This is a genomic window from Pseudomonas sp. SWRI111 (genome assembly GCF_014268555.1).
Taxonomy (GTDB): domain Bacteria; phylum Pseudomonadota; class Gammaproteobacteria; order Pseudomonadales; family Pseudomonadaceae; genus Aquipseudomonas; species Aquipseudomonas hamedanensis.
Map to the genome: position 1 here is coordinate 1 of NZ_JABWQQ010000032.1, position 44509 is coordinate 44509.

The 44509-nt window shown below is 61.4% G+C and carries 24 protein-coding genes and 2 riboswitches; of the genes, 10 read left to right on the forward strand and 14 right to left on the reverse strand.

Going from position 1 to position 44509, the window contains the following annotated elements; genetic code table 11:
• Positions 1–93: 93 nt before the first annotated feature.
• Entirely contained in the window at positions 94–588 is a 495-nt protein-coding gene (locus HU755_RS25025; protein ID WP_186623387.1) for a DUF934 domain-containing protein, read from the reverse strand.
• A complete protein-coding gene (locus HU755_RS25030) occupies positions 572–2230 on the reverse strand; it encodes a nitrite/sulfite reductase (RefSeq protein WP_186546441.1) in 1659 nt (552 codons plus the stop codon). Before HU755_RS25030 ends, HU755_RS25025 begins: the two co-directional genes overlap by 17 nt.
• 522 nt (positions 2231–2752) lie before the next feature.
• Between HU755_RS25030 and HU755_RS25035 the strand changes: the two genes are divergently transcribed.
• Positions 2753–3826, forward strand: coding sequence for an ABC transporter substrate-binding protein (locus HU755_RS25035; RefSeq protein WP_186637602.1), 1074 nt, complete (start codon positions 2753–2755; stop codon positions 3824–3826).
• A 6-nt stretch (positions 3827–3832) separates the two neighbouring features.
• Here the strand turns inward: HU755_RS25035 and HU755_RS25040 are convergent, their stop codons facing one another.
• Positions 3833–4051, reverse strand: coding sequence for a DUF2970 domain-containing protein (locus tag HU755_RS25040; RefSeq protein WP_186546439.1), 219 nt, complete (start codon positions 4049–4051; stop codon positions 3833–3835).
• A 169-nt stretch (positions 4052–4220) separates the two neighbouring features.
• Between HU755_RS25040 and HU755_RS25045 the strand changes: the two genes are divergently transcribed.
• Positions 4221–11411 (forward strand): NEL-type E3 ubiquitin ligase domain-containing protein, encoded by a 7191-nt coding sequence (locus HU755_RS25045; RefSeq protein ID WP_186637604.1) that lies wholly within the window; start codon positions 4221–4223, stop codon positions 11409–11411.
• Positions 11412–11570: 159 nt separating this feature from the next.
• A complete protein-coding gene (locus HU755_RS25050; protein ID WP_186637605.1) occupies positions 11571–18872 on the forward strand; it encodes a DUF6543 domain-containing protein in 7302 nt (2433 codons plus the stop codon).
• A 51-nt stretch (positions 18873–18923) separates the two neighbouring features.
• Here the strand turns inward: HU755_RS25050 and metH are convergent, their stop codons facing one another.
• Positions 18924–22634 (reverse strand): methionine synthase, encoded by a 3711-nt coding sequence (gene metH / locus HU755_RS25055; RefSeq protein ID WP_186637620.1) that lies wholly within the window; start codon positions 22632–22634, stop codon positions 18924–18926.
• A 155-nt stretch (positions 22635–22789) separates the two neighbouring features.
• Here metH and HU755_RS25060 point away from each other — a divergent pair, with 155 nt between their 5' ends.
• Both HU755_RS25060 and nfuA read left to right on the forward strand, forming a co-directional pair.
• A complete protein-coding gene (locus HU755_RS25060; protein ID WP_186637623.1) occupies positions 22790–25084 on the forward strand; it encodes a fatty acid cis/trans isomerase in 2295 nt (764 codons plus the stop codon).
• A gap of 234 nt (positions 25085–25318) precedes the next feature.
• Positions 25319–25903 (forward strand): Fe-S biogenesis protein NfuA, encoded by a 585-nt coding sequence (nfuA, locus tag HU755_RS25065; protein ID WP_003225494.1) that lies wholly within the window; start codon positions 25319–25321, stop codon positions 25901–25903.
• A 232-nt stretch (positions 25904–26135) separates the two neighbouring features.
• On the opposite strand, the gene cobM is transcribed toward nfuA, so the two are convergent.
• From cobM to HU755_RS25115, 10 genes are all read right to left on the reverse strand, one after another.
• Entirely contained in the window at positions 26136–26882 is a 747-nt protein-coding gene (gene cobM, locus HU755_RS25070) for a precorrin-4 C(11)-methyltransferase (protein ID WP_186637626.1), read from the reverse strand.
• 78 nt (positions 26883–26960) lie between these two features.
• Positions 26961–27374, reverse strand: coding sequence for a cobalamin biosynthesis protein (locus HU755_RS25075; protein ID WP_186637629.1), 414 nt, complete (start codon positions 27372–27374; stop codon positions 26961–26963).
• The gene (locus tag HU755_RS25080; RefSeq protein WP_186637652.1) at positions 27371–28060 is read right to left on the reverse strand and encodes a CbtA family protein; all 690 of its coding nucleotides are present in this window, start codon (positions 28058–28060) and stop codon (positions 27371–27373) included. Before HU755_RS25080 ends, HU755_RS25075 begins: the two co-directional genes overlap by 4 nt.
• Positions 28061–28071: 11 nt before the next feature.
• Positions 28072–28269 (reverse strand): CbtB-domain containing protein, encoded by a 198-nt coding sequence (locus HU755_RS25085; protein WP_186546432.1) that lies wholly within the window; start codon positions 28267–28269, stop codon positions 28072–28074.
• 121 nt (positions 28270–28390) lie between these two features.
• Positions 28391–28612, reverse strand: a riboswitch (cobalamin riboswitch).
• 33 nt (positions 28613–28645) lie between these two features.
• On the reverse strand, positions 28646–28972 hold the full coding sequence (locus HU755_RS25090) for a hypothetical protein (protein WP_186637632.1): 327 nt from the start codon (positions 28970–28972) through the stop codon (positions 28646–28648).
• The gene (locus tag HU755_RS25095) at positions 28959–29657 is read right to left on the reverse strand and encodes an AzlC family ABC transporter permease (protein ID WP_186637635.1); all 699 of its coding nucleotides are present in this window, start codon (positions 29655–29657) and stop codon (positions 28959–28961) included. The genes HU755_RS25090 and HU755_RS25095 overlap by 14 nt, the downstream gene beginning before the upstream one ends.
• On the reverse strand, positions 29647–30564 hold the full coding sequence (locus HU755_RS25100; RefSeq protein ID WP_186637638.1) for a sugar phosphate isomerase/epimerase family protein: 918 nt from the start codon (positions 30562–30564) through the stop codon (positions 29647–29649). Before HU755_RS25100 ends, HU755_RS25095 begins: the two co-directional genes overlap by 11 nt.
• Positions 30561–32981: an ATP-grasp domain-containing protein gene (locus tag HU755_RS25105; protein ID WP_186637640.1), complete on the reverse strand. Its 2421-nt coding sequence runs from the start codon at positions 32979–32981 to the stop codon at positions 30561–30563. The genes HU755_RS25100 and HU755_RS25105 overlap by 4 nt, the downstream gene beginning before the upstream one ends.
• Complete coding sequence (locus HU755_RS25110) at positions 32978–34258, reverse strand: hypothetical protein (protein ID WP_186637641.1); 1281 nt, start codon at positions 34256–34258, stop codon at positions 32978–32980. The genes HU755_RS25105 and HU755_RS25110 overlap by 4 nt, the downstream gene beginning before the upstream one ends.
• Positions 34258–35058, reverse strand: coding sequence for a 2OG-Fe dioxygenase family protein (locus HU755_RS25115; protein WP_186637642.1), 801 nt, complete (start codon positions 35056–35058; stop codon positions 34258–34260). The genes HU755_RS25110 and HU755_RS25115 overlap by 1 nt, the downstream gene beginning before the upstream one ends.
• Positions 35059–35356: 298 nt before the next feature.
• A riboswitch (cobalamin riboswitch) is annotated at positions 35357–35570 on the forward strand.
• Positions 35571–35670: 100 nt separating this feature from the next.
• On the opposite strand from HU755_RS25115, the gene cobW reads away from it, so the two are divergent.
• From cobW to HU755_RS25140, 5 genes are all read left to right on the forward strand, one after another.
• Entirely contained in the window at positions 35671–36741 is a 1071-nt protein-coding gene (gene cobW, locus HU755_RS25120) for a cobalamin biosynthesis protein CobW (protein ID WP_238350043.1), read from the forward strand.
• Positions 36742–36744: 3 nt separating this feature from the next.
• A complete protein-coding gene (gene cobN / locus HU755_RS25125) occupies positions 36745–40593 on the forward strand; it encodes a cobaltochelatase subunit CobN (RefSeq protein ID WP_186637644.1) in 3849 nt (1282 codons plus the stop codon).
• A 144-nt stretch (positions 40594–40737) separates the two neighbouring features.
• Positions 40738–41745 carry an ATP-binding protein gene (locus HU755_RS25130; RefSeq protein WP_186637645.1) on the forward strand — a complete coding sequence of 336 codons (1008 nt, stop codon included), beginning with the start codon at positions 40738–40740 and terminating at the stop codon, positions 41743–41745.
• Positions 41664–42410, forward strand: coding sequence for a VWA domain-containing protein (locus HU755_RS25135; protein WP_186637647.1), 747 nt, complete (start codon positions 41664–41666; stop codon positions 42408–42410). The genes HU755_RS25130 and HU755_RS25135 overlap by 82 nt, the downstream gene beginning before the upstream one ends.
• A gap of 337 nt (positions 42411–42747) precedes the next feature.
• The gene (locus HU755_RS25140) at positions 42748–44307 is read left to right on the forward strand and encodes a TerC family protein (RefSeq protein WP_186637649.1); all 1560 of its coding nucleotides are present in this window, start codon (positions 42748–42750) and stop codon (positions 44305–44307) included.
• The last annotated feature ends 202 nt before the right edge of the window (positions 44308–44509 follow it).

Below are 44509 nucleotides of genomic sequence, written 5' to 3' on the forward strand. Positions count from 1 at the left end.
CCTGAACCGCCGTATACGGAACCGTACGTACGGTGGTGTGAGAGGACGGCGGATGTAAATCCGCCTCCTACTCGATCCGCAGCTTTAGAAGGCCTAGCGGCGGCGGAACAGCGGCAACGGCTCGTCAGTGGCGGCCTGATAAGTCACCGAAAAGTCCTTGAGGCCTTCGAGGGCTTCGTAAGGGTCTTTGTCGGGACGCACGGCAAACGCATCGAAACCGCAGCGGCGCATATAGAACAACTGATCACGCAGCACATCGCCGATTGCCCGCAGCTCGCCTTTGAACCCGTAACGATCACGCAGCAGACGCGCGTTGGAGTAGTTGCGACCGTCGGTGAACGCCGGGAAGTTCAGAGCGATGACTTGAAAGCAATTGACGTCTTCACCGATTTCCTCGGCTTCCTCGTCCGCATCCAGCCACACGCCCAGACCGCCATCGCGGGCTTTCAGGGCGTGGCCATGATCGCGCCACAGCGACAGCGGCACGATCAGGTCGTCGCAGTTGGAAATGCCGTCGAAGGTCGCATCCTTTGGCAGCAGGTGCCAGGTTTCGTCGACGACTTCGTTGTTTTTAATGATTCGCTGCATAGACGCGTTCCTTGAAGAGGTCGATGCCAATACGCTGATAGGTGTCAATGAAGCGCTCGTCTTCGGTACGTTGTTCGACGTACACGTCAATCAGCTTCGAAATGACATCCGGCATGGCTTCCTGAGCGAAGGACGGACCGAGGATTTTGCCCAGGCTGGCATCGCGGCTGGCGCTGCCACCGAGGGACACCTGATAGAACTCCTCACCTTTCTTGTCCACCCCGAGGATGCCGATGTGGCCGACGTGGTGGTGGCCGCAGGCGTTCATGCAGCCAGAAATGTTCAGGTCCAGCTCGCCGATGTCGAACAGGTAGTCCAGATCGTCGAAGCGGCGCTGGATCGATTCGGCAATCGGGATCGACTTGGCGTTGGCCAGCGAGCAGAAGTCACCGCCCGGGCAGCAGATGATGTCAGTCAGCAGGCCGATGTTCGGGGTCGCAAAACCTTGCTCGCGCAACTCGCCCCACAGGGTGAACAACTGGCTCTGCTCGACGTCGGCCAGAATGATGTTCTGCTCGTGGGAGGTGCGCAGTTGCCCGAAGCTGTAGCGGTCGGCCAGATCGGCGACGGCATCAAGCTGTTTGTCGGTGATGTCGCCCGGCGCAACACCGGTCGGTTTCAGCGACAGGGTCACGGCGACATAGCCCGGCTTCTTGTGCGCCAGGGTGTTGCGCGTACGCCAGCGGGCGAAGCCCGGGTGTTCTTTGTCCAGCTCGGCCAGTTGCGCGGTCTGGTTGTCGAGGACCTTATAGTCGGGATCGACGAAGTGCTTGGCGACACGCTGCAGTTCGGCTTCGGTCAGCGTGGTCTGGCCACCGCGCAGGTGCTCCATTTCCGCTTCGACTTTCTGTGCGAACACTTCTGGCGTGAGGGCTTTGACGAGGATCTTGATCCGCGCCTTGTATTTGTTGTCACGACGGCCGTAGCGGTTGTAGACCCGCAGAATGGCGTCGAGGTAGCTCAACAGGTCCTGCCACGGCAGAAACTCGTTGATGAACGCGCCCACGACCGGCGTACGACCCAGACCACCGCCGACCAGCACGCGGAAACCCAACTCGCCAGCGGCGTTATAGACCGGTTCCAGACCGATGTCGTGGACTTCGATGGCGGCGCGGTCAGCGGTCGAACCGTTGACGGCGATCTTGAATTTACGCGGCAGGTAGGCGAATTCCGGGTGGAACGTCGTCCACTGGCGGACGATCTCGCACCATGGGCGCGGATCGATCACTTCGTCGGCGGCGACACCGGCGAACTGGTCGGTGGTGACGTTTCGCAGGCAGTTGCCGCTGGTCTGGATCGCGTGCATCTGCACGGTCGCCAGCTCAGCCAGAATATCCGGGATGTCTTCCACCGCCGGCCAGTTGAACTGCACGTTCTGCCGCGTACTGATGTGGGCGTAGCCCTTGTCGTAGTCGCGGGCAATCTTGGCCATCATGCGCACCTGACGCGAGGTCAACTGGCCGTAAGGCACGGCCACGCGCAGCATCGGCGCAAAGCGCTGGATGTACAGGCCATTTTGCAGGCGCAGGGGGCGGAATTCTTCTTCGCTCAGTTCACCTGCCAGATAGCGTCGGGTCTGATCACGGAACTGCTTGACGCGGTCCTCGATGATCCGCTGATCGTACTCGTCGTATACGTACATATAAGTCCTGTTCTCAGGCTTGGGCTACTCGGAAAACGCTGCGTTTTCGCTTGCTGGAGTCCGATTGTGCCTCTGCAATTCTGCGCGCACGGCCGCGCACTCCCTGACGGAGCCGGGGCAATATACCCGTTTGCAGTTATGCGCAAAAGTGATGTTTGAGTATATGTAAAGAACCAAATCGCCTAACCAGAAAGGTTATTCGCTAATCCACATTTGTCGTGCGGACAATCATCGTCTTAACTGTGGACGAGTCTTTGTGCAATCACCGATAAAACCGATAAGAGGCGATGCAATGAGCAACCCGACCAAAGCAAGGAAAAGTGATAGCAGCGTCGATGCGTGGGCCATTTTGTTCCTGATCATTCTGGTGGTGGGAACCGCGGTGTTCTGGGTCAGCCATCAATAAACGACCCATCCGGGTCTGCGCGCGACGATTGTCGGACAAAAACGGAATCAGGCGTCAATAGCCCTTGGTTCGATGGCTATAATGCGCGGCCATTTTTTCCGGGGCCCGGATGCTTCATGTTCAAGTTTCTCCACATTTGCCTGCTGCTGTCGGGCGTGCTGCTGCACACCTGCGCGCGGGCCGAATCGGTGCTGTTTCTCAATCCGGGTTCGACCACGGAAGCTTTCTGGCTCAGCTATTCGCAATTCATGCAGGCCGCTGCCCGGGACCTGGGGATCGATCTGCAGATTCTCTATGCCCAGCGCCAGCCCGAACTGACCGTGGCGCAGGCGCGCATCGCGTTGCAGGGGCCGCAGCGTCCCGACTATCTGGTGTTCGTCAACGAACAATACGTCGCTCCGCAGATTTTGCGCCTGGCGCATGGCAGCGGCGTCAAGCTGTTCATGGTCAATGCCGCGCTGACAGCCGATCAGCAAGCCCTGTCGGGCTCGCACCCGGACCGGATCGGCAGCCTGGTGCCGAACGACGAGGAGGGCGGTTATCTGATGATGAAGGAATTGATCCGCCGACATCCGCCCGTGGCGCGCGGCGAACACATCGAGCTGCTGGCGTTCTCCGGCCTGAAAATCACTCCATCGGCGCAACTGCGTGAAAGTGGCATGCAGCGAGCGTTGGCCGAACACCCGCAGGTGCGCCTGCGGCAATTGGTCAACAGCGGCTGGAATCGCCAGCGCGCTTATGAACAGGCAAAACTGTTGCTGGGCCGTTATCCGAACGTTTCGCTGGTTTGGTCGGCCAATGACGAAATGGCCTTCGGCGCCATGCAGGCTTTTGCCGAACAGGACAAAGTTGCCGGCAAAGATGTGTTCTTCAGCGCGGTAAACACCTCTACCGCAGCGTTGCAGGCACTGGTCGACGGACGTCTGAGCGCGCTGGTCGGCGGCCATTTCACCTTGGGCGGCTGGGCACTGGTTGCGATTCACGACCATGATCAAGGCGTCGACCTCAACCAGTACGGCGGGCGCGATCGACAGGTTCCTCTGTTGCAACTGATCGACAAGGCGCACGCACAGCGGATGCTGGCACAGGGCGCAACGCCCGATTATGGCGTGCGTTTCCGCACACTGTCGGCCAAGGGGCGCCCGCCGGCGTACCGCTATCCGTTTTCGCTGCAAACGCTGATGCGCTGAACCCGGTCAGACCCCGGCGAAATGCAGCACCAGCTTGACCACCGCAAATAGCACCAGGGCAAACACCGCGGTGAACAGAATACCCAGCAGCACAAAATGGCTGGGTTTGCCATGGGTAAAGTCTCGCGCCCGGTTTTTGCCGCTCTGCACCCCGAATGCCGCTGCCATTACGCTGTGCAGCATCTGCCAGAAGGTCGGCGGTTTGTTATCGACTGGATCGTCCATATATCCCTCTTCGAAAGTCGTGCACGACAAGCATAGTCAAGCCGCCGGCGAATGCTTGCTCCGGCTGACGAAGGCATATCGTTACAACTTCGCCTCGGGCCTATAACTATGTATCGCTGCGCAGGACTTGCGCGATGGTGTGCTGTAGCTCCATTTCCAGGAGCGATGTATGTCCCTCAATTCCGTCACCCCGACCGACCCACCGCTCACGGCAATCCCTCACGCCACCGACAGTCTTCACGCGCCATACCTTGAAGCGGCGGTACCAGAATGGCTCATCAATGCTTCTGCGCAGCGAAAGCAGGCGCTCCGGCAGGCCGGGACCAGTCTGCCGCAGTGGTACACGCGAGCCTCACCGCAACAACGCAAGGCAGTGGATGCTGCTTTCAAGGAGAGTATGGCGGCGCAGGTGCGACTGGACAAAACCCTGTCTGGATTAAAGGACATCGACGCGTTCGCCCGGCCAATACTGACCAGAGCGCTGAAGAAGCACCACAACGTTCACGCTGATGTCGACACCACGCTGCTATGCCTCGTGCGTCCGTTAACCTTGGGTATCTTCAATATTGAAATAGATTCGTTCGACGTCCTGAAACTGCCGCTGCTGCAGGCGGCGCTGCACAATTTCGAGGCTCGTGAATGCGTGCCCGGCGCCTATCACAGGTCTTCCGGCTTTATCCGCGAAACAGCCACGCCCGGTGTTTACAAGCCGGTGAAAAAGAACCTGAAAGCTCATGATTTTATGCGGCTATGTCGCACGCTGAATATTGGCGGCAAGTACCAGACCTATCTCAACCGATTTTTCTACCCCACGGATCCCGCAGCGCAAACGTCCCTGCGCGAGCATTTCATTACCGCGCAAAAAACTGCGCTACGGGCAGCGGCCGAACGAGCATTACTGGAGAACGATATAGGGCCGCAAGATCACGCGATGATTCTTTCGGTCGTCAACGGCGAAGTAAACCCTCGGGTGGGCGGTAAACAGGTCTGGTTTCACGACTTGGGCCTGATGCGCGAAAGGCTGGTGGGCTGTGTGCTTTTCACGATCTGCGAAAAAAACCAGCCTATCGACGCCTCGATTCTTTATGTGCCCAATGACCCCGAACATCCGCTGAAACGCTACACCGGCACGCAAATGAGCGACACGCTCAAGCGCCTGCTGAGCGCGCGCGACCCAAGTCAGCCGCAGAGCGCCAATCCGACGCCGTATCAGCGTTTTTTCGGCCAGTTCATGCCTTATGAAAAGCAGCCTTACTATTTCAGCCAGTTCGTTCGGCCGCGTGACGACGCTCCGTCCGGGTTGCTGACTACGCCATGGCTGAAGCTCGTCGAAATCACCAACCCTTTCGGTCCTTTGTTCAAGATTAATGAACGGCCACCTGAGCGTACGGAATACGAGCCCGAGCCGGAACCTTACACCGCTGTCTCGCTCCTGCCACGTGAAGACAAGAGCCTATGGGATGAAAACACCGACCTGTGGGCTTATCTCTATGATCAGCATCGAAATAAGGTGCTGGCCGACGCCCGCAGTCATGCAGTTCCCACCCGCGATGTCGATATCAAGGTCCGCGATGCCAAGCTTGCAGCGCTGCTGGAAATTGGCATGCTGGGGCTGAATGTCGTGGCTGCCTTTGTCCCGGGGCTGGGGGAAGTCATGATGGGGATCATGGCCGCGCAATTGCTGTCCGAAACCGTTGAGAGCGTGGTGGAGTGGAGCGATGGTGACAAGCACGCCGCCAAGGCGCATCTGGTGGATGTCGCCGAAAACCTCGCGCTGATAGCACTGATGGCCGGTGCAGGGGCCGGTTTTAAAAAACTCACCGCTGTCGCGCCCGAACCGGTGATCGAAGGGTTAAGTCCGGTAACCTTGCCCAACGGCGAAACGCGTCTGTGGAAACCCGACCTGAGTGGCTATGAGTGCGATGTCTCGCTCGGCGATGAGATCAGGCCAAATGAGCTGGGACAATACAAGGTTGGTGACAAAACTTATCTGCGCCAGGGCGGCCATTTTTACCAGCAGATCGTTGATGAATCGACGGGGCAGTGGCTGATCAGGCACCCCAGCGAACCCAACGCTTATCGGCCTGTGATCGAGCATAATGGCCGCGGCGCCTGGCGCCAGAGCCTGGAGCACCCGATGACCTGGGACCGCCTGACACTGCTGCGGCGCATGGGGCATGTCACTGATGGTGTTCCCGCAAGCAAGCTGTTGATGCTGGCCGACATCAGCGGGGTCAGCGAAAGCACCCTGCGCAAGATGCACCTGGACCACGCGCCGCCGCCTCCCGAGTTGCTTGATGCTTTGCGTCTGTTCAAGGCGGAGGCCGGGGCCCGCCAAACGATCGAGCAATTACGTGGCGCCGCACCGATTGACCATCATTATCAGTACGGCTTGCCGTTGGTCACCGGGATGCCACGCTGGCCGACCGCGCGGGCGCTGGAGGTTTTCGAAGGCACGCAGCCGTCGGGACCTTCCATCCGATACGGCGAGCAGAAGCGACTGCCCCCACACCTCACCAAGCCTGCAATCCGGCTCACTCGGGAGCAAGTGCTAAACGGTGAAATGCCCGCGCGAATTCTCGAGTCGTTGGAGGAAAGCGAAATTCGCCAACTGCTCGGCGATGAGGTTTCACCGAGGGGCACCGCCAGGGCAGAGGCCTTCCGCCAGCAACTCGCTGATTTTGCCTATTCGCGACAATCAGCTGTTTTCGACAGCCTTTACAAGGGCACCGAAGCGGTGAGTGCGCGCGCCCGTGTGGTTCAGCGTGAGTGCCCGGGCCTCAGCGATGTGGCTGCGCAGGAGGTACTTGATCACGCCTCGTCGGCAGAATTGGCTCGCCTGGATGCGACGGGGCGAACGCCCTTGAACATACTTGAAGAGGCTCGCTGGCACTCGCGTCAGGGGCGCCAGATGCGCGCATTTGCCGGATTGCGCAGCGATCATCTGGCCTCGGCGGACAGCCGGCGCCTGGCCTTGCATGCACTGGAGCGCTTGCCGGGCTGGCCACCGACGTTGCGTCTGGAGGTGCGCGAGGGCAGCCCGAATGGCGCGTTGCTTGACCACATCGGACAGCCCAACGCGCCGATCAAACGCTATCTGGTGAAAAACGGGCCTGTCTTTCAGGCCTTCGATGACGGCGGGCAAGCCCTCGACAGCGTCCCCAGTGAGGGCGACAGTTTCTACAGCGCGATCATGCACGCGCTGCCCGATGATGCACGTACCGCCCTCGGCGTGCCCGAGGTCAGTGCCAGCCATGTACTGCAACGGAACATCATCGACGCTGCGCAGATTTATCGGCGTGACGCCGCGTCGCTGCTGGCACCGCGGGCCAAATGGTTCAAGCCGCCGGTGCGGCTGAACGCGAAACTCACCGGCTACTACGCGAGTGGCCGCGGTCCAGGTCTGAATCCTCACCTGGGCAGGCGCGTATTGGCACTTTATCCGGGACCTGGACAAGCACAGGCGTTCCTTATCGAACAAGCTGGTCTCAGCGAAAGGGACGTTCTCGCCGTGCTGGCTGAACGCCGCAGCGAGTGGAATGCGCTTAATCACACGCTTGAACACTGGCAGGCTGAGCCGATGGGGCAGCGGGCGGAACAGCAGCGCGTGCAGTTTTCCCGGGAAATCAGGGCTGCCTGGCGCAATGCTCCGTTGGCCGCACAAAGTGCACAAGCCGCCGGAGCGACACGCCTGTCGCTGGTGTGTGATACGCCGCTGCCGCGGCTGACCCAGTCCTTTGCCCATGTGCGTGAGCTCTCGGTGCGCGGCACCGGCATGACAGACGCCAATGCCGATGGGTTTCTAACGCAGTTTCCCGGCGTCACGGATCTATCGATTGGCGATCTTGAGCACGGCGCAGGCCAGCCGATCGTCAACCACACGCCGCTCACCACGTTGCCCGTAGCAGTCACCCGCTTATCCGGGCTTACCCGTCTGCGCTTCACCAGCCACGCGCCCTCACTGTCTGCGGATTTTGCACCCAGACTGCGCGCACTCACGACGCTGGAAGAGCTGCACATCGACTATTCAGGCTTGGATTCAACTCGCTTGCATTCACTGGACCTGACGCCACTGACCGGGTTGCGACGGTTGCGAATCGACGCCCCCAATGCCTTATGGCAATGGCCAGGTTACGTTGAGCAGCTCGAACAACTTGAACGGCTGGACCTCTCGCGCACCGCAATCAGTTCAATACCGGAGTCGATGTACAGTGGACATGAGCGGCTTTGGTCCGGGCTGTCGCTGGACTGGTCACACATCTCCCCGGCAGCATTCATGCGCGCGTACGAGTATGTGAGCAGCTACTCCGGTCCCTTGGGGCATCTGGTCGATGTGGACCAGATGGTCAGCCAGTATTGCCTTGCAGAACTGGACGCCATGGCCCTTGAGCCGGAGTCGGTGGCGGCCTTGCCCGAAGCACTCAATGCCGCTTGGCCAACTGCGCAAGAGCGACTCGGGGCGATCAGACAGCTCAGAGCGGAGCATGAGGAGATATTTGAGCTGTTTTACCCACCCGTCCAGGCAGATGGCTGGCGCACCACAACGCCGCGGGTGCCAGCGGTCAGAGGCGGCAACGCCGAAATGTTACGTGCCCTTAACAACAGCTGGCTGGGCGCGGTTCGTCAACGTTATGGCCTGGCCGCCGATGTTGCTACGTTTGAGTGGCCTGAGAGGGGAGTCAATCTCTCATTGGGCGCAGGTGTCGAACCCATCAGGGCGCTGGCGTCGCTTCCAGCCGGCAGTTTTCCCCACGTGCGCACGTTGCGCCTGGGGGGGCTGGACGTGCCTGCGGCCCAGGCGCGCCGTTTTATCCGTGCGTTCAGCGCTACTGAAACCCTTGAAATCAGCGGCAACGGTTTTACTGAGTTGCCGTTTGCCAGCGATGAACTGCCTGAGCTGACGCGACTGGATGCCTCGCGCAATCGCCTCGGCCCGGAAGTGCAAGCGCAAATCGACCGATTGCAGCACATCAGATCCCTGAATCTGAGCAATAACCGTCTGCACACGCTTGACGTCAGTGGCTTGCCCGAACTGCAAGCGCTGAGCCTGAGGGCAACGTCGTTGCATGCCTGGCCCACAGGCGCCGAAAACCTGCCGCGGTTGGCCTGGCTCGACCTGCGCGACAACCAGATTGCCGAGTTACCGCAGCACGTACTGAGTGACCCGGATCTTCTGCTCAGGAGCCATTTCAGCGGTAACCCTTTCAATGCAGCTGGCCAGACAGCCTTCGCAGCGGCGATGCAGCGCATCGAGCAGGCACAGGGGCTGCGCCGTGGCACGTTGGCGCGTTTCGCCGCAGAACCGTTGCCGGCGCACTTTCCGCCGGGGGAAACAGGCGCCTCCCTGGCTGAACGGCTGTTGCCGCTTCCCGAACCAGGCCCCATCGCTGTGGGCGAGGCTGGATTTGTCACGCGCTTGAAGCGTCTGGACCCGCTCGTGACGCAAGCGCTGGCTGAGCGCAATGTGCGAGAGTGGCGAGCGGCGGGGATGAGCATTGAACAAATCGATGTGCACATCAGCGAGTGGCAGCACAATTTCGAGGCGCTGACACGCCAGTTGAACGACTGGCTGTATACCCGTGAGAGGGGCATCGGCACACGCCGCGTCACGGCGCAAGGTCGGCAGATTGCAGCGCAGCGCATCAGGGAAGCCTGGCTCACCGGGCTGACGATCCCTCCCGGCAGGTCCTATGTGGAGCTGCAGCTGGAAAATTTGCCAATCGGCGATCTGCCGGTGCTGGTGACGCCGCTACCCAGAGTCGTGACGCTGAATCTGAGGGGCGTGGGAATGACCGGGCAGGGCGCTAACGGGTTTCTCGCTGCATTCGCCAACCTTGAAGTGCTGAACCTCAGCGACAATGAGCTGGCGCTGATACCTGATGCGGTGCTGCAGATGGATCAGTTGGTCGCGCTGCACATGCAGCGCTGCAACCTTGCCAGCGCGACGCGTCTTCATCCTCTGCTGAGCAACCGGCTGCAAAGACTTTATCTGGGCAATAACCAGTTAACCGCGTTCACCGCGCCTGACTTGGGCGTCCTTGATACCCTTGATTTAAGCGATAACCGCTTGGGCGAGTGGCCTGCGGCAGTCTTGCAAGCTCCGCGCTTGCACACGTTGATTCTGAGTGGCAATCGCATCGCGGAAATTCCGCCGAATCTCTTTCGTGGCCAATACCCGAACCTGGTTGTCGGTACTGACCTGTCCGGGAACCCCAACCTGTCACTGACCGCACTGCAGCGCCTTCGGCACCACACCCGAATGAATCAGTCGAACTATGCGCTGGGCGTTTCTCGCACCGAAATTGACGCGATGGTCGATGAGCGCATCTATGGCAGCGGCGAGAGTTCTCCAGAACCCGACAACGTTGACATTGGCGCAATCGTCTTGCCTGCCGAAGACGTTTTGTCACCCGTCTACGATGTCTCGCCCAGGGCACTTGAGCCATGGCTGGCTGACACACCTGCCCACTTGATTGCGACGCGCCGCGCGATTTGGACGCAGTTGGCGCAAGAGCCGGGCCATGAGCGTTTTTTTCAGTTGATCCGGTTCCTGCGGTTAACCGAGGAGTTCCGGCAGATACCGGCCGACCTCACACATCGACTATGGGATGTCATGCAAGCGGCGAGTGAAAACACCGAGCTGCGAGAGCTGCTGTTCCAGGGTGCCGAGACCCATGGCACCTGCATCGACGGGCGGATACTCGCGTTCAGTGAAATGGAAGTGCGGGTGTCTGTCTATCGCGTCTTGCTCGACATTCCGCTGAACCAGCCCGTGCGCCGAGGGCAGGCGCTGCTGAGGACCTCGCGGCAGTTGTTTCGCCTGGAAAGGGTTGAGGCACTGGCCGAGGCGCAAGCCGCGAAGCCGGGCAGTGATCCTGCGGAAGTGCGCCTGAGTTATCGCATCGGGATGACCCGCGCCTGGGACGACGGCATCGAGTTGCCGGGACAACCCTCGCATATGTCTTTCGACCGTCCGATCAGTGGCGAGCTTCAGGCGACTACCCGGGCTTCGATCATGGCAGCGGAGCAAACCGATGCACTGTTGGAGAGCATGCTGTCGCGCGATTACTGGCTCACCTATCTGCAAGAAAACTATCAGCCGGAAATGGACGCAATCGATGCCGCCGTCGCTGAGCAGGGCTATCAGCTCTTGAGCGAGACACAGGATCGGCTGGAAAGAGGGGAGATCGACAACGATCAATACGAGCGGCAGCTGGTTCAGGCGAGCTTTACGATTGAGTCCCAACGCATACAGAGCCTTATTGAGCTGACCCGTCGAATGGTCAACGACCTGCAGGGCCTTGTCGCGGAGCATCCGGGCCGTGATTCACCGCAGCCGGGCCCTTCATGGCGGCCGTAAAGCTCTGACACGAGGGGCATCTGCGGCGAGGCGGCTTTCCTCCTCGCCGCGGTGCGGGCACACACCCTGTTACCTACTCCCGATCATGCGATATCTGGATACCGCAGTCGCCGTGTCCTGAGATGGTCTGCTGGTCGCTCCATTGAAAAAGGAGTGATCATGGACGCTATCCCACCCAACCCGCCATTGACGCCGCCTGCGTCGCCCGCTCAGCCCGCCAGCCCGGTAAAGGCGATTGCAACGAAAAGCCTGCACGGCGCATTCCTTGAAAAAGCCATTCCCGAATGGCTGACCCAAGCGTCGACCTCGCGGCGTCAGGCCCTTAAAGATACCCACACGGAACTGCCAGCCTGGTATCGCAGCGCCTCGACCGCCCAGCGCGAGGCCTTGCATGACAGTACGCGGGCGAGCGTGGTCGCGCAGAACCGGCTGGATAAGACCATGGCCTCGTTCCAGGACATCGAAGCCTTTGCCCGGCCCTTGCTGCTCGAGGCGCTGAACGACCAGTTTCAACTGAAAGTCGACGTCGACAAAACCTTGCTGTGTCTAAAGCGCCCGCTGGAAGCGGGTATTTTCGCCATTGAATTGTCTTCCTTCGAGGTTCTTAAACTCTCGATGCTGGACGCGGCGCTGCATAACTTTGAAGCCTACGAATGCGAGGCCGGCGCCTACCATACGACCTCCGGTTTCGTCACCGCCGGCACTGCGCCGCAGGAGTACGAGGCGGTGACGCTTGCGCTGACGGTCAGCCAGTTCCTGACGCTGTGTCGCAGCCTCGACATCGGCAAGCAGTACCAGACCTACCTGCAGGAGTTCTTTCACCCGACCGACGCCGTGGCCGAGACGGCGTTTCGCGAACAGTTCATCAGTAGTCAGAAAGCCGCGATGCGTGCTGCTGCCGAGCTGGCCTTGCTGAAAAAAGACATTGAGCCTGCGCACTACGCCATGATCGTCTCGGTCGTCGACGGCGAATTGAACCCGCGGGTCGGCAACAAACCGGTCTGGTTCAGGGACTTGTCGGTGATGAATAAACGCATGACCGGCTGCGTGGTGTTCGCCGTCAGCGACAAGTACCGCTACGCCGATGAATGGATCATTTATATCCCCCATGACCCCGAGCATCCCTTCAAGTGCTACCGCGGCTCGGAGGATCAGCAGGAGTTCAAACGGCTGCTCACCGCACGCACTGGCGAGCAGGCCAAGAGCGCCGAGCCGACCGCATATCAGCGTTTCCTCAGCCAGTTTCTGGCTTACGACCAGCGCCCCTATTTCTTCAGCCAATTCACCCGCAAGGCCGCCGACTCGCCGAGCGATCACTGGCGAACGCCCTGGCGTACCATCATCGATCTGGTGAGCCGCGGCGCGGTCTTTACCCGGATCAGGGAATTACCACCGCCGCCAGCGGCGAAACTGGAACCGGAGCCTGACCCTTACATTGCGCCGAATGCTTTTCTGCACCGGGGCCGAGGCCTTTGGGCGAGCAATCAGGACCTCTGGGAGTATCTCTACAAGGAGAGCCGCGCCAAGGTGCTGGCCGACGCCCGCAGCCACGCGGTACCCAGCGCTGATGTCGATGTGAAGGCGCGCGAAGCCAAGCTTGCGCATTTGCTTCAGATCGGCCTGCTGGGGCTGAACATGGTGTCGATGTTCGTGCCGGTGCTGGGTGAGGTGATGATGGTGGTGATGGCCGGCCAGTTGTTGTACGAGACCCTTGAAGGCGCGATCGAGTGGGGCGAGGGCGATCGCCGGGCGGCCAAGGATCATCTGCTCGATGTCGCCGAGAATCTGGCACAGATTGCGCTGATGGCGGGCGTCGGTCTCGCGGTGCGCAAGTTCAGCGCCGCCCGGCCTGAACCGGTGCTTGAAAAGCTCGAGCCGGTGACGCTGCCCGATGGCCAGACTCGCTTGTGGCGGCCCGACTTGAGCGCTTATGAATCCTCTGTTTCATTGGCCAACAGCGCCGGTCCAAACCAGATGGGTCAGCATCTGATCGATGGCAAAACCTATATTCGCCAGGGCAGCAAAGTCTACGAACAAGTGTTCGATGAGTCGCTGGGCAAATGGCGAATCAAGCACCCGAGCGATTCCGGCGCCTGGCAGCCGGTACTCGACAGCAACGGCCGCGGCGCCTGGCGGCATAACCTGGAGCGCCCGCTGCAATGGGATCGGTTGACGTTGTTGCGGCGCGTGGGCCACGCCACGGAGGCGTTTTCTGACAGCGAGCTGATCCGGCTTGGCGAGGTCAGCGGCGTCAGTGACGACGCCTTGCGCAAAATGCACGTCGATCACGCGCCGCCACCGCCTGAACTGTCTGAGGCCATGCGGCTGTTCAAGGCCGATAGGGAGACGGCGAGCGTTATCGAACAATTGCGCGGGACGACGCCCGTTGATGCGCTGTCGTTGTATGCGTTGCCGCTGGTCACCGAAATGCCGCGCTGGCCGGCCAATCGGGCGCTGGAGGTGTTTGACGGGCCGCAGTTGTCTGGCAAGTCAATCCGCTATGGCGCCGAGCGCCGCGTGCGCGGCGTGGGCGTGAAGTCGCCGATCCAGGTATCGCGCGCTGACATCCTCAACGGCGAACTGCCGGCGCGTATTCTGGCTGGACTCGACGAACCAGAAATCACCCGCCTGCTCGGTACAGAAGGCGCGCGCGTACGCGCCGCCCGAGCCGACGAGTTCGGCAAGCAGATTGCCGATTTCGCTCAGGTCCGCCAGCCGGCGATTTTTGCCAGCCTCTACAAGGGCACCGAAGTCATGGCTCCTGAGGTCAAGCGTTTACAGAGCGCCTGTCCAGGACTCAGCGAATCGGCGGCAGATGAGGTGCTGGCGCAGGCCCATCCCGATGATCTGGCACAGTTCAGTTCAACCCGGCGCGTCCCGCTGCGCATGCTCGAGAAGGCGCGCTGGTATACCGACCAAGGCCGACAAGTGCGGGCTTACGCCGGTCTGCGCAGCGAAAATATCGCCTCGGCGGACAGCCGCCGTCTGGCGTTGCAAACGCTGCAAAACCTGCCGGGCTGGCCGAATAACCTGCGCCTGGAAGTTCGCGAGGGCAGTCGCCACGGGGCGCTGCTCGATAGCGTCGGCAGCGAGACGGCGGTGGAGAAAAAATACCTGATCAAACAAGGCCCGCAATTTCAGGCGTTCGATGAGCGTGGCGAAACGCTCAACAGCCTGCCGACAGCGGGCGACAACTTTTATGCCTCAGTCATGCACGCGTTGCCCGATGGCGCACGGCGCAGCCTGGGCGTACCAGAGGTGAATCAATCGGCTGAGCTGCAACGCCGGATCATCGCTTACGCCGGTCAGCATCGTGGCGACGCGCCGGCACTTCTGAAACCGCAGGCGAAATGGCTCAAGCCGCCTGCCCGGGTTAATAAATCCTTGATCGGCTATCCCGCCAGCGGGCGAGGCCCGAGCCTGGACCCGATCCTCAACGCGCGGGTGCGCGATCTCTATCCGGGCATGAGCGAACAACAAGCCAACGGCTTCATTCTGGAGCAGTGGCAGGCGGGCAAGGACAGCAGAGCAATTGCCGAACTGTTGCAGGTCCGCCGGCAGGAATGGGTGCAACTCAACGCCGCACTGGACACCTGGGCGGGGCCGGCTGTAGCACCATGGGAACGATCCGGCACTGATCACAAGCTGCGCACCGCGCAAGCCCTCAAGGATTGCTGGCGCAATGCGCCGATCGCCACGCAGACGGCCGGCGCCGATCGGCTTTCCATTATCAGTTACGACCCTTTGCCAGCGCTGGGCGCGGATTTTTCACACGTACGTGACTTGACTGTTGGCGGGGGCGGGATGACCGATGCCAATGCCGATGCTTTTCTGAGCCGTTTCCCCAATCTGGAAAGACTGGTGCTGGGTGAGCGCGGGAGTCTGCTTGTTTCCCATATGATGTACGAACAGGCACTGACGAACCTGCCGTCGACAGTGACCCGCATGACCGCGCTGAGAAGCCTCAAATTCAGGACCTCTGCCCCCGCGATAGCCAGTGAATTTTCCCGTCGGCTAGGCGCGCTGACTGCGCTTGAAACGCTTCATTTCAATTACGCGGGAACCGGTCCGCTTACTTCGGCGAACCTCGATCTTGCGCCATTGACGCACCTGCGAAAACTCACGATCGACGCGCCAGGCCTGGCGCAGTGGCCGGACTCGTTGCAAGCGCTTCCCGAGCTACAACGACTTGACCTTTCGCAGACCTCGATTGCCTCGATTCCGGATGCGCTCTATATCGGTCGGGAAAGACTCTGGGCGGGCCTGTCGCTGGACTGGTCGAGGTTTTCCTATGAGACGTTCCGGCCGGCCTATGAGTATGTCACCCGATATATGGGCTCATGGGGGCACCTGGTGGATGTCGACTTGATGGTTCGCCAATATTGCGCCGGCGAGCTTGAGTTTCTGACGGGCGAGTCCGGACATATCAACCCGTTGCCGCAAAGCATCATGAGTGCATGGGACACACCCGCGACCCGGCTCAAGGCGGTTATCGCCTTGCGCGCGGAACATACCGGGATTTTCCGCCAGTTTTATCAACCCACAACCTCCGGCGGCTTGCGTACGGCGTTACCGATACCGCGCTGGCAGGCGCAACCCAACGCCAGGGTGGTGCGTGCACTGGAGCGAAGCTGGCGCGCGGCCGTACGCAAACGCTACAGCCTGGAACCGGCTGCCCAGCCCGCCAATTCGATGGAGTGGAATGCTGGCATCAACCGTGATGATCCCACCGTATTCGAACTTCGCGACACCGCGTGGGTGCAGGGCGAGCCGTCCATCAGTGAGCTGCCACGATTGCCGGCGGGCACCTTTTCCAAGGTACAGACCGTGCGCCTGGACCGCCTGACAGTACCCGTCGAGCAGATTCGCGATTTCCTTCAGGCATTCAGCGGCACGCAGCACTTGGAGATCACCGCCAGCGGGCTGACGGAAGTTCCGATCCGTGCGGGTGACCTGGCGCAACTGACGCGCCTGGATCTGTCGTTCAACCGGATCATCGTCACGCCTGCGGTTCAGGCCCAGTTCAATGGCTTGAAGGGCCTTGAATATCTCAATGCGCGCCTGAATCAACTGACGGCCCTCGACGTCACGGCGATGCCCCGCCTCAAGGCTCTGAATCTAAGCTCCAACGGCCTCATGGCCTGGCCGGCGGGCGCCGAAGGCCTGGCGCAATTGCAGTCGCTTGACCTGCGTTACAACAGCATCGCGGCGCTGCCGGAATCGGTGCTCGCCGACGATGAGCTGCTGCTCAAGACCAGCCTGAGCGGCAACCTCTTCAACCCTGATGGCGAGGCGGCTCTGACGGCGGCACGGCAGCGTATCGAAACCACTAAAGGTTTGCCCGAGGGGGCCTTGAAACGCTTTGAATTGGAATCCGTATCGCTGCAGATGCCTGCCAACGACCCGCCATCGGACACTGCGCGGTCTCTCCTCAGGCATTTATTACCATTGCCTCGCCAGACTGGTGCGGCGCCCGGAGCCGAGAGTTTCGTCGATCGACTGCTGGATCTGCATCCGGTGATTGCCAGCGATCAGGCACTGCAATGGCTGGCGCAGCTACGCAACGAGGGGCTGACGGATGTGCAGATCGACGCCCGCTTAACGCAATGGGCACAGTCCGCTGAGTCACTGACGCGGCGGTTGAACGGCTGGATTTTTACCCGGGTTCCGGTGACGGGCGCGACCGCCGTGTCGGCGCAGAGTCGTCAGCTCGCCGCGCTGAAAATTCGCGAGTGCTGGCAGGACGGGTTGATCGGCGACACCCAAGAGGCTGGGCGCACGCTGGATCTCACGAGGCTGTACACCGGGGATTTGCCGTCGTTGTCGAGCGCGTTTGCTCGCGTGCGCACCTTGAATCTCACCGGCTGCGGATTCTCCGTAGAGAGTTTCAACACGTTCTGCAGTGATTTTCCTGGGGTGACCCGCCTGGTTCTCAACGGTAACGTCCTGCGCGTGCTGCCGGACGCCATCCAGAACCTGGCCGGGCTCGAGCGCCTGGAGCTGAGCGGCAACAGTTTTGCGGACGCGCGAAGCGTGTACGCCAGTGCAGGTGCCCAGCGTCTGCGCTGGCTGGATCTGAGCCATAACCAATTGGATGAGTTCGAAGCAGGCGGGTTGCGCAGGCTCGAAACCTTGAAGCTAGACCACAATGGTCTGAATGACTGGCCAGACGGCGTACTCGAACTTCAGCATCTGCGCGCCCTGGACCTTAGGGGCAACGACATCCGACAGTTCCCGGACCGCTTGTTGGGCGGCAACCATGAAGGGCTGGTTGCAGGCACGGACTTGTCGGAAAACCCGCTGACGCTCAACAGCCTGGAGCAGCTCAGGGATTACAGCGCGGCGAACGCAGATCGTGACGTGATGGGCTACTCGAGAACGCAGCTGGACCGTGAAATAGAGCGATTGCAAGAAACGGACAGCACCTCCGGTTCCGATTCTGACTCGGACCTCGACAGCGATAGCGATGGCGACCAAGCGGGCGGCGCCAGGCGCGCTGACCCGCATGCCGGCGTCGAGGCGGGCGAGATCATCGAAAACCCGCAACAAGAGGTTGGCGCTGCGGCGATGGACATCTGGCTCACCCTCGCCCCTGACGATGTGCGAGTGGCGCGGCAAACGCTGTGGCGGCAACTGGCTCAAGAGGCCAACCATGAAGCATTTTTTCATTTGCTCTCGAGATTACCGGATACGCTCGAGTTCAAGCTGGCGGGCGCCGATCTGACTCAACGGGTGTGGCAGGTCATGCAGGCCGCTGGGGAAAATACCGAGTTGCGCGAGCTGTTGTTTATCGACGCCCAGACCCATTACACCTGCAGCGATGGACGAATCCTCTCGTTCAGTGAGTTGGAAACACGGGCTTACGAGTACACCGCGCTGCGCGATATTCCGCGCAATCGCCCGGAACAGCGAGGCCGGGCCCTGGTCGATCTGACGCGACGTCTGTTTCGCCTGGACAGGGTCGACAAGCTGGCGGAAGCCGCCGCGAAAAACAAAGACCGCGCGGAAATTCGCCTGCAATACCGAATCGCATTGGCTCGCGGCTGGCCGGACGGCCTGGAGTTGCCAGCGCAACCGGAGCATATGCTGTATGGCACGCCGATTCGCGGACAGAGACTGGAGACGGCCCGCGCCGCTGTTCTGGCAGACGAGGCGTCGGGTCTGTTTCTGGAGGACCTGATCGCCCGTGACTACTGGATTCGCTATCTGGAGGAGCGCTACGGCGAAACGTTCGCGGAGCTTGAGCGCGATGCCACCCGGCGTCAGGGAGAAATTGAAGATGCACATCTGGACTGGATCGACAACGAGGAGACGAATAGCCGTTATCTGGAAGCGCTGACGCGGTTTCAGATCGAACGAGCAGAAGCACGTACGCAGGCGCTCATGACGCTGTCTCGCGCAGAGTTGCAAGCGCCGGCAACCCCGGCATCACCGCAACCCGGCCCGTCACGGCGCCCGTGAGCGCGACGTTGAACACGCCCGGGAGCACGCCGCTCCCGGGCCTGGCACACCTCAGTTGTCGTAACCCAGGTTCGGCGCCAGCCAGCGTTCGGTCACGCTCAGTTCCTGACCTTTGCGCGAGGTGTAGCTCTGCACCTGGTCCTTGTCGATTTTGCCGACGGCAAAATACTGCGCCTGTGGATGGGCGAAGTACCAGCCACTGACCGCGGCAGCAGGGAACATCGCGTAGTGTTCGGTGAGGAACACGCCGCTGCGCCCGGCGCGCATCTCGGCCGCTTCCGGGTCGAGCAGGGTGAACAGCGCGGCTTTCTCGGTGTGGTCCGGGCAGGCCGGGTAACCGGGAGCGGGGCGGATGCCACGGTATTGCTCTTTGATCAGTGCATCGTTGTCCAGCGTCTCATCCTTGGCGTAACCCCAATGCTCTTTGCGCACCTGCTGGTGCAGCCATTCGGCACAGGCCTCGGCCAAACGGTCGGCGAGGGCCTTGACCATGATCGAGTTGTAGTCGTCGCCAGCGTCCTGATAGGCCTTGGCGACTTCTTCGGCGCCAATGCCGGCGGTGGTGATAAAGCCGCCGACGTAGTCGGTGATTTCGCTGTCCTTCGGCGCGACGAAGTCGGCGAGGCAGAAGTTCGGTTTGCCGTCGGTCTTGATGATCTGCTGACGCAGGTGATGCAGTTTGGCCATTGGCTTGCCGTCATCGTCGTACAGCTCGATGTCGTCTTCGTTTACCTGGTTGGCCGGCCAGAAACCGAACACGGCGCGGGCGCTGATCAGCTTCTCGTCGATCAGCTTGGCGAGCATCTCCCGGGCGTCCTTGTACAGCGCAGTGGCGGCTTCACCGACCACTTCGTCTTCGAGGATGCGCGGGAACTTGCCGGCCAGATCCCAGGAAATGAAGAACGGCGTCCAGTCGATGTACTCGGCCAGGACCTTGAGGTCGATGTTGTCCAGCACTTTGCTGCCGGTAAAGGTCGGTTTGACCGGCTGATAGCTGGCCCAGTCGAACTGCGGTTTCTTGGCGATGGCGGCGGCGTAGCTCAAACGCTCGGTGCGCGCGCTGCGATTGGAAGTGCGCTCGCGAACATCAATATATTCCAGGCGGGTTTTCTCGACGAAACCGGCCTTCAATTCCTTGGAAAGCAACTGCGTTGCCACGCCCACGGCGCGCGAGGCGTCAGTCACGTAGATCACTGCGTCGTTGCTGTACTTCGGCTCGATCTTCACGGCGGTGTGCGCTTTGGAAGTCGTTGCGCCACCAATCATCAGCGGCAGGTGGAAATCCTGGCGCTGCATTTCGCGAGCGACGTGGACCATTTCGTCCAGCGATGGCGTGATCAGGCCGGAGAGGCCGATGATGTCGCATTTCTCCTCTTTGGCGACCTGCAGAATCTTCTCGGCCGGCACCATTACCCCAAGGTCGACGATGTCGTAGCCGTTGCAACCGAGTACCACGCCGACGATGTTCTTGCCGATGTCGTGCACGTCACCCTTGACGGTCGCCATGAGAATCTTGCCCTTGGCCTCCGGCTTGTCGCCTTTTTCCAGTTCGATGAACGGGATCAAGTGAGCCACGGCCTGCTTCATCACCCGGGCGGATTTGACCACCTGCGGCAGGAACATTTTGCCAGCGCCGAACAGGTCACCGACGATGTTCATGCCGGACATCAGTGGACCTTCGATGACTTCGATCGGACGGGCGAACGACTGGCGCGATTCTTCGGTGTCTTCGACGATGTGCGTGGTGATGCCTTTGACCAGCGCATGCTCCAGACGCTTGTTGACGTCCCAGTTGCGCCACTCTTCAGTCTCTGCTTCCTTGACGCTGCCGTCGCCCTTGTACTTGTCGGCGATGGCGAGCAGGGCGTCGGTGCCTTCCGGCGTGCGGTTGAGGATCACGTCTTCAACGGCGTCGCGCAGCTCGACCGGGATCTGATCGTAGATCTCCAGCTGGCCGGCGTTGACGATGCCCATGGTCAGGCCCGCGCGGATGGCGTGCAGCAGGAACACCGAATGGATCGCCTCGCGCACCGGGTTGTTGCCGCGGAACGAGAACGACACGTTGGACACACCGCCGGACGTCAGCGCGTACGGCAGTTCGTCGCGGATGTAGGCGCAGGCGTTAATGAAGTCCACGGCATAGTTGTTGTGTTCTTCGATACCGGTGGCAACGGCGAAGATGTTCGGGTCGAAAATGATGTCTTCCGGCGGGAAGCCGACTTCGTTGACCAGAATGTCGTAGGAGCGCTTGCAGATTTCCTTTTTGCGCGCCTCGGTGTCGGCCTGACCGGCTTCATCGAACGCCATCACCACCACGGCGGCGCCATAGCGCTTGCACAGTCTGGCGTGATGGATGAATTGCTCGACGCCTTCTTTCATGCTGATCGAGTTGACGATGCCCTTGCCCTGAATGCACTTGAGGCCGGCTTCGATCACTTCCCATTTCGACGAGTCGATCATGATCGGCACGCGCGAGATGTCCGGCTCGCCGGCAATCAGATTGAGGAAGGTCACCATGGCCTTCTTCGAATCGAGCATGCCCTCGTCCATGTTGATGTCGATCACCTGCGCGCCGGCCTCGACCTGCTGCAGGGCGACTTCCAGGGCTTCGGTGTAGTTGTCTTCACGGATCAGACGGGCGAATTTTGCCGAACCGGTGATGTTGGTGCGCTCGCCGACGTTGACGAACAGCGAGTTGCGATCGATGGTGAACGGCTCCAGGCCCGACAGGCGGCAGGCCTTGGGAATGTCCGGAATTTGCCGCGGCGCATAACCGGCGACCGCGTTGGCGATGGCTTCGATGTGGCCCGGCGTGGTGCCGCAGCAGCCACCGACAATGTTGAGGAAGCCGCTCTGGGCGAACTCTTCGATGACTTTGGCGGTTTGCGCCGGCAGCTCGTCGTACTCGCCGAATTCGTTTGGCAGGCCGGCGTTCGGGTGTGCGGAAACGTGGGTGCTGGCCTTGTTCGACAACTCTTCCAGGTACGGACGCAGCTCGCTGGCGCCGAGGGCGCAGTTCAGACCGACCGAAATTGGCTTGGCATGGGCCACCGAGTTCCAGAACGCTTCGGTGGTCTGGCCGGAGAGGGTTCGGCCAGACGCATCGGTGATGGTCCCGGAGATCATGATCGGCAGTTCGATGTGCAGCTCTTCAAACACGCCCTGCACGGCGAAAATCGCGGCTTTGGCGTTAAGGGTGTCGAAGATCGTCTCGATCAGGATCAGGTCGGCGCCGCCCTCGATCAGGCCTTTGGTGGCTTCGGTGTAGTTCTCCACCAGCTCATCGAAGGTCACGTTGCGGTAGCCGGGGTTGTTGACGTCAGGCGACAGCGAGCAGGTGCGACTGGTAGGCCCGAGCACGCCGGCGACGAAACGCGGCTTGGCCGGGTTTTCGGCAGTCTTGGCGTCGGCGATCTTGCGCGCCAGCCGTGCGCCTTCTACGTTTAGCTCATACGCCAGCTCTTCCATGCCGTAGTCGGCCATGGAAATGCGCGTGGCGTTGAAGGTGTTGGTTTCGAGAATGTCGGCGCCGGCGTCCAGATAGGCTTTTTCGATGCCGCCGATCACGTCGGGACGGGTGATCACCAGCAGGTCGTTGTTACCCTTGACGTCGCTTGGCCAGTCCGCGAAGCGTTTGCCGCGGTAATCCTGCTCTTCGAGCTTGTAGCTCTGGATCATCGTGCCCATCCCGCCGTCGAGAATCAGGATGCGCTCTTTGAGGGCTTGCTTGAGAGCTTGAAGGCGGACGCTGCGATCGGACATGTGGACTACTCGGAAAGACCATTACGAAGGAACGGGATCATAACAAACCTGTGCGCTTTTAGAGCATGTTCGGCTTTTGCATGAATATCGCTCATGTTGGTACGGCCGTCATAACGGTAGAATCGCCGCCTTTTTTCACAATCGGGATCAGCAGCATGCCGTACCGCGTCATCAGTTTTCTGTTGCTGGTCCTGAGCGGGGGCGCTGCGGCGCAAGATCCTGCGATCTCGTCCTCCATTTCCTACAGCCGTGATATCCAACCGATCTTCACCGAGAAGTGCGTCGCGTGCCACGCCTGCTACGACTCGGCCTGCCAGCTCAACCTGGGCAGTGGCGAAGGCGCCGCCCGTGGCGCGAGCAAGATGCCGGTGTATGACGGCGAACGCACGCAGGCCGCGCCGACCACGCGACTGTTCTACGACGCTTTTGGCAAACGCGCCTGGCAGCAAAAAGACTTCTACTCGGTGCTCGATGCCCAAGGCAGCCAGGCCGCACTGATGGCGCGCATGCTGGAGCTGGGTCACAAGACGCCGCTGACGCCGAATGCCAAGTTGCCGCAAGACATTGTTCTGGGGCTCAACCGCAATAATCTGTGCGCGATGCCCGGCGAGTTTGACGCGTATGCCAGTGCGCACCCGAAGGAAGGCATGCCGCTGGCCGTCACCGGATTGTCCGATCAGCAATATCAGACTTTGCAGCGCTGGCTGGCGTCCGGTGCGCCGATTGACGAGCAAAACCTGGCGCCGAGCGCGCAAGAGGCGATGCAGATCGTGCAGTGGGAAAATCTGCTCAACGCCCCGGGCGCACGGCAAAGTCTGGTGGGCCGCTGGCTCTACGAGCACTGGTATCTGGCGCACATCTATTTCAAGGACGGCGCGCCTGGGCGTTATTTCCAGTGGGTGCGTTCGCGCACGCCGAGCGGCCAGCCGATCGACCTGATCGCCACCCGTCGTCCCAACGACGACCCGGGCACTCAGGTGTATTACCGCTTGTGGCCGGTGCAAGGGGTGATCGTGCACAAGACGCACATCACTTATCCGCTGAGCGCGGCGAAAATGGCGCGGATCAAAAGCCTGTTCTACAGCGGCAACTGGCAAGTCAGCGCGCTGCCGGGTTATGGCCCGCAGAGCCGGGCCAATCCGTTTGCCACATTCGAGGCGATCCCGGCGCAGGCGCGCTATCAGTTCATGCTCGATAACGCCGAGTATTTTGTGCGTACCTTTATTCGCGGGCCGGTGTGTCGTGGGCAGATTGCGACCGATGTGATCCGCGACAATTTCTGGGCGCTGTTCCAGGCCCCGGAACATGACTTGTACATCACCGACCCCAACTACCGCGGCCAGGCCACGCCGTTGCTGGCCATGCCCGGGCAGAACGACGATGTTGGCAGCATCTTGAGCCTGTGGCGCAATTACCGCGACAAGCGCAACGAATACGAAGTCCTGCGCCGCGACAGCTACGCCGACCTGCCGGCGCCGAGCTGGTCGACCCTGTGGGCCGGCAACGACAATGCGCTGCTGAGCATCTTCCGCCACTTCGACAGTGCGTCGGTGACCAAAGGCCTGATCGGTGACGTGCCGCAGACGATGTGGCTGTTCGACTATCCGCTGCTGGAACGCACCTATTATCAGTTGGCGGTCAACTTCGATGTGTTCGGCAACGTCTCCCATCAGGCGCAGACGCGGTTGTATTTCGACCTGATCCGCAACGGCGCCGAGCAGAACTTCCTGCGCCTGATGCCGGCCGATTCCCGCGAGGATTACCTCAACGACTGGTATCAGAACAGCGGGCAGTTGAAGATGTGGCTCGACTACGAAGCCATCGACGACGATAAGCCGACCGGGCTGAAACTCGACGATAAAAATCCGAAACGCGATTTTGCCCGGCAGTTGCTGGCGCGCTATGGCGATCTCAATGCCCGGCCGGATCCGATCAACCGCTGCGACGGCGCCTATTGCTCACGACCGAATATCGACCCGGCGCTGCAAAATGCGGAGCAGGCCTTGAGTCGTCTGGCCTCGCGTCCGGCAGCGGGATTGAAAGTCATTGATCTGTTGCCGGAAGCGACGATGTTGCGCGTCGAAACCGCCAGCGGCAAACGCGAGGTCTACAGCCTGGTGCGTAATCGTGCCCACAGCAACGTGGCGTTCCTGCTCGGCGAATCATTGCGCTATCAGCCAGGGTTGGACACGTTGACGATTTACCCGGGTGTGCTCAGCAGTTACCCGAACTTCATGTTCAACGTGCCGGCCGAGCAAGTGCCGGCCTTCGTCGATGCCATGGAAAACGCCAGAGACGCCAACCGTTTCGAGAAAATCGTCGAGCGTTGGGGGATTCGTCGCAGTCATCCGCAATTCTGGTTCTACTTCCACGACTTGAGCCAGTACCTCCATGAGACCGATCCCGTGGAGGAGGGCGTGCTGGATATGAATCGGTACGAGAACCTGTGAGTCATCGCTACCGCTAAATGGGATATTCGGAACAGAACCGGTGGGAGCGGGCTTGCTCGCGAAGGCGCGCTATCAGGCAACATCATCCTTGTATGCGCCACCGCTTTCGCGAGCAAGCCCGCTCCCACAGGGGATGCAGGGTGAACTATCGAGAATCTTTCCCGACAAAAATACTAGGACTTTGTCCGGCGCAATGATTGGCGTAAACTGCGCCCAAGCCTGCGAGGAGTTTCCATGACCGCTATTACCATTACTGACGCCGCCCACGATTACCTGGCCGATCTGCTCTCCAAGCAGAACACCCCGGGTATCGGCATCCGCGTCTTCATCACCCAGCCTGGCACCCAGTACGCCGAAACCTGCATTGCCTACTGCAAGCCGGGCGAAGAGAAACCCGAAGACACCGCGCTGGGGCTGAAGAGCTTCACCGCGTACATCGACTCGTTCAGCGAAGCGTTTCTCGATGACGCCGTCGTCGACTACGCCACCGACCGCATGGGCGGCCAGCTGACCATCAAGGCGCCTAACGCCAAAGTCCCGATGGTCAACGCCGACAGCCCGGTCAACGAGCGCATCAATTATTACCTGCAAACCGAAATCAACCCGGGGCTGGCCAGCCACGGCGGCCAGGTCAGCCTGATCGATGTGGTTGAAGACGGCATCGCTGTCCTGCAGTTCGGTGGCGGTTGCCAGGGCTGCGGCCAGGCCGATGTCACCTTGAAGGAAGGCATCGAGCGCACCTTGCTCGAGCGTATCCCCGAACTCAAGGGCGTGCGCGACGTGACTGACCACACGCAAAAAGAAAACGCCTACTACTGAGTAAGGCGTTCCTGTGGCGAGGGAGCTTGCTCCCGCTGGATCGCGCAGCGATCCCAAACCGGACAAACCTTTCACCGTGGAAAGGTGTCGACCGGATTGTGACTGCCTTGCAGTCAGGCGGGAGCAAGCTCCCTCGCCACAAACCTTCTTCAATGATGCCTTCGCGAGCAAGCTCGCTCCCACATTTGGAATGCGGTCAAATGTGGGAGCGAGCTTGCTCGCGAAGGGGTCCTCATGGGCGATAGAGGTGAGCATGCCCGGCGCGATACAGCGATGACTCGCTGAATACCTCACTGCCTAACACTCGCCCGACCAGGATCAGCGCCGTGCGTCGAAAACCCTTGGCCTCGACTTTCCCGGCGATATCCGCCAGCGTCCCCACCACCCAATCCTGATCCGGCCACGTCGCTCGGTGAATCACCGCAATCGGGCAGTCCGCGCCGTAATGCGGCAGCAGCTCGGCGAGGATTTTCTCCAGATGCTTGACTCCCAGATGAATCGCCATGGTCGCCCCATGCTGCGCGAGGCTGCCGAGTGCTTCGCCCGCCGGCATGGCGGTCTTGTCGGCATAACGCGTCAGAATCACGCTTTGCGAAACGTCCGGCAGGGTCAGTTCGGCACCGAGCAAGGCCGCACACGCAGCTGTCGCGGTGACACCAGGGATGATTTCAAAGGGAATACCAAGTTCGCGCAAGCAGCGAATCTGCTCACCGATCGCGCCATAGAGGCTCGGATCACCGGAGTGCACCCTTGCCACGTCCTGGCCTCGGTCATAGGCAGACTTGATCAGGTCGATGATTTGTTCCAGGTGCAGTTCAGCGCTGTTGACCACCGTTTCGGCGCGATGGCCTTCAAGCACCGCCGCCGGCACCAGCGAACCTGCATAAATGATCACCGGGCAGTCACGGATCAGCCGTTGGCCTTTGACGGTGATCAGTTCCGGGTCGCCGGGGCCGGCGCCGATGAAGTAAACGGTCATGGTGCAATCCTGTGAAAGCGCAGTGATGAGCACGCAGATGAACAATGCTCATGATCGAAAGCGGAGATTATCGAGGTTTTAGGCAGCGCCGGCCAACGCCAGTGTGGCCTGAGCGTATTTTTGCCGGGCAATCAGCAGTTTCGCCGGGCCCTGAATCAGCCGTTCGGCAAGCGCCAGCGCGGCGCTTTCCGCGACCCCGTAACAGCCGGTTCGCTCGTAGGCGATCTGAGATTGATGGCTGAGGCGCGGCTGGTAAGCGGCCAGTTCGGCGCTGCTGAAATATTGCAGGGGCAGGTCCAATTGCCTGGCAAGTTCCAGCAGACCCGGTTCGTCGCGCTTCAAGTCGATACTGGCCAGCGCCTTGACCGCTCGCAGTTCGATGCGATGCGCCTGTAACGCTTGATCAAGTAGCGCGCGCAGCGTGGCGGCCGTGCAGCCACGCTGGCAGCCCAGGCCGACCACCAGGGTCGGCGCCGTGCTGGCGTCATTCATGCCGGATTTTTGCGGCGGAACAACCAGGCGCTGATCAGGCCCAGGGCCAGCCAGAACGCGACGTTGGTCAACTGCGAGGCAATCTTGAACTGAGTTTCCAATGCTTGTGGGGCGAGCATCGAATGCACCTGCGGTTGCGGCGCGCCGATCACGTGAGGCACCAGCAGGATGGCGACGCCGAAGACTTTCATCAGCCAGTTGTGGCTGAACGCGATCAAGGCCAGGCCGACAGCGGTGGAGGCGGCCGTACCGATCCACCAGAGCTGCCGTGAAGCCAGCTCCGCCGCGGCAGTGCCCGGCAACTCCGGCGGCAGGCCCAGGGTCGGTGCCAGCACGAACGTCGCGTAACCGGCCAGGCCCCAGAGCAGGCCCTGCGAGGTTTTCGTCGGCGCACGCAGCGTGTACAGCCCGGCGAGCATCAGGGCGAAACCGACGGCGACGACCAGATTGCCGCCCGTGGTCGACACCACTCGTTGCCAGCCGTTTTCCGGCTCCCAGGCTTCGCTGTCATGGCTATGAGCAGCAGCCCCGGCGGCGTGTTCGTGAGCTTCGGCCACAGGCTCTGCTTGCTCGTAGGTTTCCGCCTGCAAAATCAGCGGCGACACCCAGAAGCTTTGCAGCAGGGTGAGCAGCAGGGCGGCCAGCAGGCCGCTGAAGCCTGCGGTTTGGGCAATGCGCTTGATCATCTCGGCAGGTCTCAGTGGCACGGGAACGCGGCGCTGTGGCGGGTATCGTGGGCGGCGTTGTGCACCGCTTCGATGTGCGAGAACCCGGCGAAATAGACGAGGCCGGCGCCGAGGATCGACGCCAGGAGCGCGGCGATCAGGCGTTGCGACAGGGTGCTGGTGCTGGAGATGGTGTCCGTGGTGTTGCCGGTGCTGCTGATAATCGACATGGCGCTTCCCTCTGAAGTGTCAGCGGGTGAACAGAACGCATGCAGACTCCCCGCGAGTCAGGCCCGCAGAGGTTCGAACAGCGCCCGCCCACCGCGGGTTTGTCTGGTGCAGTGACGCCGAGGCGCACTGTGTGTTGCGGGCCGGTCTCCGGGCTCACGAGGGGGTGGCATTGAAGCCGACCTGCAAGCATCACCTTCCCATGCCGGGGCACAGTGGATCTGACGCTTCGCTCGCTTACCGTTGCGGGGGCAGCACCGGACTGACATGGCTTGAAAGTAAAGCACATGATTCACCGGTTTCCCGTTTCACCCTGTGAAGGGCACCCGTAACAAGTTGTGTAGGAGAGCATGGGCGGGGATCGCCGTCAATCGACGACTAGCGCAGGGCGAGCAGCACGTACACCGCCAAAGCAATCAGAAACGCATAGTAAGACTTCAGTCGCGTCAGGCTCAGCAGCCAGGCCAGCGCCACCGGCACGATCCACGGCATGGCCGCCGCCTGTTGTGTCGCCAGCGGATACAGCGCCCCGGCCAGCAGGCTGACCAGCATCGCCACCGAGGTGTATTTGCCAAGCCGGTCGATGAAGGCACGGGCGCCGCCGGACAGCCGTTCGACATTGACCGCCAGCGGCAACAAGCGGCACACCGCCGACACCAGCGCGCAGATCGCAACGTACAGCCAGAAGGTACTAGGGTCGGTCATAGGCGTAACTCGTCAGGACTGTGACCGCCAACACCAACAGCAGGCTGATTTCGCCTAGCCAGAGCAAACTCGCGGCAGCGGCCAGACCGGCAATCCATTGTCCATGGAAGCTGTGACGGTCGCGCGCCATCTTGCCCAGCGATGCGCTGAGAAAGATCGCAATCACTACGCTGGCATGGTCCATCAAGGCGTCGTCGGCCAGGCGGGCGAAGCAATAACCGACCACGGTGCCGAGCAGCGCGGCGGCGTACAACAACAAGCACACGGTGTTGGCGTACGGGCGGCTGATCGGCTGCTGTTCCTTGCGGATCGACATCAGCGTGAAGGCCGCGTTAGCCATCACCGCCAGCGCCGGTACGAATGTTTTGATCGGGCCGTCGAGGCTCGATTTCAGGCTCAGCGTGAACACCAGAAAACGCAGGTTGATGCTCAGTGCTGACACCAGCACGCCGAAAGCATTGAGCAGATGCGCCGGGGTTTCCAGCAGGGTCAGTTGCAGCGGCGAGGCCATCACCGTGCCGCTGAACACCAGCATGGCCGGCAAGTCCAGGCCATGGCGGCGCCCGAGCATGCCGATCAGGCTGAAGGTCAGCAGCAGCGAAAAGACGAACGGCAGCGCATCACGAATGCCGGTCGCAATCTCGTTGTGCGCCGCCGGTTTTGCCAGTGCGGACTCAGCCGGCATGAGTGCTGCGGCGCGCGTCGGCGAGCAGCTTCTCCACGCCGTTTTTATAGGCCAGGGCTTTCTCCAGGTAGTACTCGGTGGAAAATCGCGGAATGAACTCTTCCACCACCGCCACCCCGCTATAGCCATTGACTGCAAAGCGATTGAGCACATCGCTCAGGCGCAGGTTGCCTTCGCCGATCGGCAGGTGCTGGTGGTGGGTGTCGTTGAGGTCGGCGATGTGCAAATGGCGGGTCACCGGCGCGAGAGCGGCGATGGCGGCGAACAGCTCGTCGCCATACGGCAGTAGTGAGCACAGGTGCGTCACATCGATGGTCACGAAGCAGCCGGTTTGCTGGTGGAAACGCAGGTGTTCTTCGACCGTGAAAACCGGGAATTTCGGCCGCTGACCACCCATGTTTTCCAGGCACAGGGCGATGCCAGTCGTATTGCAACGCACCTTGACTTGATTGATGGCGGCGATCAGGTTGTCGAGCAGCTCGCGGTTGTCCAGTTGATCCTTGTAGCCGGGGTGGAAGGTGACGCTGGTGGCGCCGGCCTGACGGGAAAAGTCCACGGCGGCGCTCAGGCAGTCCACGGCCTGCGCACGTTCGGCCAGATCCGCGGAACACAGGTTGTACTTGCGACCCCACCAGCCGGCATGCACCGTCAGCGTGATGCCGTTCTGCTCGGTGAAGCTGCGGATTTGTCGGGCGAGGTTCGCACGTTGTTCGGTGCTGAGCGACCAGAACACCTTTTCGGCGTCTTCGCCGATTTCGAATTCCACGGCCTTGAAGTAGCGGGCCAGATCGGTGATCGAACCGAAAATGTCCGCCGGATTGTCGTAGACGTTGGTGGAAAAAGAGATCAGCGGGAAATCAGCGCTGATCGGCCCATCGATGCGGTACAGCGTCTCTTGTGTGGTCATTGCGCCTGTCCTTGCGTAGTGAAAGGTGGGTGGGAAATCGCGGCGTTGAACAGCACCGGGTCGTCCGCCTCGCGACAGGCCAGCAACACGTAGCCGTGACGGTCGGCGGAGCGGCGGATCGGGTGGCCGAACTTGTCGTGGTTGAGGCTCGCGCGCAGGGCGAAGGGTTGCTCCAGCAGACGTGCCTGTAGCGGTTGCGGGTCAGTGGCGGGGTCCGCTTCGATGTAGCGGATCGCCATTTTCACGTAGTGCTTTTCCGGCGCCGGCAGCGCGATGCCGGTCATGGCGGCGAGGGTGCTGGCGGCCAGGTGCACGCCGGTGGTTTTCCAGACCATTTCCCAGATCTGGTCGCCGCCGAAGCGGGTCTGGGTTTCGATGAACTGCAGGCGTGAACCGTCGAGCTTGACCTCGGTATGCGCCGGTCCCCAGCGGTTGCCCATGCGTTCGAGCAGCCACAGCACGGCTTCTTCGATTTGTACACGCGTGGCGTTGTCGAGCCCGGCCGGAAAGTCATGCCCGGTTTCGACGTAACCCGGCGCGCCGCTGGTGTGCTTGCGCGTGATACCAAGGATTTGATGGCGGCCGTCCAGGCTCAGCGACTCGACGCTGTATTCATCGCCACCAGCGAAAGCCTCGATCAGATTGTCGCCTTGAAGCTGTAGATGCTCGGCGTCCTCCGGTTGGTTGATGGCATAAACGCCCTGGCTGCCCGAGCCGTTGACGGGTTTGACGATGGCCGGACCATGACGCAGAACGAAGGCGCGAACCTCCTCGACACGGGTCACCGCTGCGGCCGGCAGCTCGTAGCGGCTGCCCTGAAGCAACTGGCGAAAGCGCAGCTTGTCGCGGCTGACTTCGACGCTGCGCAAGCTGTTGTGAGTGATGCCCAGCCGTTCGCCGAGCTGTGAGGCGGGCAACAGGCCCAGCTCCGAGAACGACACCACGGCAGCGAATGGCCGCTGCCGGTGCAAGCGCTCGAGGGTTTCGCTATAGGCCGAGAGATCGGCGATGTCCGGCGTCAGCACCAGCGTTGCATGCTCGCGCTGGTACTCAGAGACCTCGCCGGGTGGTTGAACGAGGGTAAAACGCAGTTGCCGCGCAGTGTCCCAATCCAGCCCCGAATCGCGCCCGCCGATGAGCAAGACGTGCTTGCCACTCGCGGCCGCCGAAGTTTCGCCGTAGACATCGAGGTCAGCGACGGCCAGCAAGGATTCACGCAGGCTCGCGGTGTCGGGCTGCTTGAACTCGATGTACAGATAGTTCTGAAAACCGTGGCTGACCGGGCCGATGCTGTCGCCCGGATCGACGTAGGCGTACCAGCGCTGGAAGCCCGGCAGGCGGGTGATGCGGTCGGCGTTGTGCAGGCCGTCATAGAAGCGGTCTGCACGGGCGAAGGGGGTGGCGATGCCGAACGGCGCGGGCGTCTGGCGGGGCTGGGGCAGCGTTTGCGCGCTGAGTGCCCGGTGATAACAGACGTCCAGCGACAACCCCCACGCCTGGCGAATGACATGAATCCGGCTGCCGCCCGGGCGCGCGCCGACCTCAAGAACTCGCGGCCCGTTGGCGGTGAGAATGAATTCGACGTGGGCAAACGTACCCGCCAGTTCCAGCGCTTTCACCGCGTCATGGGACAGGCGCTGGCAGCGCGCTTGCAACGCGGTATCGGCGGCCAGCGTCGACGGGGTGTAGCGGGCGAAGTGGTGAAAGTCAGCGCGACCGATATCGACACCGGCGATCACGTCGACAATCGGAAAACTGTGGATCGTGCCGTCCGCCGCGATAGCGCAATCAATGGAGTGGTTGGAGCCCTGAAGGAACTCCTCCAGCAGCAACTGATCGGTTTCACGCTGTTTGCCCGCCACGTAACGCTGCAGCGCGGGCCATTCATGGCGGGCGTAGTCGAGCAGTTCCTGTGGATTGTGGAGGCAGCGCACAAACAGGCTGCTGTAGAGGTTCGCCGGTTTCAGAATGAACGGGTAGGGCAGTTCCGTCGGGCGCGCGAGCAGCTCGTCGATGCGGACCTCGCGCGACAGCACGTGCAGATCGGGATTGCCCGACTGCTGGAAGCGTTGGCGTTGCAGCACCTTGTCCAAGGTGTTTTCCACGTTCCGGTGCAAATGCGCCAGGGCCGGCAGCGCCGCGCACAGTCGGGCGGTGATGGCGACATAGCCTTCGCGAAAATTCAGCACGCTGGTGAACCGGTGCTCGTCGAGCAGGCGCTGCGTCAGGGCAATCAGTTCCGCGCTCAGCCCTTTGGAAAAATCGTACAGGGCCACGGGCGAAATCCGGCTCGCGTCGGCGATCTTGCTGGTTTTGCGGCTGTCGGCGATCAACAGCGGCGTGATGCCTTCGGCGAGCAGGCCTTCGTATTCGCCGTCGCGGATGTTGCCGATAATCAGGCAGGCTGGCGCGCTCATTGGCAAGTCTCCTGGTCGAAGCTGTAGTGGATCCGGTTCAGGCGTTGACAGATATGGCCGAGGCGGATGCGGTCCACGCCGTTCGCGCCACCGCTGAGGACGTTGCGGATGATGTGCGCCAAGGCATCCAGGTCCTCGCCGGTGATACCGAGCCGGGTGATTTCCTGCAGGCCGAAGCGCAGGCAGTCACGGCCGTTGACCTGTTTGTTGTTGACCCGAATGCCCAGTTCGTTGAGCTGTTGCGCCGCTTGCCGGGCCTGTTCACCTTCGAGCAACAGCAGGTGCGTGTCGGTGGGGTGCAGCGTCCATCCTGGAATGCCGACCAGCGCGTCGTGCAACTGGCGGGTGTTGGCGCACATGCGTTGGGCGTAGGCCTGGCCGTACTGGCGGGTTTCCATGAGGGTGACGAACAATTGCAGCAGGCCGGGCAGGTTGGGCGAGGACACCAGCCCGCCGCTGAGGGTCTGCTCGATCCGCCGGGCGAGGTCGGCACGCCGCGACACGATCAGCGCCCGGTGCGGACCGGCGAGGGATTTGTGCGTGTTGCCCTGAAGAATGTCGGCCCCGTCGTCCAGCGGATTGGGGAAGGCCTGACCGGCGATCAGCCCCAGAGTGTGCGAGGCGTCGTAGATAATCAGCGTGCGTTGCAGGCCGCAGCGATCGAGCAAGGCGCGCAACGGCTGAAGGGCGATCGCCCGGGTGGTCAGGCCGTGGTCGAGCAGCACAGCAACAGGGGGCGCCGCGAGGGTTTGAAGCTGTTGCCGGAAATCCTCGAGATCGATTTGCCCGCCAGCGGTCAGTCTGCAAAACACGCTGTGCCTGCCGATTTTCTGCACCAATGGCCCGGTTGCAAAATGTCCGCCGCTGGCGGGTGCCAGCGACACAATGGCGTCGCCCGGTTCGCTCAGGGCGGCCAGCACGCTCAGTGTGCAGTGCACGCCGGACAACACGCGATACTCGACGAAAGGGGCGTTGAACATCGCCTGCACGGCCTGGGTCGCCAATGCCTTCAATGTTTCGACTTCGGGAAAATGCTCGATCTGCATGCCGTTGAATTCAGCGGCATAGCGTTGGCCTTCGATGGCTTGAGCGTTGAACAAGTAACGCTCGTAATGCCGGTTCTGGCCGAGTGTGCGCGCAGTGTCGGACAAAATATTTTCATTGGCCGTCAGCGACAAGGTACAAGTTCGTCGCGCTCCGGCCTGTTGGAACTGTTCAATAATAAAATCATGTGCGCCGGGTGTGCCGACTGAAAGTGCATGGCTTGAATGATTCATTAATAGTCCGCCAGGTCGAAGTCGATAATCAACATGTCGCGGCTGCCGCGATCCGAATGCATGCCTGATATTTGCAGCGGTGAAACTTCGTGCAGAAGTATTCGGTCATTCAAAACAACGGTTTCCATGTAATCCGTCAAAGTTGCACTGAATATACAGTCGCCTTCTTCCGCAAATATCCGGCTTTCGCCCCCCGTGACTTGCTGGCGTTCAATCAGGTGTTGAAAGACAAAATCGTGCCCGTCGCGATGCCGGCCTTCGGGGGTGGCGTGGCCGGCATTGCGTTCATCGCAGAGGATGCGGAATTGATGGCAGGTCACCAGCCAGTCACGCGGGCCGACGGTCATTTCCATCAGTGCCAGGTCGGCGGCGAGCAATGTTTGCAGAACCGCGGAGTCGATGAATGCCGCTTCGCTGCGCGTGTAAGTGCGCTGCACCCCGCCCAGCAGCGGGTTGTGTGCCTGGGCCTGAAAAAAATGGCAGTCGGGCAGCGGCGTCCATTGGTGTGCCCGATGACGATATTCGAACTTGCAGATGCGCCGCTCGCGGACACCGTTTTGCGCGTGCAAATACCCGTCGCGAGGCAAACGCTCCCAGGTCGCATTGAACGCCCGGCAATCTTCGCGCCCCAGCCTCGCAACCTGCGCCGCCGGATACTGATCACTGTGCACGTAATGGCGATGACGCAGTTGTTCGGCAAGTTCCTTTAATACAGCATCGCCTGAATGCCGTAATGCATGGCCGGCACTCATGCTGTTGCTACACAAGTTTGAGGGACAGGAATAAACAGACTGGAACACTGATAATAATCAGACATGCAAGAATTCCTTTCTTGTGGTGGCGCAGTCCATGTGAGGCCCATGGTTCATATCCTGTATCAATTTATCAATTGTGTTTTTGTAAAGAAATGTAATTAAGGTGTTCAGACGCTCTATTTCAAGTGTGTCCGCCGAGTTGCACTTAGTTGGTGGCCGATTGATATGTCAGAGATAGCTTACAGATTTTGTGTTAGTCGAGATCTGTTCTCGATTCATATATGAAAGATTAATGTCCCTATAGCGATAATATTGCAAAGATTGACCCGCCTGCCGCGCATGCGTAGCCTTGCGCTTTCGAGGTTCTTCGGCGCGTGCCGAAGCTAAGAAGGGAACGCGGTCAAAGCCGCGGCTGCCCCCGCAACTGTGAACGGTGCTGTTCGCTGCCACGCCACTGCCGGCCCCTTGCAAGGAGCCAGCGGGAAGGCGCAGCGAATACCAGGCCCAAGGCCTGAACACCGTCAGCCAGGAGACCTGCCTCGTCACAGATTTCTGACTTTCAACCGGGCGGGGTGATCCGGTGGCGAATTCTCCAGGCGCGCGCGTGCGTTGCCGGTTCTCGTCCCGTATGCCCGCCGCTTGCCAAAGGGCATATCGATGAAAACACTGGCCAAACTCCCCGTCACCATCGTCACCGGCTTCCTCGGTTCGGGCAAAACCACCTTGCTGCGGCACATGCTCGACAACGCTCAGGGCCGTCGTATCGCGGTGATCGTCAATGAGTTCGGCGAGTTGGGCATTGACGGTGAAATCCTCAAGCAATGCACCATCGGCTGCACTGAAGAAGAAGCCAGCGGCCGCGTCTACGAATTGGCCAACGGCTGCTTGTGCTGCACCGTTCAGGAAGAATTCTTCCCGGTGATGCGCGAACTGGTGGCGCGTCGTGGCGACCTCGATCACATCCTCATCGAAACCTCAGGCCTGGCCCTGCCAAAACCCTTGGTGCAAGCGTTCCAGTGGCCGGAAATCCGCAGTGCCTGCACCGTTGACGCGGTGATTACCGTGGTCGACAGCCCGGCCGTGGCCGCCGGCACCTTCGCCGCGTTCCCGGATCAGGTCGACGCCCAGCGCAAACTTGACCCGAACCTGGACCACGAATCGCCGCTGCACGAATTGTTCGCCGATCAACTGGCCAGCGCCGACCTCGTCATCCTCAACAAAGCCGACCAGACCAGCCCTGAAGACCTTGCGCGTGTACGCCTGGAAGTCGCCGAAGAACTGCCGCCTGCGGTAAAAATCGTCGAAGCGAGCAACGGACGCCTGCCACTGGACGTGCTGATCGGCCTCGGCGCCGGTTCCGAAGAACACATCGACAGCCGCCACAGCCATCACGATCACCACCACGACGGCGATGACGATCACGACGACCACGATCACGACGCCTTCGACTCGATCTCCATCGAACTGCCGCAAGCTGACGAAAGCTTGCTGCTCGACGCGCTGACCCAATTGGTGGTGCAGCACGGCATCCTGCGCGTGAAGGGCTTTGCGGCGATCCCGAACAAGCCGATGCGCCTGTTGATTCAAGGCGTCGGGACGCGTTTCGACAAGCACTTCGATCGCCAGTGGGGCGCCGGGGAAGCCCGGGTGACGCGTCTGGTGTTGATCGGTCAGCAACTCGACGCCGTGCAACTTGAAGCGCAATTGCGCGCCGCACTCAGCGTTTAATCCATGCACCTGCTCAGGACCCAGCCCGGCGGTTTCGTTTCGGAAGACAACATCGCCGACCTTGGACAAACCCCCGCCGACCTGGTGATCCTGTGCAGCGGCGATTCGAGCCTGGCACTGCTCGCCGAAGCGGCCCGGCAACTGCCCGATGACTACCCGAGCCTGCGCCTGGCCAACCCGATGCAGGTGCAGAACCATGCGTCGGTCGACCTGTACGTCGACGAGGTGCTGCGCCACGCCAAGGTGATTGTGATTTCGCTGCACGGTGGCATCGCCTATTGGCGCTATGGTGTCGAGCGTCTGGTTGAACTGTCCGAGCGGGGCGTGCAGGTGATTCTGGTGCCGGGCGACGACCGGCCCGACCCTGAGCTCAGCGACCTGAGTACCGTCGACGCAGTGGATCGTGATCGCCTCTGGCAGTTCTTGCGTCAGGGCGGCATGGGCAATGCGCTGGATTTCTTCCGTTGTCTGGCCAGCCGTTGGCTCGCCCGCGATTACCCTTGGGCCGAACCGCAAGCGTTGCCGCGCACGGCGATTTACCACCCCGACAAAACGTCCGCCGCGCTGAGCGACTGGCAAGCCGAATGGCTGCCTGAAAAACCGGTCGCGGCGGTGCTGTTCTACCGCTCGCACCTGCAAGCGGCCAACACGGCGTTTATCGATGTTTTCTGCCAGCGCTTGCAGGCCGCAGGACTCAATCCGCTGCCGATCGCCGTCGCCAGTCTGAAAGAGCCGGGCTGCCTGGCAGTGGTCGAAGACTGGCTGGACGACGTCGAGGCGCGGCTGATCCTCAACACTACCGGTTTCGCCCAGTCCAGCCCGGAGGCGCCGCACCTGCGGCCGTTTCGCCGCAACATCCCGGTGATTCAGGCGATTTGCGCGCAGGACAACGAGCCGGGCTGGCGCGACAGCGAGCAGGGCCTGGGACCGCGCGATCTGGCCATGCACATTGCCTTGCCGGAACTGGACGGGCGCATCATCAGCCGGCCGATCAGCTTCAAGGACCTGGCCTGGCGCAGCGAGCGCAGCCAGTCGGATGTGGTCTGCTATCGCGCGCAGCCGGAGCGCATGGATTTTGTCGCCGAATTGGCGCGGCGCTGGATCGATCTGGCACAAGTGCCGAACGGTGAAAAACGCGTCGCGTTGATTCTTGCCAACTACCCGACTCGCGACGGCCGCATCGGCAACGGCGTCGGCCTCGATACGCCGGCGGCGGCGCTGAATATCCTGCGTGCGTTGCGGGACGAGGGCTACCCGATCACCGCTGAATTGCCCGATAGCGGCACCGCGTTGATTCAGCAGTTGCTCGGTGGTGTCAGCAACGACCTCGACAGCCTCGACCTGCGTCCGTGCCAGCAAAGCCTGGCGATGGACGCGTACCTGACGATGTTCAACGCACTGCCGCCGGCCAATCGCGCTGCGGTGGTCGAGCGCTGGGGCGCGCCGCAAGACGATCCGATGTGTCGTGACGGACGCATGATGATTGCCGGTTTGCGCTTGGGCCTGACCTTTGTCGGCATTCAACCGGCGCGCGGTTATCAGGTCGATCCGAGCGCCGTGTATCACGACCCGGATCTGGTGCCGCCCCATGGTTATCTGGCGTTCTATTTCTGGTTACGCAGCGCCTATAACGCGCACGCGCTGATCCATGTCGGCAAGCATGGCAACCTCGAATGGCTGCCGGGCAAAGGCGTTGGCCTCTCGGAACAGTGCTGGCCGGATGCGCTGCTCGGACCTTTGCCCAACATCTATCCGTTTATCGTCAATGACCCGGGCGAGGGCGCCCAGGCCAAGCGGCGTACGCAGGCGGTGATCATCGACCACCTGATGCCGCCGCTGACCCGCGCCGAGACCTATGGGCCGTTGCGCAATCTGGAATTGCTCGCCGACGAATATTACGAAGCACAGTTGCTTGACCCGCGCCGCGCCCGAGAGCTGCAACGCGACATTCTGCAACTGGTGCGTGACACGCAAATCGACCGTGAGCTGCAACTGGATGCAGCACTGGACAGCGACGCTGACGCGGCGATCTGGTTGCCCCGTCTGGACACCTATTTGTGCGACTTGAAGGAGTCGCAGATTCGCGATGGTCTGCACATTTTCGGCGAATCGCCGAGCGGACGGTTGCGCATCGACACCTTGCTCGCGCTGCTGCGTATTCCACGAGGCGACGGCAAGGGCGCGCAGTCGAGTTTGTTGCGGGCGCTGGCGAAGGCGTTTGCACTGGGTTTTGATCCGCTCGACTGCGCATTGGCCGATCCGTGGACCGGCCCGCGCCCCATTGAGTTGCAAACCCTCAGCGATGAAATCTGGCGTAGCGCCGGCGACACTCGCGAACGGCTTGAATTGTTGGCCACCCAGCTTATCGCCCAGGCACTGCACGACCCGTGTGGGAGCGGGCTTGCTCGCGAAAGCGGTGTATCAGTTGACTCAATATTGGCTGACACTCCGCTATCGCGAGCAGGTTCACTCCTACAGGGACCGGGTTGGGCTGAGGTTAATGCAATCCTCGACCACCTGCGTGACATCGTCGCCCCACGCCTGGACGCTTGCGGCCCCGCCGAAATGCGCGGTCTGCTTGACGCCCTGAGCGGTCGTTTCGTCCCGGCCGGCCCCAGTGGCGCCCCTAGTCGCGGTCGTCTCGACGTGCTGCCCACCGGACGCAATTTTTATTCGGTCGACGTGCGCAACCTGCCGACCACCACCGCGTGGCGCATCGGTTTTCAGTCCGCCACGCTGATTCTTGAGCGGCACTTGCAGGACCACGGCGACCACTTGCGCCAGCTCGGGCTGTCAGTCTGGGGCACCGCCACCATGCGTACCGGCGGCGATGACATCGCCCAGGCCATGGCGTTGATGGGTGTTCGCCCGGTCTGGGCCACGGGCAGTCAGCGCGTGGATGATTTCGAGATTCTGCCGCTGAGCCTGCTCGATCGCCCACGGGTCGATGTCACGCTGCGCGTCTCCGGGTTTTTCCGCGATGCGTTTGCCAATTTGATCCGCCTGTTCGACGCCGCTGTGCAAGCGGTTGCCGCACTCGATGAGCCCGACGACTTGAACCCGCTGGCCGCCAGGGTGCGCGCTGAACGTGAAGCCTTATTGCAATCGGGCGTCGACGAGGACACCGCACGGCGTCAGGCCGGCTGGCGAATTTTCGGCGCCAAACCCGGTGCCTACGGCGCGGGCGTGCAGGGCGCCATCGACGGCCGTTTGTGGCAGACCCGCGAGGACCTTGCCGAGGTCTATCTGAACTGGGGCGCTTACGCCTACGGCGGCTCCGACGAAGGCACCGCCGCCCGCGAGCAGTTCAGCCAGCGCCTGAGCCAGGTACAAGCGGTGCTGCACAATCAGGACAATCGCGAGCACGACTTGCTCGATTCCAACGACTATTACCAGTTTCAGGGTGGCATGCTCGCGGCGGTGGAAACCCTGCGCGGTGAGGCGGCGAGCAGTTATCACGGCGATCACAGCCAGCCGGATCTGCCAAAAATCCGCACCTTGAAGGAGGAGCTGAACCGGGTGATTCGCTCACGGGCGGCGAACCCGAAATGGATCGACGGGGTCAAGCGCCACGGCTATAAAGGCGCGTTCGAACTGGCCGCGACTGTCGACAACCTGTTTGCATTTGATGCGACCACGCAGTTGATCGACGATCATCAGTACGCGTTGCTGGCGGATGCGTATTTGCTTGACCCGGCCACCCGGGATTTTGTTCGTGAACACAATCCGCATGCGCTGCGGGATATGACTGAGCGCATGCTCGAAGCGCAGCAACGCGGGATGTGGCAGGCGCCGGGGGCTTACAAAGAAGCGCTGGAAAACCTCCTGCTGGATATAGAAGAAGACACCTGACCCACTGCGATCCCCTGTAGGAGTGAGCCTGCTCGCGATAGCGTCACATCAGCTTACAACGAGTTAACTGACACACCGCCATCGCGAGCAGGCTCACTCCTACAGTAGACAAGTATTCCACCGACCATGAACGAGTAACCCTTGATGACCGACACCCCGCATTTCCCCCTGTCCGCCGTGGTCGGCGCCGATGACCTCAAACTCGCCCTGTGCCTGACTGCCATCGACCCAAAAATCGGCGGCGTATTGATCGAGGGACCGCGTGGCATGGCCAAGTCGACGCTGGCCCGGGGCCTGGCCGATCTGCTGGCCAGCGGGCAGTTCGTCACCTTGCCGCTGGGCGCAACCGAAGAGCGCCTGGTCGGCACCCTCGACCTCGACGCCGCTTTGAGCGAGGGCCGAGCGCAGTTTTCCCCCGGCGTGCTGGCCAAGGCTGACGGCGGCGTGTTGTACGTTGATGAGGTCAACCTGCTGCCCGATCACTTGGTCGACCTGCTGCTCGACGTCGCCGCCAGCGGCACCAACCTGATCGAGCGTGACGGCATCTCCCATCGGCATTCGGCGAAGTTCATGCTGATCGGCACGATGAACCCGGAAGAGGGCGAACTACGCCCACAACTGCTGGACCGTTTCGGCTTGAACGTTGCGCTCAGTGGCCACACGGCGCCCACCGAGCGCGGGCAGATCATCCGCCGCCGGCTGGATTTCGATCATGATCCGCAAGCGTTCTGCGCGCAGTGGGAAAGCCAGCAACAAGCCTTGCGCACGCGCTGCGAAACCGCCCGCAAGCGGTTGACCGACATACCTCTGGACGATGCGGCATTGGCGCTGATTACCGAGCGCTGTTTCGCCGCTGGCGTCGATGGCTTGCGCGCCGATCTGGTGTGGTTGCGCGCTGCTCGCGCGCACGCAGCATGGCGCGGGGCTGACGTCATAGGCGCGGTCGATATCGACGCCGTCGCCGAGTTCGCCCTGCGCCATCGGCGTCGCGAGCAAGCGGCGTCGAGTCCTCAGCCACCGGCACCGTCACCGGCCGAAACGCCCGCCGCGCCGAGCGAAGGGCAGGGGCTATGGGGCGACATGCCGGCTCCCGCACTGGCCACCGGAGCGCGCCGCGAAGTGCCGAGCTGGCCACCGGCAAAAAAGCCCTAGGCATTCGCCCCCGATCCGACGTGGGGGCGGATGCCAGACCCCGCGCCGGTCGGCTGAGCAACGGCCGCCAGGGTAAACGTCATGCTGCTCTGAGCGGCCGGGTCAACTGGCCGGGCACACTGCTCAACGGGCGACCGCAGACGCGCGACGATCTGCTGCTGCACATGCGGACCCGTTCGGCGCAGGAACTGTGGCTGGTGATTGTCGACGCCTCGGCTTCGACCCGTCGCCATCAGGCCTTGAGCGACGCCAAAGGCTTGCTCGCGCAATTGTTCGACGATGCCTATCGGCAGCGGGCGCGGCTGGCCTTGTTGACGGCCAGTGGTGCGACACCGAAATGGCAAGTGCAAGGCCTGAAAGCCTCCAGTGGCTTGCGCGTCTGGCTCGACGGCCTGGGCGCCGGCGGCGGCACGCCGTTGCTCGCGGCGTTGGGGCAGGCGCAGCAATGGCTGGCGATGCGGCGCAAGCGCTGTCCCGCCGAACTGCAGCGCTGCCTGATCGTGACCGATGGTCGCTTGAAAGCGCTGTCGGGATTGCCTGTACTGGCGTGCCCGGGATTGCTGATCGACATCGAGCGTGGGCCGATTCGCCTGGGCCGGGCGCAGGATCTGGCGACCGCGCTGCAAGCGCAATATCAGCATATCGATGAGCTGGGTTTACGCTGATAACCCCCGCGCCGCTTAAACCCCGTGGGAGCGAGCCTGCTCACTGAAAATTCTCGACTTCCACTGCTTATACAGATTTTGAAATGATTTGCCGCTGGGGAAAATGTGCCTTGAGCTTGTACGCTCCAAGGCCATTTTTCATTCAGGATTTGCATGAACACCCTCTCGGAGCCTCCCAGTCAGCACTCTTCAGCGCGCCTTCGCGCGGTCTTGATCCATTCGCAGCATCCGGTTTTCCGACTCCCGACTATGGTTGATAACGCGGCTCTTGAGCCTTCGCGTTGCGCTTTGCCGTGTCTGGCATTCTGAATTCACTGAAGAGAGATCGAGACGTTTTATGGAATGGTTAGCGGATCCCACGGCCTGGCTGGGCTTGTTGACTCTGATCGTGCTGGAACTGGTGCTGGGTATCGACAACCTGGTGTTCATCGCAATTCTGGCAGACAAACTGCCGCCGCATCAGCGTGACCGCGCGCGCATTATCGGCCTGTCACTGGCGCTGATCATGCGCCTGGGCCTGCTGGCGAGCATTTCCTGGCTGGTCACGCTCACGCAGCCGTTGTTCGAGGTGTTCGACAAGAGCTTCTCCGGCCGCGACCTGATCATGCTGTTCGGTGGTGTGTTTCTGTTGTTCAAGGCCACCATGGAATTGCACGAACGCCTTGAAGGCCATGTCGGCGAGCGTTCGAGCAACACCGCTTATGCGCTGTTCTGGCCGATCGTGGCGCAGATCGTGGTGCTCGACGCCGTGTTCTCGCTCGACGCCGTGATCACCGCGGTGGGCATGGTCGACGAGCTGGCGGTGATGATGATCGCGGTCATCGTCTCCATTGGCCTGATGATCGTTGCCAGCAAGCCGCTGACCCGTTTCGTCAATGCGCACCCGACGGTGATCATGCTGTGCCTGGGCTTTTTGATGATGATCGGTTTTGCCCTGACGGCCGAAGGCCTGGGCTTCCACATCCCGAAAGGCTATCTGTATGCCGCCATCGGTTTTTCGATTCTGATCGAAGTGTTCAACCAGATCGCCCGGGCGCGGCGCAAGCGTTCGATGCAGGGCATGCGTCCGCTGCGTGAGCGCACCGCGCACGCGGTGATGCGTTTGCTCGGTGGTCGCAAGCTGGCGGTGGAGGAGGTCGGCGAGGAAATCTCCGACCTGCTCGACAACGGTGAGGCGCCGGTGGCCGAGCTGTTCGACCGCCGCGAACGGGTGATGATCAGCGGCGTGTTGCAACTGGCCGAGCGGCCAATTCGCAACCTGATGACCGTGCGCGCCGACGTCGATGCGATTGATCTGGCTGCTGATGCCGAGGCGATTCGCACGAAACTGATGCATTCGTCCTACTCGCGGCTGCCGTTGATTCGTGACGGCGCCGTGGACGAGCCGTTGGGTTTTGTGCACAAGAAGGAACTGCTCAAGGAATATCTGGCCGGTAACGAGCCGAGCCTTGAGCACTTGGCGCGCAAGACCATCAACCTGCTCGACAGCTACTCGATTCTCAATGCTCTGGAGCAGATGCGCGCGGCCTCGACCCACATTGCTTTTGTGGTCAACGAGTTCGGTGATTTTGTCGGCGTGCTGACCATGACCGATATCCTCGAATCGATTGCCGGCGAATTACCCGATGCCAGCGAAATCGAAGGTCCGGACGTGGTCGAAGAGCGCGGCGGGTTCCTCGTCAGCGGCGCGCTGCCCTTGGCCCGCGTGCGCCAACGCACCGGCTTCGGCGCCGAGCCGACCGAGGACTATCAAACCATGGCCGGGTTGGTGATGAGTCTGCTGGATCGTTTGCCGATGACCGGCGACAGACTCGAGTACGAAGGCTGGCAACTGACCGTCAAAGCGGTTGAAGAACGGCGGGTGACGCGAGTATTGCTGGAGCGTGACGCTGCTTGAGGACTGAGTGGATTTGTCCATGACCCAGCGCTTCGCGAGCAGGCTCCCACAATGGGTTTTGTGGGTTGCCTTGAGTCCCGCGGACACCTCAGGCCCTGTGGGAGTGGGCTTGCTCAGGAAGGCGTCAGGTCAGGCAGTTCATTGGTGACTGACACTCCGCTTTCGCGAGCAGGCTCGCTCCTACAATGGGTTTTGTGGGTTG

Excerpts from the sequence above, each read along its gene's own strand:
- HU755_RS25085 (WP_186546432.1), bottom strand. The coding sequence starts at position 28,269 with ATGTCGATTATCAGCAGCACCGGCAACACCACGGACACCATCTCCAGC.
- cobM (WP_186637626.1), bottom strand. The coding sequence starts at position 26,882 with ATGACCGTTTACTTCATCGGCGCCGGCCCCGGCGACCCGGAACTGATC.
- HU755_RS25105 (WP_186637640.1), bottom strand. The coding sequence starts at position 32,981 with ATGAGCGCGCCAGCCTGCCTGATTATCGGCAACATCCGCGACGGCGAA.
- cobW (WP_238350043.1), top strand. The coding sequence starts at position 35,671 with ATGAAAACACTGGCCAAACTCCCCGTCACCATCGTCACCGGCTTCCTC.
- HU755_RS25060 (WP_186637623.1), top strand. The coding sequence starts at position 22,790 with ATGCCGTACCGCGTCATCAGTTTTCTGTTGCTGGTCCTGAGCGGGGGC.
- HU755_RS25095 (WP_186637635.1), bottom strand. The coding sequence starts at position 29,657 with ATGCCGGCTGAGTCCGCACTGGCAAAACCGGCGGCGCACAACGAGATT.
- HU755_RS25090 (WP_186637632.1), bottom strand. The coding sequence starts at position 28,972 with ATGACCGACCCTAGTACCTTCTGGCTGTACGTTGCGATCTGCGCGCTG.
- HU755_RS25135 (WP_186637647.1), top strand. The coding sequence starts at position 41,664 with ATGGGGCGACATGCCGGCTCCCGCACTGGCCACCGGAGCGCGCCGCGA.
- HU755_RS25025 (WP_186623387.1), bottom strand. The coding sequence starts at position 588 with ATGCAGCGAATCATTAAAAACAACGAAGTCGTCGACGAAACCTGGCAC.
- HU755_RS25140 (WP_186637649.1), top strand. The coding sequence starts at position 42,748 with ATGGAATGGTTAGCGGATCCCACGGCCTGGCTGGGCTTGTTGACTCTG.
- metH (WP_186637620.1), bottom strand. The coding sequence starts at position 22,634 with ATGTCCGATCGCAGCGTCCGCCTTCAAGCTCTCAAGCAAGCCCTCAAA.
- HU755_RS25100 (WP_186637638.1), bottom strand. The coding sequence starts at position 30,564 with ATGACCACACAAGAGACGCTGTACCGCATCGATGGGCCGATCAGCGCT.
- HU755_RS25110 (WP_186637641.1), bottom strand. The coding sequence starts at position 34,258 with ATGAATCATTCAAGCCATGCACTTTCAGTCGGCACACCCGGCGCACAT.
- HU755_RS25030 (WP_186546441.1), bottom strand. The coding sequence starts at position 2,230 with ATGTACGTATACGACGAGTACGATCAGCGGATCATCGAGGACCGCGTC.
- HU755_RS25040 (WP_186546439.1), bottom strand. The coding sequence starts at position 4,051 with ATGGACGATCCAGTCGATAACAAACCGCCGACCTTCTGGCAGATGCTG.
- cobN (WP_186637644.1), top strand. The coding sequence starts at position 36,745 with ATGCACCTGCTCAGGACCCAGCCCGGCGGTTTCGTTTCGGAAGACAAC.
- HU755_RS25050 (WP_186637605.1), top strand. The coding sequence starts at position 11,571 with ATGGACGCTATCCCACCCAACCCGCCATTGACGCCGCCTGCGTCGCCC.
- nfuA (WP_003225494.1), top strand. The coding sequence starts at position 25,319 with ATGACCGCTATTACCATTACTGACGCCGCCCACGATTACCTGGCCGAT.
- HU755_RS25035 (WP_186637602.1), top strand. The coding sequence starts at position 2,753 with ATGTTCAAGTTTCTCCACATTTGCCTGCTGCTGTCGGGCGTGCTGCTG.
- HU755_RS25045 (WP_186637604.1), top strand. The coding sequence starts at position 4,221 with ATGTCCCTCAATTCCGTCACCCCGACCGACCCACCGCTCACGGCAATC.
- HU755_RS25130 (WP_186637645.1), top strand. The coding sequence starts at position 40,738 with ATGACCGACACCCCGCATTTCCCCCTGTCCGCCGTGGTCGGCGCCGAT.
- HU755_RS25075 (WP_186637629.1), bottom strand. The coding sequence starts at position 27,374 with ATGAATGACGCCAGCACGGCGCCGACCCTGGTGGTCGGCCTGGGCTGC.
- HU755_RS25080 (WP_186637652.1), bottom strand. The coding sequence starts at position 28,060 with ATGATCAAGCGCATTGCCCAAACCGCAGGCTTCAGCGGCCTGCTGGCC.